Annotated in this window: 51 protein-coding genes and 2 pseudogenes (2 of these 53 only partly in view); 31 read left to right on the forward strand and 22 right to left on the reverse strand. The window is 58.2% G+C overall.

The features are described 5' to 3' along the window. The 3 genes from ACQZ63_RS24620 to ACQZ63_RS24630 all read right to left on the reverse strand — a co-directional run. Positions 1-1,099, reverse strand: the 5' portion of a protein-coding gene (locus ACQZ63_RS24620) for an MFS transporter (RefSeq protein ID WP_153516230.1). 230 nt of this gene lie to the left of the window's left edge; 1,099 of the gene's 1,329 nt are visible here — the first part of the coding sequence; it begins with the start codon at positions 1,097-1,099; the stop codon falls past the left edge of the window. A 61-nt stretch (positions 1,100-1,160) separates the two neighbouring features. Next, the gene (locus ACQZ63_RS24625) at positions 1,161-2,456 is read right to left on the reverse strand and encodes an acyl-CoA dehydrogenase family protein (RefSeq protein ID WP_153516229.1); all 1,296 of its coding nucleotides are present in this window, start codon (positions 2,454-2,456) and stop codon (positions 1,161-1,163) included. Between the two features lie 47 nt (positions 2,457-2,503). After that, positions 2,504-3,052, reverse strand: coding sequence for a flavin reductase family protein (locus tag ACQZ63_RS24630; RefSeq protein WP_173998165.1), 549 nt, complete (start codon positions 3,050-3,052; stop codon positions 2,504-2,506). 182 nt (positions 3,053-3,234) lie between these two features. Here ACQZ63_RS24630 and ACQZ63_RS24635 point away from each other — a divergent pair, with 182 nt between their 5' ends. The 8 genes from ACQZ63_RS24635 (at position 3,235) to ACQZ63_RS24670 (ending at position 12,929) form a co-directional block, all read left to right on the forward strand. Beyond that, a complete protein-coding gene (locus ACQZ63_RS24635) occupies positions 3,235-3,732 on the forward strand; it encodes a MarR family winged helix-turn-helix transcriptional regulator (RefSeq protein ID WP_173998168.1) in 498 nt (165 codons plus the stop codon). Positions 3,733-4,113: 381 nt separating this feature from the next. Then, entirely contained in the window at positions 4,114-4,950 is an 837-nt protein-coding gene (locus tag ACQZ63_RS24640; protein WP_153516226.1) for a VOC family protein, read from the forward strand. A gap of 27 nt (positions 4,951-4,977) precedes the next feature. Next, the gene (locus ACQZ63_RS24645; RefSeq protein ID WP_173998170.1) at positions 4,978-5,829 is read left to right on the forward strand and encodes a fumarylacetoacetate hydrolase family protein; all 852 of its coding nucleotides are present in this window, start codon (positions 4,978-4,980) and stop codon (positions 5,827-5,829) included. 38 nt (positions 5,830-5,867) lie between these two features. Further along, on the forward strand, positions 5,868-7,508 hold the full coding sequence (locus tag ACQZ63_RS24650; RefSeq protein ID WP_153516224.1) for a bifunctional 3-(3-hydroxy-phenyl)propionate/3-hydroxycinnamic acid hydroxylase: 1,641 nt from the start codon (positions 5,868-5,870) through the stop codon (positions 7,506-7,508). Between the two features lie 117 nt (positions 7,509-7,625). Next, a complete protein-coding gene (locus ACQZ63_RS24655; protein WP_153516223.1) occupies positions 7,626-8,378 on the forward strand; it encodes an IclR family transcriptional regulator in 753 nt (250 codons plus the stop codon). Positions 8,379-8,991: 613 nt separating this feature from the next. After that, the gene (locus tag ACQZ63_RS24660) at positions 8,992-10,467 is read left to right on the forward strand and encodes an aldehyde dehydrogenase family protein (protein WP_173998173.1); all 1,476 of its coding nucleotides are present in this window, start codon (positions 8,992-8,994) and stop codon (positions 10,465-10,467) included. 91 nt (positions 10,468-10,558) lie between these two features. Further along, positions 10,559-11,779 carry an MFS transporter gene (locus ACQZ63_RS24665; protein WP_153516221.1) on the forward strand — a complete coding sequence of 407 codons (1,221 nt, stop codon included), beginning with the start codon at positions 10,559-10,561 and terminating at the stop codon, positions 11,777-11,779. A gap of 121 nt (positions 11,780-11,900) precedes the next feature. Beyond that, positions 11,901-12,929 (forward strand): SphA family protein, encoded by a 1,029-nt coding sequence (locus ACQZ63_RS24670; protein WP_153516220.1) that lies wholly within the window; start codon positions 11,901-11,903, stop codon positions 12,927-12,929. A 39-nt stretch (positions 12,930-12,968) separates the two neighbouring features. Here ACQZ63_RS24670 and ACQZ63_RS24675 read toward each other — a convergent pair whose 3' ends face one another. Beyond that, positions 12,969-13,589, reverse strand: coding sequence for a TetR/AcrR family transcriptional regulator (locus ACQZ63_RS24675; protein ID WP_153516219.1), 621 nt, complete (start codon positions 13,587-13,589; stop codon positions 12,969-12,971). Between the two features lie 94 nt (positions 13,590-13,683). Between ACQZ63_RS24675 and ACQZ63_RS24680 the strand changes: the two genes are divergently transcribed. Continuing rightward, the gene (locus tag ACQZ63_RS24680) at positions 13,684-15,150 is read left to right on the forward strand and encodes a carotenoid oxygenase family protein (protein WP_153516218.1); all 1,467 of its coding nucleotides are present in this window, start codon (positions 13,684-13,686) and stop codon (positions 15,148-15,150) included. Between the two features lie 347 nt (positions 15,151-15,497). On the opposite strand, the gene ACQZ63_RS24685 is transcribed toward ACQZ63_RS24680, so the two are convergent. Then, positions 15,498-16,133 (reverse strand): invasion associated locus B family protein, encoded by a 636-nt coding sequence (locus tag ACQZ63_RS24685; RefSeq protein ID WP_336510314.1) that lies wholly within the window; start codon positions 16,131-16,133, stop codon positions 15,498-15,500. A 99-nt stretch (positions 16,134-16,232) separates the two neighbouring features. Beyond that, positions 16,233-17,726, reverse strand: coding sequence for an efflux transporter outer membrane subunit (locus tag ACQZ63_RS24690; protein WP_153516216.1), 1,494 nt, complete (start codon positions 17,724-17,726; stop codon positions 16,233-16,235). Between the two features lie 787 nt (positions 17,727-18,513). Between ACQZ63_RS24690 and ACQZ63_RS24695 the strand changes: the two genes are divergently transcribed. After that, positions 18,514-19,920, forward strand: a complete 1,407-nt coding sequence (locus ACQZ63_RS24695) for a type II and III secretion system protein family protein (RefSeq protein ID WP_236776483.1) — start codon at positions 18,514-18,516, stop codon at positions 19,918-19,920. A gap of 98 nt (positions 19,921-20,018) precedes the next feature. On the opposite strand, the gene ACQZ63_RS24700 is transcribed toward ACQZ63_RS24695, so the two are convergent. The 7 genes from ACQZ63_RS24700 to ACQZ63_RS24730 all read right to left on the reverse strand — a co-directional run bounded on the left by ACQZ63_RS24700 (position 20,019) and on the right by ACQZ63_RS24730 (position 27,084). Continuing rightward, positions 20,019-20,231, reverse strand: coding sequence for a winged helix-turn-helix domain-containing protein (locus ACQZ63_RS24700; RefSeq protein ID WP_153516214.1), 213 nt, complete (start codon positions 20,229-20,231; stop codon positions 20,019-20,021). Positions 20,232-20,463: 232 nt separating this feature from the next. After that, positions 20,464-21,516 (reverse strand): 4-oxalomesaconate tautomerase, encoded by a 1,053-nt coding sequence (locus ACQZ63_RS24705; RefSeq protein WP_173998177.1) that lies wholly within the window; start codon positions 21,514-21,516, stop codon positions 20,464-20,466. Continuing rightward, positions 21,509-22,180: a 4-carboxy-4-hydroxy-2-oxoadipate aldolase/oxaloacetate decarboxylase gene (locus ACQZ63_RS24710; protein ID WP_173998179.1), complete on the reverse strand. Its 672-nt coding sequence runs from the start codon at positions 22,178-22,180 to the stop codon at positions 21,509-21,511. Before ACQZ63_RS24710 ends, ACQZ63_RS24705 begins: the two co-directional genes overlap by 8 nt. A 3-nt stretch (positions 22,181-22,183) precedes the next feature. Beyond that, positions 22,184-23,146, reverse strand: coding sequence for a VOC family protein (locus ACQZ63_RS24715; protein WP_153516211.1), 963 nt, complete (start codon positions 23,144-23,146; stop codon positions 22,184-22,186). A 30-nt stretch (positions 23,147-23,176) separates the two neighbouring features. After that, positions 23,177-23,911: a PIG-L deacetylase family protein gene (locus ACQZ63_RS24720; RefSeq protein WP_173998182.1), complete on the reverse strand. Its 735-nt coding sequence runs from the start codon at positions 23,909-23,911 to the stop codon at positions 23,177-23,179. A 218-nt stretch (positions 23,912-24,129) separates the two neighbouring features. Continuing rightward, entirely contained in the window at positions 24,130-25,809 is a 1,680-nt protein-coding gene (locus ACQZ63_RS24725) for a carboxylesterase/lipase family protein (RefSeq protein WP_153516209.1), read from the reverse strand. 123 nt (positions 25,810-25,932) lie between these two features. Then, the gene (locus tag ACQZ63_RS24730) at positions 25,933-27,084 is read right to left on the reverse strand and encodes an NHL repeat-containing protein (protein WP_153516208.1); all 1,152 of its coding nucleotides are present in this window, start codon (positions 27,082-27,084) and stop codon (positions 25,933-25,935) included. A gap of 439 nt (positions 27,085-27,523) precedes the next feature. On the opposite strand from ACQZ63_RS24730, the gene ACQZ63_RS24735 reads away from it, so the two are divergent. The 8 genes from ACQZ63_RS24735 to ACQZ63_RS24770 all read left to right on the forward strand — a co-directional run bounded on the left by ACQZ63_RS24735 (position 27,524) and on the right by ACQZ63_RS24770 (position 36,869). After that, positions 27,524-28,918, forward strand: a complete 1,395-nt coding sequence (locus tag ACQZ63_RS24735; RefSeq protein WP_236776484.1) for a CapA family protein — start codon at positions 27,524-27,526, stop codon at positions 28,916-28,918. Between the two features lie 91 nt (positions 28,919-29,009). Further along, positions 29,010-30,023: an ABC transporter ATP-binding protein gene (locus ACQZ63_RS24740; protein ID WP_173998184.1), complete on the forward strand. Its 1,014-nt coding sequence runs from the start codon at positions 29,010-29,012 to the stop codon at positions 30,021-30,023. After that, positions 30,020-30,964: an ABC transporter ATP-binding protein gene (locus ACQZ63_RS24745; protein WP_173998192.1), complete on the forward strand. Its 945-nt coding sequence runs from the start codon at positions 30,020-30,022 to the stop codon at positions 30,962-30,964. Before ACQZ63_RS24740 ends, ACQZ63_RS24745 begins: the two co-directional genes overlap by 4 nt. A 4-nt stretch (positions 30,965-30,968) precedes the next feature. Continuing rightward, positions 30,969-31,922: an ABC transporter permease gene (locus tag ACQZ63_RS24750; protein ID WP_153516204.1), complete on the forward strand. Its 954-nt coding sequence runs from the start codon at positions 30,969-30,971 to the stop codon at positions 31,920-31,922. After that, positions 31,919-32,869, forward strand: a complete 951-nt coding sequence (locus ACQZ63_RS24755; RefSeq protein WP_153516203.1) for an ABC transporter permease — start codon at positions 31,919-31,921, stop codon at positions 32,867-32,869. The genes ACQZ63_RS24750 and ACQZ63_RS24755 overlap by 4 nt, the downstream gene beginning before the upstream one ends. Positions 32,870-32,899: 30 nt before the next feature. Further along, a complete protein-coding gene (locus tag ACQZ63_RS24760; RefSeq protein ID WP_173998195.1) occupies positions 32,900-34,588 on the forward strand; it encodes a peptide ABC transporter substrate-binding protein in 1,689 nt (562 codons plus the stop codon). A 51-nt stretch (positions 34,589-34,639) separates the two neighbouring features. Continuing rightward, positions 34,640-35,623 carry a D-2-hydroxyacid dehydrogenase family protein gene (locus tag ACQZ63_RS24765; protein WP_153516201.1) on the forward strand — a complete coding sequence of 328 codons (984 nt, stop codon included), beginning with the start codon at positions 34,640-34,642 and terminating at the stop codon, positions 35,621-35,623. A 1-nt stretch (position 35,624) separates the two neighbouring features. After that, positions 35,625-36,869: an MFS transporter gene (locus tag ACQZ63_RS24770; protein ID WP_194287690.1), complete on the forward strand. Its 1,245-nt coding sequence runs from the start codon at positions 35,625-35,627 to the stop codon at positions 36,867-36,869. 7 nt (positions 36,870-36,876) lie between these two features. Here the strand turns inward: ACQZ63_RS24770 and ACQZ63_RS24775 are convergent, their stop codons facing one another. Then, on the reverse strand, positions 36,877-37,788 hold the full coding sequence (locus ACQZ63_RS24775; RefSeq protein ID WP_153516199.1) for a LysR family transcriptional regulator: 912 nt from the start codon (positions 37,786-37,788) through the stop codon (positions 36,877-36,879). 120 nt (positions 37,789-37,908) lie between these two features. On the opposite strand from ACQZ63_RS24775, the gene ACQZ63_RS24780 reads away from it, so the two are divergent. From ACQZ63_RS24780 to ACQZ63_RS24795, 4 genes are read left to right on the forward strand one after another with little or no spacing between them, the layout of a single operon-like run. Next, a complete protein-coding gene (locus ACQZ63_RS24780; protein WP_153516198.1) occupies positions 37,909-38,112 on the forward strand; it encodes a rubredoxin in 204 nt (67 codons plus the stop codon). A 14-nt stretch (positions 38,113-38,126) separates the two neighbouring features. After that, the gene (locus ACQZ63_RS24785) at positions 38,127-39,338 is read left to right on the forward strand and encodes an NAD(P)/FAD-dependent oxidoreductase (RefSeq protein WP_173998197.1); all 1,212 of its coding nucleotides are present in this window, start codon (positions 38,127-38,129) and stop codon (positions 39,336-39,338) included. 36 nt (positions 39,339-39,374) lie between these two features. After that, positions 39,375-40,115, forward strand: a complete 741-nt coding sequence (locus ACQZ63_RS24790; protein WP_153516196.1) for a hypothetical protein — start codon at positions 39,375-39,377, stop codon at positions 40,113-40,115. A gap of 30 nt (positions 40,116-40,145) precedes the next feature. Further along, entirely contained in the window at positions 40,146-40,877 is a 732-nt protein-coding gene (locus ACQZ63_RS24795) for a transporter substrate-binding domain-containing protein (protein WP_173998199.1), read from the forward strand. Positions 40,878-41,126: 249 nt separating this feature from the next. Here ACQZ63_RS24795 and ACQZ63_RS24800 read toward each other — a convergent pair whose 3' ends face one another. The 5 genes and pseudogenes from ACQZ63_RS24800 to ACQZ63_RS24820 all read right to left on the reverse strand — a co-directional run bounded on the left by ACQZ63_RS24800 (position 41,127) and on the right by ACQZ63_RS24820 (position 44,904). After that, a complete protein-coding gene (locus ACQZ63_RS24800) occupies positions 41,127-41,354 on the reverse strand; it encodes a hypothetical protein (protein WP_037103395.1) in 228 nt (75 codons plus the stop codon). Next, a pseudogene (tnpC, locus tag ACQZ63_RS24805) lies at positions 41,351-42,899 on the reverse strand (IS66 family transposase). Before tnpC ends, ACQZ63_RS24800 begins: the two are co-directional and overlap by 4 nt. Before the next feature lie 71 nt (positions 42,900-42,970). Further along, positions 42,971-43,326: pseudogene (gene tnpB, locus ACQZ63_RS24810) on the reverse strand (IS66 family insertion sequence element accessory protein TnpB). Further along, the gene (gene tnpA / locus ACQZ63_RS24815) at positions 43,323-43,754 is read right to left on the reverse strand and encodes an IS66-like element accessory protein TnpA (protein WP_168476191.1); all 432 of its coding nucleotides are present in this window, start codon (positions 43,752-43,754) and stop codon (positions 43,323-43,325) included. The pseudogene tnpB and the gene tnpA overlap by 4 nt, the downstream one beginning before the upstream one ends. Before the next feature lie 235 nt (positions 43,755-43,989). Beyond that, positions 43,990-44,904, reverse strand: coding sequence for a LysR family transcriptional regulator (locus tag ACQZ63_RS24820; protein ID WP_153516191.1), 915 nt, complete (start codon positions 44,902-44,904; stop codon positions 43,990-43,992). Between the two features lie 122 nt (positions 44,905-45,026). Between ACQZ63_RS24820 and ACQZ63_RS24825 the strand changes: the two genes are divergently transcribed. From ACQZ63_RS24825 to pyk, 4 genes are read left to right on the forward strand one after another with little or no spacing between them, the layout of a single operon-like run. Beyond that, positions 45,027-46,328 (forward strand): MFS transporter, encoded by a 1,302-nt coding sequence (locus ACQZ63_RS24825; RefSeq protein WP_173998201.1) that lies wholly within the window; start codon positions 45,027-45,029, stop codon positions 46,326-46,328. A 21-nt stretch (positions 46,329-46,349) separates the two neighbouring features. Beyond that, positions 46,350-47,444 (forward strand): tartrate dehydrogenase, encoded by a 1,095-nt coding sequence (locus ACQZ63_RS24830; RefSeq protein ID WP_173998203.1) that lies wholly within the window; start codon positions 46,350-46,352, stop codon positions 47,442-47,444. Then, complete coding sequence (locus tag ACQZ63_RS24835; protein WP_173998205.1) at positions 47,441-48,709, forward strand: glycerate kinase type-2 family protein; 1,269 nt, start codon at positions 47,441-47,443, stop codon at positions 48,707-48,709. Before ACQZ63_RS24830 ends, ACQZ63_RS24835 begins: the two co-directional genes overlap by 4 nt. Positions 48,710-48,717: 8 nt before the next feature. Further along, positions 48,718-50,166, forward strand: a complete 1,449-nt coding sequence (gene pyk / locus ACQZ63_RS24840; RefSeq protein ID WP_173998208.1) for a pyruvate kinase — start codon at positions 48,718-48,720, stop codon at positions 50,164-50,166. On the opposite strand, the gene ACQZ63_RS24845 is transcribed toward pyk, so the two are convergent. Beyond that, entirely contained in the window at positions 50,152-50,895 is a 744-nt protein-coding gene (locus ACQZ63_RS24845) for a GntR family transcriptional regulator (protein WP_173998210.1), read from the reverse strand. The genes pyk and ACQZ63_RS24845 overlap by 15 nt on opposite strands. 147 nt (positions 50,896-51,042) lie before the next feature. Here ACQZ63_RS24845 and ACQZ63_RS24850 point away from each other — a divergent pair, with 147 nt between their 5' ends. From ACQZ63_RS24850 to ACQZ63_RS24865, 4 genes are all read left to right on the forward strand, one after another. Then, complete coding sequence (locus tag ACQZ63_RS24850; RefSeq protein WP_156598183.1) at positions 51,043-52,011, forward strand: tripartite tricarboxylate transporter substrate binding protein BugD; 969 nt, start codon at positions 51,043-51,045, stop codon at positions 52,009-52,011. Between the two features lie 116 nt (positions 52,012-52,127). Then, positions 52,128-53,204: a tartrate dehydrogenase gene (locus tag ACQZ63_RS24855; RefSeq protein ID WP_173998212.1), complete on the forward strand. Its 1,077-nt coding sequence runs from the start codon at positions 52,128-52,130 to the stop codon at positions 53,202-53,204. Positions 53,205-53,243: 39 nt separating this feature from the next. Further along, positions 53,244-53,711: a tripartite tricarboxylate transporter TctB family protein gene (locus tag ACQZ63_RS24860; protein ID WP_046802342.1), complete on the forward strand. Its 468-nt coding sequence runs from the start codon at positions 53,244-53,246 to the stop codon at positions 53,709-53,711. A 13-nt stretch (positions 53,712-53,724) separates the two neighbouring features. After that, positions 53,725-55,230, forward strand: a complete 1,506-nt coding sequence (locus ACQZ63_RS24865) for a tripartite tricarboxylate transporter permease (RefSeq protein WP_173998345.1) — start codon at positions 53,725-53,727, stop codon at positions 55,228-55,230. 318 nt (positions 55,231-55,548) lie between these two features. On the opposite strand, the gene ACQZ63_RS24870 is transcribed toward ACQZ63_RS24865, so the two are convergent. Further along, positions 55,549-55,932, reverse strand: a complete 384-nt coding sequence (locus ACQZ63_RS24870) for a VOC family protein (RefSeq protein ID WP_211387618.1) — start codon at positions 55,930-55,932, stop codon at positions 55,549-55,551. Positions 55,933-56,004: 72 nt separating this feature from the next. Further along, positions 56,005-56,751 (reverse strand): SDR family NAD(P)-dependent oxidoreductase, encoded by a 747-nt coding sequence (locus ACQZ63_RS24875; RefSeq protein ID WP_173998217.1) that lies wholly within the window; start codon positions 56,749-56,751, stop codon positions 56,005-56,007. Between the two features lie 115 nt (positions 56,752-56,866). Between ACQZ63_RS24875 and ACQZ63_RS24880 the strand changes: the two genes are divergently transcribed. After that, on the forward strand, positions 56,867-57,178 hold the 5' portion of the coding sequence (locus ACQZ63_RS24880; RefSeq protein ID WP_173998219.1) for a TetR family transcriptional regulator. 282 nt of this gene lie beyond the right edge of the window; the window shows 312 of its 594 coding nt (coding positions 1-312); it begins with the start codon at positions 56,867-56,869; its stop codon lies beyond the right edge, outside the window.

The following is a 57,178-nucleotide window of genomic DNA, read 5'->3' on the forward strand; positions in this document are numbered from 1 at the left end:
CTTTGCCGAAGTAGTTGCCAAGGAGCGCCATCAGGCAGACCTGCGAGGCTCCGTATCCAATTCCGGCGGGAAGCGCGTACAAGAAGATCCCAGCAAATCCTTCCGGCCTGACAACCATGCAGAACCCCACGGCGACCAAACCCATGCTCACAGCTGCAATTACAGAGGGCGAGATATGGTCCCCCAGAAAGCCGGCTGTCATGTTGCCGACAAAGGACGCGACAATAATGATTGCTACGGCATTGGCCGTTTCGGCCGGCGAATACCCGACGTCCCGCAGATGCACGGCGCCGTGGGCCATGAGGAAGACCCAAGCAACGCCGGCGATACTCATGTAGACCAGTATGAGCCAGTAAGCTCTGGTGCGAACAGCTTCCTTGAGCGTCCAGTGGGTCGAGCTTTTGAACACCTTGCCGCGGTCGCGCACTGGAAGGCCCGTCGGGTTTTTGGCTATCACCCCTTCAACGTGCCGCTCATTGAGCGCAGTCCACGCTATTATAATGGCAACAACCGCAGACCCGGCGATGACCCACCACGCCATGCGCCAATTGCCGTCAGACATGGCGATGAGCTTCTCAAGAGCAGGCGGGGAGAAGAACCCACCCACCTCAACGGCCGAAAACACGATCGATACGGCCAGCGCACGGCGCGCGAGGAACCAGTTCGTGACGACCGTCTGTGCCGGCAGCATCCCGGCGATGCAGACACCCGTGCCGACCATAAGCCCGAAGGCCACGGCATATTGCCACCCCGTATGAACAATCGTTGCCATCGCAAGCGATCCGGCAAGCAGCACGAGACATCCAATGGTAACCGTTGCTCGATAGCCGAATTTCCGGACCAGCACGGCAACGATGGGTCCTTGCAAACCCATCATCATGACGAAGATCCCAAACCCCATGCCGAATATCACTCGATCCATGTTGAGGTCGGCGATCATTCGGGCGTTGACGACCGAAGTGCCAACACTCGGTACCGCTACGACAAGCAGCACGATCAACCACAAAGCGCCGAGCACTTTTGCTGCACTAACGCTGTATTCGAATCCCTTAGTCGTCTCAGGATTGGCGACGGCACACGGCCTCTTTCCCTGTTCCAAGACTTCCTCCTCCTCTTATTAAGTGTGGCGTGCGGCCTCCAACCGCACGCTGCCGGCTCAGTCAGCTCGCTGGCTGAGCCGCTCGATCAGGCAAGCCCCCGGCAAACATCGGGAAGGGAGCAATGCCCATCAGTTGGCGTCCGAAGATTTCGGCTGTGGGGTCGAGCCTCACCGTGCCATGCAGCATCGCTACGCGTATGTCGCGAACGAAGCGTTGGATGGCGTTGTTCTCGTTCGCAGTGGCCGACCCGATGCTGAGCTGGAGTGTGCCGACTGCACTGTCGAGCGTATGGGCCGCATAGACGTTCTCCATCATCATCGCCTGCTCCTGCTCAGCCGAGATCTCAAGTCCCTCAATCGCGTGACGATCGAGAAGGTCAGCAGCGCAGTGGACTGTCGTCTCGGCCAGCTTGATCATGGCATAGGCCTTTGCGGCACAAATCTGGGTCGAGGCCATGTCAGCAACGCGCGGGTAGGGCAGGTTGAACGGCTGCTGCTTCCTGGCCATATCGATATAGGTTTCCAGCGCGCCGCGAGCCATGCCGAGGATGATCGAGAGATGGGTTAGATTGGTCAGCAGCATCAGCCCGCGGCCATCAAACTTGCTCGCCAGCCCCTGATACCGTTTGCGGGTTTCATCCATTCGGAGGGGAAATTCGGCCAGATCCATGAAACGTTGGTCCGGCACGAACTGTTCTTCGCGCACGGTCAAGCTGTTGGATGAGGTGGCTTTCATCCCCATGACATGCCAGTTGTCGATGATTTCCACCTGGCCTGCCTTCAATACCGCTATTGCTCGGCCAACAATGCCCGGGCCGTTTTCGTATTCGACACCGACCACCATCCATTGGGCATGCTTGCAACCGCTTCCGAAATGCCAGGAGCCGCTGACCATCCAGCCGCCGTCGACGCGGCGCGCCGAGCCGACCTTAGTGGCGAAGACCGACGCGCCCGCCGCGAGTGGTCCAATCCAATCGTGGCTGTCTGCGAAGATCTCCTGTACGGCTTGCTCCGGAAACGCGAGCACGTTGCGCAAACCACCCGCGACAAAAACCATCCAGCCCGCTGCACCATCGCCTCTGCCAAGTTCGGCAACGATCTCGACGACGTCACGCGCACCAAGCGCGTGTCCGCCGAAATCTGTTGGCAAGGTCAGCTTGAACGCACCGATGTCGTTCAAGGCTTTCAGGCTCTCGGCCGTGAGCGCGCCGAGCTTTTCTGCGTCCCCCGCATTCTTTCGCAACAACGGCACCAGCGCCTTGGCTTTGTCGCGAATTTTGCGACCCACCTCCGTGCTGTAAGGCGAGTCGAGCGCGGATGGCGCCGAATGCTCGAATTGCTTCATGCTCATTTCCATTGGGACATTTCCTTATTTTTTTGAAATTGACGGCCGAACGCGGCGCACTACAGCGCCGAATGACGCTCGAAGACGTGAAAGCGTCGTTGAAGCCAGGCGACCGGTTTGGAGCTCTGTCCAGCGAGGGACACCTCGAGAACGCGACCGATCAAAAGCTGATGGTCGCCGGCTGGCTGGGCGCGATCCACCGCGCATTGAAAAAAAGTGTCGAATTGCGTCAGAAGCGGCACGCCGAATGGGGACAGCCTGAAATCGACATCATTGAATTTGTTGTTGCCGCTGGATGCGAAGCGCATCGCCAAATCCTGTTGCGGTTCGGCAACCACGTGGACAGCGAAATGCCCGTGGCTGAGAATGGCTGAAAGCGTTGTCGAGCTCTGCGCGAGGCCGAAGACCACCAGCGGAGGCTTGAAGGACAATGACGTGAAACTGCTGACTGTCGCTCCGGCAAACGCACCGCAGGGACTCGTACTGGTGACCACGACCACACCTGATGGAAGCCGGCTGAAAGCGCTCCGCAGGTCCTCGAAGTCAGGACATTTCTCAGGCCTGTTTTCCTGTACAGCAAAATGCTGTGCCGCCGGGCTCCCAATCATCGCCAACTCTCCTCAAATAGCTTAGAGGTATCTTAGCACTAAAATACTTGTGGTCAATACCGCTCCTGGCTTGGCGCTATTTTTGTGCGAAAGCGATTGCGCGAATGGAATCAGAACTTTATGTAGAACGAGAGGATTTTCTCTCTATTTCCTTTTAGCTCTAAGTTAGATGTGAAACACCGATGGCGCAGACTGAAGGCATATTTTCTGATCTTATCAGCCAGTGGGAGATTGATTTCCCCGGTGAGGACAGCACGCCTGTTGCGATCGCCATGCGCCTCCGTCACCTCCACCTACTGGACCAGGAATCTCTCTATGAGACGCTTGTGGCATTCGATATCGGCATCGGGGAGATCGACGTGCTCAATCATCTTCGATACCAGCCTGCGCCTCATCGTTTGCGACCGAGTGATCTCGCTGAGCTTTGCATGGTGACCACAGGCGCGATCACCGGCAGAATTACGAGGTTGGAGCAGAAGGGTTTCGTCGTCCGTGTTCCCTCAAGTTCGGACAAGCGCACGATATTCGTGCAGATGACCGACAGTGGTGAAAGGCTATTGCTGGAAACCCGTGAACAGGTCGCTCGATCATCGCGCTTCTTGAAAGGCGTTCGGACGCTCTCTGCATCTGAGCGAGACCGTTTGAACCGTCTCTTGAGCAAGCTCTTAAGCGTCTTCTGACCTGCCCAAAAAAACATCCGTACTCCGCTCTTTCCCCGGCGCGCATGAGGCGCACTATTTGTGAGCAGTGTGTCACCGGTTGCCGTGAGCCACTTAATGTCATCAAGTTGGTTCGCAGGCCTGCTCGCGCACACGCACTCCTGAAAATAGCGCTCCACATATTCTTTGCCGCCAGACCGATCGCTCTGCGGCCGCGGTGGCATCTGCCCACAACGTCATTGCGCTCGACTGCAGCGGCATCGAAGATACACCTAAAATGCCGAATGGCCACATGACGGCAGCGCGAATTATAAAAAATACGCCTTTATATTCATTCGAGCATTGCCGAGTTATCAAAATATGATAATTATGCTTGTGTTGAAATCAGGAAGGATCAGGAAAATGACCCTAACAGCGGTGCGCGCGGGCGCCTATCTGCATCATGTAGCCTTCGAGAGCGCCGACCCCGAGCGCCTGGCCCAATTCTATGCCGATGCAATGGACATGGACTTGACGAAAACGGACGGCGAGTGGATCTGCGAAGGGCCGCAGCGCCGCTATGTCGTGCGGGCCGGGGAAAGCCGGAAGCTCGCCTATGCCGGCCTCGCCTGCAGGGATGCGGAAGGGCTTGCCGAGCTGAAGGCCCGTGCCGAGGCAGAAGGGCTGGACATCCTGGCTTCACCGTCGGCCTTCTTTGAAGACGGTGCTTTCGCCGTGCGCGATCCGGACGGGCACCTGATCGCCTTTGGTCTCGCAAAGCCGCAGAAGGCAGGACTCAAAGGCATTTGCGGCCCCACCCAGCACCTGACTTTTGCGTCGCTCGATGTCGAAGCATTCAGCGATTTCTACCATGGCAAGCTGGGCTTTGCGCTTTCGGATCGCGTCCTTCACAAGGATGGGACGCTCGCGACCTGCTTTACCCGTTCCAACCACGAGCATCACACCATCGCCTGCTTCAAATCCGACCGGACGGGTGTGGATCATCACTCCTACGAAGCCGGCGAATGGGACACGATCAGGGACTGGTGCGACCATCTTGCGGAACGGAACATTCCGCTGATGTGGGGTCCTGGCCGCCACGGGCCCGGCAACAACCTCTTCATCTTCCTCGAGGATCCCGACAAGAACTGGATCGAGATCTCCGCCGAGCTCGAGGTCATCCACGACCGGCCGGTCAAGGAGTGGCCGAATGAGCCGCGGACGCTGAACCTGTGGGGCAAGGCGATCCTGCGCTCGTGACCCGACCGCAAGAAGAGGAATAGGACAATGAAATTTGTAAGCTATACGCGTCTTGGCCGCCCCGGCTTCGGGGCAAAGGTCGGGGAGGGGATCGTTGATCTCACGGAACGGCTCGCGCCCCGCATAACCAGTCTGAAGCAGGCCATCGCCGCCGGGCTTCTGCCGGTGGCTCGGGACTATGTCTCCGGACGTAGCGCCGAGTTTACCGATGCGGATGTGACGTTGTTGCCGGTCATTCCCGCTCCCGGGAAAATTCTCTGCGTGGGCCTCAACTACGAGAGCCACCGCGCCGAGACCAAGCGTCCGGACGCCAAATATCCAACGATCTTTACGCGGTTCGCCGATAGCCAGATTGCCCATCGCCAGGCGATCCTGAAGCCGCGGGTGTCGGACCACCTCGATTTCGAGGCCGAACTCGCGGTCGTGATCGGCCGCGGCGGGCGCTATATTTCGCAGGAGGCAGCGCTTGACCATATTGCCGGTTATGCCTGTTACAATGATGCCACCGTGCGGGACTGGCAGCGTCATACCTTCCAGTTCACGCCGGGCAAGAACTTTCCCTCGACGGGAGCCTTCGGTCCGCAGTTGGTTACGCCAGACGAGGTCGGCGATTATCGCACTCTGCGCATCAGCGGGCGGCTGAACGGCGAGGTCATGCAGGACGGGACCCTTGCGGACCTCATCTTCCCCATCGCGACGCTCATTTCCTACTGCTCGTCCTTCACGCCTCTTCAGTCTGGGGACGTGATCCTCACCGGTACGCCAGGCGGTGTCGGCGACCGGCGCGACCCGCCTTTGTTCATGAAACCGGGCGACGTGTTCGAGGTGGATATTCCGGGGGTCGGCCTGCTCATCAATCCGATTGCAACGGAGAGCTAGTCATTGCGCCGCTAATGCAAAGTTATGAGGAGGAGCCTATGACCGTTACCAAGCCTGCCGCAAGGGCTGATATCGCCATCATCGGGGCCGGCCCTACCGGCCTGACCCTTGCCAATCTGCTCGGGGGCATGGGTGTATCGACGATCCTGATCGAACGAAACCTGACGACGGTCGAGGAACCCCGGGCGGTCTCGATCGATGACGAATCCATGCGCACCATGCAAGCGATCGGTCTTGCCGACGCCGTGGAGGGGATCGTCGCGCGGGGTTATGGCTCGCGCTATCTCTCGCCGCGCCAGAAGCTTTTCCTGACCGTGGAGCCGACCTCGCGGGACTACGGGTTTGACAAGCGCAACGCCTTTCAACAGCCGGAACTCGAGGCTTTGCTGCGCGCCGGAGTGAACCGCTATCCCCATGTGACGCAAATGTTCGGCTGGGAGATGCAGTCCATTTCACAGGATGGGGATGGCGTGTTCCTGGAAATCTCTGGCGCCGATGGCGCGATGCGCAGAGTAGCGGCGCGCTACATGGTGGCATGTGACGGCGGCCGATCCCCCACGCGCACCAAGCTCGGCATAGAACTCGCAGGATCCACCTTCGCTGAGCGCTGGCTCATTGTCGACCTTGTGCGGACCGAAAACCGCTTTCGGCACACGGAAGTCTATTGCGACCCGGCCCGCCCCTGCATTTCGCTGCCCGGGCCCCACAATATCCGCCGCTACGAATTCATGCTGCATGCGGGCGAGGATGAGAAAACGGCAACGGACGAGGCCTTCGTCCGCAATCTTCTCGCTCAGGTCGGCCCCGACCGTGACTGTGTCTTCCGTCGCGTCCGGGTCTATACGTTCCATGCGCGGGTGGCCACGCGCTGGCGCGAAAACAATGTCTTCCTGGCGGGCGACGCGGCGCATCTTTCACCACCCTTCGCCGGGCAGGGCATGAACAGCGGCCTGCGCGACGCACACAACCTCGGCTGGAAGCTTGCCGAAGCCGTTCGTGGAACTGTTCCAGGCAACGTTCTCGACAGCTACGAGATCGAGCGCAAGCCGCATGCCTGGGAGATGATCACGCTCGCGCTCAGGATGGGCCGGGTGATGATGCCGGACAACGACCTCAAGGCGTTCGTGACGCGTGCGGCCTTTCGCATGCTTGGGACCTATTCCCCTGCGCGCGATTACTTTGCGCAGATGCGTTACAAGCCAAAGCCACGTTTCCGAGCCGGTCTGATGTGGGGCGATGGGCGGCCCGAAAAATCCACCATGGTCGGTCGCCTGGTGCCGCAGCCGGTGGTAGAGGATACGCACCTGCGCCGCCAGCTCCTTGATCAGGTCTTGCCGGACCAGCCGGTTGTTCTGGTGTTCGACGAGTTTCCGGATCGTGCGGTCAGCAGGGATTCGGTACGCCTCCTGCGCGAGGCTGGTGCGGAGGTGATCGGCCTGACACCGGAATGGATCAACCCGGTCAACGGCAGTATTTCCGTCTATCGCGATGTAAGCCGGCTCTTCAGCGTGCCGCAGATGAAGAGCTATCTCGGACACGCCCTGCTTCTGCGGCGGGATCGTTATATCGCCGCGGCTGTACCTGCCGCTTCGATTGACAGTCTTCGTGAAAAGGTGGCCGCTCTGGGAACAGGTCCTGCAAGCGCGCCTTCCTCGGTATCTCTCGTTGCCGCCCTATGATGCGCGTCCAGCAGGACCTTCGCCGGGCAGGTCGGTATTCGCATTGACAGGCTGCGATCCTGAGTGGCAATTAGGGGCGCGTAACCCGGCGCGAACACCGGTCTTTGAGGAAATTCGATGGCAGGGCTTGATCGATTTGTCGATATTTTGAGACTTTTCGATCAGCACAAGACCGATTGGACCATCCAGCAGATCGCCGATGCCACAGCAGTTCCGGCCAGCACGGTTTATCGGACGGTCCGCGAATTGGTGGGCCAGGGCTTTCTCGATCCATCGATCGAGGCGCACTACAGGCTGGGTGCCGCATTCATCGAATTTGACCGGCGCCTGCGCATCTCCGATCCACTGATACGCGAAGGCGAGCCTGTGCTCCGTGATGTTGTCCATGCTTCGCCGATACCATGCGTCGCCGTACTCGCGCGGCTCTATCGCGACCAAGTGATCTGCGTTGCCGACAGACGCGGCGCCGACGGCGATATCGCAACGAGCTACGAACGCGGCCGTCCGATGCCGTTGATGCGTGGTGCGACGTCAAAAACCATTCTGGCACAGCTGCCGCGTGCCAGGCTCAGCAAACTCCTCAAGAGCGTGGCAGAGGCCGGCGCAGCGTTGGACGACATTACGGTGGAACTCGGTGGTATCCGCAGGCGCGGCTATGTGATCACGCGGGGTGAGGTCGACAAGGGCCTCGTCGGTATCTCCGTCCCGCTGTCTTGTCCTGAAGCCGCGATCAACGCGAGCATGAGCCTCATTGTAAGGCAGGAGGATTGCACTGAGGCTGTGGAACGGCGTCTCGTCATGACCCTCATGCCTGCCGCCGACATGCTGGCCGCGAAATTGAGGCCGATCAGTCATTCGGATCGGGATTAATTATCGATTTCCGGTATGTATCGTTCTCTAGTGTCTTAAATTATCAAAATATAGTAATTTAAGTTGACATGGGTCGATGATATCGGCATATCTATTCCTGCGAGGAGACAAAGCGTCGATGGTGCTTTGCGCGGGAGGAAACAATGTCCAAGCTGCATGCAGGCGCCAAATGCCGTCACGGAAATGCCGGCAGCGCAGGCACGAGACCGGCTCGGCGGGTTCGCTGGAGTGTCGTGACCGATCCGGTTGGCGGTTTCAGGGCTCCATGTCGCGACGGCCCCGACGGTTAAATGCGTCCTTTTCTCCCTTATTGCGGTGTTGCGCGCTAAAACCATCCTCCGCACCAAACAACGTGCCGAGCTATCGGGTGGCGGGCCGCCCGCATGACGGCAACATCAGTTTTGCAGCATTCCCCGGCTACCATGCCATCCGGAAAATGCCCGGCATGTAGAGCGCCGCCTGCCACGGCCGGCCAGCGGCTTGCCATTCCGAGCCAACGTTATTTCCCTGCGATTGTCGCCTGACCCGTTGATTGCGGGGCAGAGAAAATTCGTGGGTCTCAATGAAATGCCACCGTAGGAACCGGCGGTTCTGCCACCAGGAGAATTTGGAAATGCAGCAACATGTTCACCCCTCCGCATTCGTTGCCGACGCCTATAGCGGCTTTACCGGACAGTATATTGCCGGTCGTTGGGTTCAGGGGACAGAAGGCGTAATCTCGCTTGACCGAAACCCGTTCAACGATGATACCGTGGCGGAAATCTCCCTTGCGAGCCTCGCCGATCTGGACTTGGCGTTCGAGGCGGCCCGATCCGCCCAGGGAGAATGGGCAAAGACGTTGCCATCCGAACGTGCGGCGGTATTTTTAAAGGCCGTTGCTATCCTCGAGGCGCGCAGGGACGAGATCATTGGCTGGATCGTGCGCGAATCTGGCAGCACCCGCATCAAGGCGGGTATCGAGTGGGGCGCTGTACGTGCCGGCATGCTGGAGGCCGCAACTATGCCATCGGCGGCGCAAGGGCATATCATCCCGGTCGACCGCCCTGGCAAAGAAGCAAGAGTGTACAAGAAGCCGGTCGGTGTGGTTGGCGTTATCAGCCCGTGGAACTTCCCGCTGCACCTTTCCAACCGGTCGGTTGCGCCGGCCATAGCGCTCGGCAACGCGGTTGTGCTGAAGCCCTCCAACGACACGCCCGTGACAGGTGGACTGCTGCTCGCCAAAATCTACGAGGAAGCGGGCCTGCCCGCAGGTGTCCTGAACGTTGTCGTCGGCAGTTCCGCGACAATCGGCGATGCCTTTTCCCGCCACCCTATTCCGCGCGTTCTCACCTTCACCGGCTCGACGCCGGTTGGCCGGCATATTGCGCGCGTTGCGGCAGAATCGGCGCTGCTCAAGCGCGTCGGCCTCGAACTCGGCGGCAATGCTCCACTGGTCGTGCTCGACGACGCCGAGCTTGGCAAGGCCGTCCATGCGGCGCTGATCGGCCGGTTCATGCACCAGGGTCAGATCTGCATGAGTACCAACCGCATCATCATCGATGTCTCACTCTACGACCGATTTGTTGAAGCCTTCACGGAAGCGGCGAAGACGGTGAAATATGGCGATCCCGATCTGCCCGATACGCTGGTTGGGCCACTCTGCAACGACAGTCAGGTGCGCAATGTGCGCGCCAGCATCGAGCAGGCCCGCGCCGCCGGCTTTCGCGAATGCCTTGCCGGCATGATCGATGGCCGGGTCGTCCCGCCGCATGTCTTTGCAAACGTCACCAACGATTCCGATTTCGCGCGCCAGGAGATTTTCGGTCCCGTCGCGCCGCTCATCCGCGCGGCCGATGAGGCAGAGGCACTCGCGTTTGCCAACGATACCGAATTCGGCCTTTCCAGCGCGGTCTTCACCGGCAACGAAGCCCGTGGCCTTGCCTTTGCGCAACGCATCGAGGCGGGAATGACGCATATCAACGACATCACCATCCACGACTACCCGCATGTGATGTTCGGCGGTGAAAAGAATTCCGGTCTTGGGCGCTTCAACGGCAAATGGATTGTCGAGGAATTCACCACCGACCACTTCGTGTCGATCCAGCGCTAACGGCTGCGCGGCGCCAGGGGCCAAGAACCTTGGCGCGCGCCGCATCCATCCAGGCCGCGGGGGGTGGTCTGTTTCACAGGAGGACGTTGATATGCAGAATGTGTCCGCAGGCGTGCGGCAGGGGTTGCTGTTGGTGGCCGTTGCATGGCTGGCGCCGATCGGATCGACGTTGTTCGCGCCGGTACTGCCGCAGATGATCGCACATTTTTCCGACGTGCCGCGCGCCGAATTGCTCGCTCCATTGGCACTGGTGACGCCCGCCCTCTTTGTTGCGTTGCTTGCGCCGCTTGCCGGCATTCTGGCCGACAGAACCGGGCGCAAACACCTGCTGCTCGTAGCGCTCGCCCTCTATGCCGCGGCCGGCATCGCGCCCCATTGGATAGACAACCTCCATGGCATCATTCTGTCGCGGGTCGTCGTCGGGATCGCCGAGGCCGGCGTGATGACGGCGAGCACCGCGCTGATCTGCGACTATTTCACTGGGGAACGCCGCGCCCATTGGCTCTCGGTGCAGTTTGGATCGGCGTCGCTGGTCGCAACCTTCTGTTTCATGCTCGCAGGTTTCCTCGGCGGATACGACTGGCGTGCGCCATTCCTTGTCTATGGTGCGACGGCTCTCTTCATCCCGCTCGTCCTGATGCTCATCTTCGAACCGGCAGCTGTCGCGCCCGAGGCGCGCTCCCTGGTTCGGGAAGACAAGGCGCCGGGCCTCTTCACGCCGCGCTTCATCGGTTGCCTTGCGCTGACGCTCCTGTGCGGCGTGCTGTTTTATGTCACGCCGGTCCATATCTCGCTGGTGCTGAGCGAACGCGGTTTCACCGATGCGGGCATGCTCGGCCTTGCCAGCGCCGTTGGCTCTATCGGTGTCGTGGTTGGCGCAGTCGCCTTCCGCATGCAGTCGCAGCGCTCGATCGGCGCGCTGCTCGTTGTCGCCATGGCCGCGCAGGCCATCGGCTACATCGTCCTCTACACCCAGCCTTCATGGGCGGCCGGTGCCATCGGTATGTTCATCAACAATATCGGTTGCGGTATTTCTCTTCCGCTCGTTCTCGCCTTCACGATGAGCAATCTGCGCAGCGACTACCGCGGGCGGGCGTCGGGGATCTGGACCTCGATGTTTTTTATCGGACAATTCGTCTGCCCCATCGGCGTAAACGTCGTTGCAGCCGCATCCGGCGGGATGGTTGCGGCCATGGCCACATTTGCCGGTATCACGCTTTTCGCGGCTCTGGTTTTCATGACCGGATTGATCTTCGGCCATTCCTTCAAAGAACCGGCAACGTCCGGCCGCGACATCATGCCTGTCCATTGAACAAAAGCAATCGGGGGTGGGGCTTGCTCCCCCGTCGTCGCGGCTGTCGGCAATTCTGTTACCACACGCGGTCTTCGCGAGCGCGTGTGCAAATTCCAAACATCCGAAGTGGGGGATCACGATGGAAACGCAATCGCTTAAACTAAAAGCAACTCTGTTGGTTCTCAGCGGCCTTACCGGCGCGATGGCCGGGGATATCGCCAACGCCGCCGAGTTCTACCAGACCACCACACCCGGAGCCACATCCGACATACGGGCCGCCGAGCTGCCACCGGAAGCGGGATTCTATGCCATCGGCGGCGTATGGGGTCACTGGCGGGACTCGCTGAGCGATGGCAATGGCGATGCAATGTTCCCGGATACGGATGATCGACTTCTGCAGGGCCAGTTGGGTGGACTTTACGTCTATCCGGGGGAGTTCCTGGGTGGACGGATGGCGTCCTCGCTGATCTTTACCTACGGCAAGCACGATCTGACGATCACCGATAGTTTGCCGGTCGACCTCAGCGACAAGCACACCGGATCCTTCGACGCCTATTCCGACATCTTCTTCTGGTCGAAGAGCTGGTACGAAGGACCACCGCCCGGGTCGGCGGGCCAGCCGGTACCGGGCCCGGATTTCATTCCGCCCATGCCCGTCGGTTTCACGCTGGGCCTCGGGCTCGGCGTGACGATCCCGATCGGTATTTTCGACGGCAGCACGGTCGGCAGCCCCGGCTTCAACAATTGGATCCTACAGCCGAATATTGCATTCACCTACCGGACCAGGCCGATTTTCCTTGATGGAACAGAATTTTCCACCCGGATTTTCTACAACCACAATTTCGAGCGTGAGGATGCGACCGGGGGATTCAACTACCGCGACGGCGACTACATCTCGGCTGATTTCGCCATCAGCGAGCGTTACGATCGGTTCCAGTTCGGTCTTGCTGGCAACGTCAAATGGCAGATCGAGGACGACGCGGGCTCGCTCGCCGTTCCGGCGGCGGACGGTCAGCGCCACAAGTCAATTCGCCTTGGTCCGATTCTGGCGATCGACTTTCCCGAGCAGCGCAGCACCGTTTCGCTGAAGTTCCTGACGGACGTTTACAGCCGGAACGCCTTCGACGGCAATTACCTGCAGCTGAGCTTCATTCGTAAGCTCTGGTGAGCCGCGTCCCGAAAGATCGTGCGGACCATAGCAGAATTGTCAGGCGCTCTTGCTGTTTCCGGCGCGGTACGTGTTCAGGAAAATGCGGATCGCGGGCTCGACATTCTGCGCGATCTCTTCCTCGGTCGCTCCATCGCGGATTGCCCAGAGGCACTGTTCGAACAGACGGACTTCACAGAGGGCCTTGAAGCGCCAGGCGGCGGCCACAGGATCATCCAAGATGAGTTCGTGCCGGTTTGCGGCGTCGGTGACAAGGGTGACTATTACGTCGATGACGCTTTTCGGGCCGTTCTCGAAGAAAATCTGGCCAAGTTCCGGGAACCGGGACGCCTCGGCGATGACAAGCCGGTTGATCGCCATGATCTCAGGTGAAAGCAACAATCGTAGATAGTTTCTGCCCAATGCCGTCAGCGTCGGAAGAAGCGCTGCTTCCTTACCCGGCAGCAACAGGAACTCCTCGCGTCTCTGCTTGCCCGCAGCGATGACAAAGGCGGCGAAGAGGTCCTCTTTGGACGAAAAATAGCCGTAGAGGGTTCCCTTGGAGCCGCCGACGGCTGATGCGATCGTTGCCATGGAAACGGAGCCGTACCCTTCGCGCAGGAAGAGTGCGCCGGCAACGTCGATGATCTCGTTTCTTTTTTTCTCGCTTCGAACACGCATGATATCGTTATAACCGGACAGAGCCGTACTGTTAAGTTGACCTGGGAATAAGTTTATAATAGTACAGTTATGTACGGTTATAGGAGGAGTTCACATGACACGACCTTTCCCCAGCAGTCCGGAATTCACCGGGGCACTTTACAAACCCGTCCGCTTCGAAGGTGAGGTCTACGATCTCGAGATCGAGGGAAAAGTGCCGGCCGAAATCGACGGCACGTTCTTTCAGGCCGCACCTGACCCCCAGTATCCGCCCATGCTTGGTGAAGACATGTTCTTCAACGGCGATGGCGTTATCAGCGCCTTCCGCTTCAAGAACGGGCATGTGGATTTTAAGCGCCGATACGTCATGACGGAGCGGCTGAAGGCGCAGCGTGCCGCCCGCGCCTCACTGCACGGTGTCTATCGCAACCAGCACACGAATGACCCAAGCGTTCGGGAGCTGAATAACAGCACCGCAAATACGAATGTGATCCTGCATGCCGGCAAGTTGTTGGCGCTCAAGGAGGATAGCGCGCCCTACGCGCTTGATCCGATTACGCTTGAAACCATCGGCCTTTGGGATTTCGACGGCCAGCTCACCAGCGCCACCTTCACCGCGCATCCGAAAATCGACCCTGCCAGCGGCGACCTTCTTTGCTTTGGCTACGAGGCCAAGGGCGATGCGACGCCCGACATCGTTTATTACGAGATTGATGCACAGGGCCGCAAGAAGCGGGAGACATGGATTGTTGCTCCCTATGCCGCAATGATCCATGATTTCGCTGTGACCGAGAACTACGTGATTTTTCCTCTGATGCCGCTCACCATCGACGCCGAGCGGCTCAGGCAAGGCGGCAAGCACTTTCAGTGGCAACCTGGGCTCAATCAGCTTTTCGGCGTGCTCCGCCGCGACGGTGACGGTCGCGACGTGCGCTGGTTCACGGCCCCCAATGGATTCCAGGGCCATACACTCAACGCCTTTGACGATGGCGGGCGCATCTACATCGATATGCCGGTCACCAGCGGCAACATCTTCTATTTCTTCCCGCAAGCGGACGGCACGGTTCCGCCACCGGAGACATTGTCCTCGAACATGATGCGGTTGACCTTCGATATGAACGCACCGGGAAACACGCTGCGGATGACACCGCTGACCCAGTTTCCGTGTGAATTTCCCCGCAGTGACGATCGATATATGGGGCGGCAATATCAGCACGGTTTCGTCATCGCGATGGATCCGACAAAGCCCTTTGACGAGGCCCGGATTGGGCGACGTCCATTTCAGTTTTTCAACATGCTCGCCCATATCAACGTTGCGACGGGTAAGACCAAGACCTGGTTTGCCGATGATCAGTCCTGCTTCCAGGAGCCGATCTTCGTGCCCAGGCGCGCCGATGCACCCGAGGGCGAGGGTTACATCATCGGCCTTGTAAACCGGCTGGCGGAGCGTGCGACGGATCTTCTCGTGCTCGACGCGCAGCAGATATCCGAAGGTCCGATCGCAACGATCAAACTCCCGATGCGGCTGCGCATGTCATTGCACGGAAACTGGGTACCTGGTTCCGCCTTGCGTGCAGACTGAGCCAGCGTCGTCCGTTCGGGTGCGAGATTATACCATCATCCGGTACCAGCCTCTCGGAACCGCTATTTTCGCAGTCCGTTGTTGGGGCAGGCCTCGGAGCATATAGACGTTCACATAGTGGGCAAATATTACTTAATTTTACTCCGCCTTTGCCGCTTTTTACATTCAGTCAGATATAATAGCACGATGCAAGCGTACTCATCGAGGCGGCCTTGATCAATGCCCCCGTTAAAAAGGCGCGCGTTCTTGCTCACGGTCAAAGCTGCATACTATTGCCGCCACCATTGTTGCAGCGGTGTTGACCCGCGACTTTGTGCTTTTTCCGAACTTTGACAGACGACGATCGCTCATCGCATTGTCTCCAGCCGCTCGAATGAGAGTGAAAATCCTTTTAGCGAAACGTGGAAAACGGGATTGGCACCTTCTGCGAACGCCATCCCGCTGACCTTGAGCGATCCTGCTTTTTTCATTGTATCAATGCTCGACGCCGACAACGTCAGTGGAACAAGGCATCCTTCCTGCGTACATGTAACAATGCCCGCATGTTGTCCGGAACTTTCGTCGTCAAGTCTGAGATTGATACCCTCTGAGAGCCTTAGGCCAAGAGGCATTCTTAAGAGCATCTTCGTCAACCCGTTCTCTGGCGGGAAAAGTTCGATGGCGAACATGACCATGCCGGTATTGGCATTGTGGTAGAACTGGCCCATGGAACACGCTCTTTTGGCTTCGACCATCCTGCATTCAACCGCCCAGTCGCCATAGATCTCCTTGATCCGATCTGCGCCGTTGGCAAGCTTTTTGGCGTTGTCCCCATTGCCGGCGCCTGAATCGTCGTTTGAAACGGTTTGCGCGAGGCCTGGTTCGTCCAGCAAATAGCGGCGACTGTCCGGGCTTTGGCTGATGGCCCCATGTGCACCGCTTCCAAGAGTTAGAAGTGTTGCTACGGAAATCCCGACTACCGCGTTCAACAGGCTCGTACTCACTTTTATCCTCTCGATTGATGACCACAGAAACACAGCGAGACCTTTAAAGCCTGAAAGCTGGTGAGGCGTGCAAAAGCGGGGCTAAAATGCTGAGCACGTTCAGCCGCGGCGGCGCGGCGCCACAACCACACGGAGCTGAGAGTTCGTGTCGACCACTGCCGGCTCGGAGACGTCTACGACGCCGTCCCAACCGCCCCCCAGCGCCTTGTTCAGAGCGATGTAGTAGCGCGCCACATCCAGCTTGGTCTCGATCAGGTCTTCCTCGACCGAATAGAGTGTCTTCTCCGCGTCGAGTACGGCAAAGAGGTCACCACTGCCCAAGTTTTGAATTTCGCGAGAGAACTTGACAGCCTCCCGGTATCCGGCGGCGGACAATGTGAGCTTTGATCGCCTCAGGCGCGATTGATTGAGGGAAACGATAGCATTCTGAACGTCTTCCAAGGCCGAAAGAACAGTCTCCTGGTATTCCAAAAAGGATTGATCACGTTGGGCTTTGGCCACATCGACCGCAGCCCTTAGCCGACCGCCTTGAAAAATCGGGATATTGATGCTGGGGCCGAGGGACCAGCTTATCGTCGAATTCCTGCCCAGGTCGCCAAAACTCGTGGCCGACGAGTCGATGGACCCTGTCAGCGAAATTGACGGATATCGGTTCGCCTCGGCTCGCCCGATACCAGCGGTCGACTCCGCGAGTTGGCGCTCCGCAACTCTGATATCTGGTCTGTTGGCAAGCAGGTCGCCGGGAATGCCTATCGATTGCGCCTTGGGTGGCAGCGGGATTTTTCCCTTCCTCGCCAAGATGGCTTCGAGGGAGAGGGGCGCTCGACCGAGCAAGACGCCGAGGCGATGCACTGACTTGGCGTATTCTATCCGATAAGACGGGATGTCCGCCTCGATAGCCGCTGTTTGCGCCTCCGCCTTGACGACATCAACGACGGAGGCTTCTCCGCCCTGTTGCTGTTGCCGTGTCAATGTTGCGGTTTGCCGCTGTGATCTGGCCGATCGCTCGCCTAAATCGATAAGCTCCTGATACGCGCGCGCCTGAACATAATAGGACGCCACGTCACCCACTAAAGTGACCAGCGTATCGCGCAGTTGCGCCTGGGATGCGTCTTCTGCATATTTTGCAGCCTCCAACGCACGTTTGTTTCCGCCGAATAAGTCAAGTTCCCAGCTGGCGTCAAAACCTGCCTGATACTGGCTGGAGACCGACGCGTCGGCTGATGACGATGAATTCCGGAGCCGATCGACTGCCGAGGCAGCGGAAAGTGTTGGGAAGAGGCTTCCAGCGTCCTCCTTGGTGGCTGCCCTGGCTTCGCGGATCTTGGCTTTCGCAGCGGCAACGTCCAGGTTTCCCTCAACAGCATCAGCAACAAGCTGATCAAGCATTGGATCTCCCAGTTGCTTCCACCATTGGGCGAGCTCGGGCGGTTTAGACGGAAGCCCCTCTTTGGTCCAGAGAGCTGGAAGAGACATTACCGGTTCCTTGTAGTCTGGCCCGACTGTGCACCCGTTTATTATCAACGTAACTGACAATAATGCTGCCAGGTGAGGGTGCATCTCATGCGGACGATCAGTTCTTTTCAGTTGCATCGTACAGTCCCGTATAAGTGAGATCAGGAATTGCACACGGCAATCTCGCTGCTAGAGGCAGGCGGCCAAACCCAGGCGATCTCTGCGATAGGCAGTGAAACCTTCAGTGGCTCTTGATAGACGAACCAACGTTAAGCGCTGTTAAGGGGATGTAAAACTGGGTAAAATCCGAGCTCCGCGGCAAGCTTCGCGCTCGGAGGTCCATCAATATAGGGGTAGTTGACCGCCAATGGCTCAAGACCCGCCCGGCCGCCGTGCTTGTGATGGCCGCCTGCGCAAGCGAGGCCGCCGCCCGGATGGGCAGGTCTGCGGCGGGGCTCAGAGCCTGGCGGAGAGCAAGGATGCAAAATCTGCAGCAGCCGGACAGAGCGAGGGCACGAGAGTTCGCCGCCAAGGTTGGAACGCGCTGACTTCCTCGCGACAGTTTTCCACTACACATAACCGCAGGCCCAAGTCGTGAGCGGCCGCAGCGAGCGGTTACTCATGTCCATGCCACATGAATCAATATAAAATGGTAGCGACTCCGAAACAAATCGATATGTTAATGAACCAATTAGACATAAACTGATACATTACTGAAATGCAAAACAATTTGCACGAATCACTATAGTATATAACTAGTAATGTAGGATTTTTATTTGCTTTAATCGATAGGCTAACAAAGGCTTTGTTCATGATGCGGGTTTACGTCGCAATCGCCCTAGGGACCTGCCTCGGTGCATCCTTCGCGAATGCCGAAAATCATGCCGCCTCGAGGTTGGAGGGACCAGAGCACCACGATACAATCATGAGGATTACGAACACTGGGCCCGGAGTAAAAAAGGCAATAAAACTTGGACTCAACAAGGCTGTTGTCGTCGATCTTCCTTCGGACGCGCATGATATACTTGTTGCCGACCCGTCCCTTGCCGATGCGGTGACACGAACATCGCGGCGAATTTATCTCTTTGGTAAGTCGGTTGGCCAGACAAACATCTTCGTCTTTGGCCCTGACGGTGAAGAGATCGTCAGACTTGACATCCGCATCGAGCGCGACATTGCGGAGTTGGAGGCCAACCTTCGACGCTTCATACGGGATGCAGATATCAGTGTTGAAATCATCTCCGACAACATTGTGCTTACCGGCACCGTAAATACCACGTTGGATTCCACGACTGCCGCTGATCTGGCCGAGGCCTTTCTGAAGGGAGGGGAGGCAACGACCCGTAGCATAACCGCACAGGGTAACAACGGTGACGCCGACATCTTTGCAGAGGACCGCCAGACGTCGCAGATTGTTAACTTGTTAAGAGTGGAGGGCGAGGACCAGGTTACGCTCAAGGTAACCGTCGCCGAGGTTAGCCGGCAGGTTTTGAAACAACTTGGGTTTAGCGGCTCGATCACCGGGTCGGGGGTCGACTTCTCTTTTTCAAATCCATCCAACCTCGGCAATGCGGGAAATACAACCTCATCGACGCTCCACGGCTCGGTCGGTGGCGTTGATCTATCGAGCTCAATGAACGCAATGGAACAGGCCGGCGTTATGCGCACGCTAGCTGAACCCAGTCTCACCGCCATTTCCGGACAAGAAGCAAAGCTCTATGTTGGTGGCGAATACCGCTTGGCTTCCGGCCAAGAGGTCACGGAAGAGGACGATGGCAGCAACACCGTGACCCGCGAGACCGAGAGCGTGGAATACGGCATTGAGCTCAACTTCAAGCCTGTCGTGCTCGGGCCTGGCCGCATCAGTCTGTCCATCGAAACCAAGGTCTCTGAGCCGACGTTCGAAGGCTCTGTCGTTAGCGGCAATTCGGACACAAGCGTTCCCGGCCAGACCTACCTCGCCATTCGAAAACGCGAAGCATCCACGACCGTCGAGCTGCCGTCGGGGGGATCGATTGTGATCGCGGGACTGGTGCAGGACAATGTCCGTCAGGCCATCTCCGGCCTGCCCGGCATGTCGAAGATTCCCGTTTTCGGCGCGCTGTTCCGAAGCAAGGACTTCATCCGCAATGAATCAGAGCTGGTCATCATCGCGACGCCGTATCTGGTTCGGCCCGTCGCCCGGTCAGCGATTTCTCGACCCGACGATAATTTCAACCCCGCAAACGATTTGGAAAGCGGCTTCCTTGGCCATGTTAACCGACTTTACGGCACCGCTGGAAAGAAGCCAGAAGGTCGCTACTACGGTTCGGTGGGGTTCATTTACAAATGACGCTATCGCGGCCTGGTCGATGCTGTTTGAGGCGTCTTTTCTCTCGCCCCACCATCTGCGTGCTGCCATCAGGCCAACATCGACGAGCCGGACCCCCATCAATTGCGCACTTCTACCGCAACGGCTAGCAGGTAGCCTTTCCTGCGCATGGTTCTCAACATCGTGACGACACCGGCCTCATGAAGCTTACGGCGCAGGCGGCTGACCAAGATGTCAATTGAACGGTCCGATGAACCGGCCGCGCGATCTTGAGTGAGTTCGAGCCACAGGTTGCGGGAAATCAGAGAACGGGGACGCTGAAGGAAGACCATCAGCAATTCGAATTCACGACCGGTTAGACTGACAGGGTTGCCATTGGGGGCTGTGAGAGTCCGACATTCAAAATCCGCGACACAATTCGCGAAAATATATGAGGGCCAACCGAACGATCTGGCTGGCTATGGCGACGCCTCAGGATGGCGCGAATGCGAGCGGCCAGTTCGCGCGGATTACATGGCTTGCTCAGATATTCGTCGGTGGGAACTGCATTCCCGCAGTTTATCATTAGAGGAAAACCCATCCGTCGAAGAGCTTCCGGGACGTCCGCACCGTACCCGCGCCTTTGATGTTTCCCGCTCCATCGAGATCGAGAAACACCTCCATGATACCGGTCGGGTGCTCGATGACGTAACGGCCGTCTGCGGGAGGGATGGCAAGAGACGCGGCCGGGCTTCCGGCAAGCCGCGTTGCCGTCGCAACGGTGATGGCGGCGAGCACGCCGATCGAGGCATGCACGCGATGGGGAATAAGGCTGCGGGTGGAGATCGCACCGCCTGCGGTCGGAGCGGAGACGAGCGTCATCTTCGGCACTGAGGCGGTTGCGACATCTCCGAGGTTCATCATCGGCCCGGCCTTGAGCCGAATGGCATCGATACGGGCTTTCAGCGACGCATTCGCCTCGATCGCCTCGCGGTTCTCCACGCCGGTCAGGCCGAAATCGGATGCCCGCATAACGACGCAGGGCATGCCGTTGTCGATCAGGGTCGCTTCGACACCATCAATGACATCGACGGTGTTGCCGGTGGGCAGCAGCGCCCCGCACATCGAACCGGCGACATTGGCGAACAGCAGCGGCACGGCTGCATGGGTGCCGGGAACACCGGCGATTTCGGTGTCGCCCATATAGCTCACCTTGCCGCCCGGCGTCTGGATGCGGGCGATGGCGATCTCGCCGGTGTTGACCATATGGATGCGCACCTCGGTCTCGCCATCCTCGGCCGTTACCAGTCCACGTTCGATGGCTGCTGGTCCTACAGCCGCGAGGATGTTGCCGCAGCCCTGCGCATCGCTGACAAGTGGCTGGTCGACGAAGACCTGCAGGAAGAGATAGTCGACATCGGCATCGTCACGGCTCGATGGCGAGAGGATGGCGACTTTCGATGTGAGCGGGTCAGCGCCACCGATGCCGTCGATCTGACGCGGATCGGGCGAGCCTATGATGGACAGCAGCAGTGCATTGCGCTCGCCGGGATCGGCGGGCAGGTCTTTGGCAAGGAAATAAGCGCCTTTGGAGGTGCCGCCGCGCATCCATAGGCAGGGAATGCCGCCGTCAGACATATTTCAGCCCCTTTGCGGCGAGCGTTTCGCGCATGCCGTAGATATCGAGGCCGAGCTCGCCGCTCGCCAGCCGCTTGCGTTTGGCCTCTTCGTTGGCTAGCCGCTTTTCTGCCGCCGCCAGCACGGTTTCGGCTTCGTCGCGGCGGACAACGCAGACGCCATCGTCGTCAGCGACGATCACGTCACCCGCCTCGACCAGAGCGCCGGCGCAGACCACTGGCACGTTGACCGAACCCAGCGTCTCCTTGACCGTGCCCTGTGCGGAGACAGCCTTCGACCACACCGGAAAGCCCATGGCGGTCAGGTCGCGGATGTCGCGCACGCCGGCATCGATGATCAGGCCGCGGCAGCCGCGCGCCATGGCCGACGTGGCAAGAAGATCGCCGAAATAGCCGTTGTCGCAGGGCGAGGTGGGGGCAAGCACGAGGATATCGCCGTCCTTCAACTGCTCGATCGCCACATGCACCATCCAGTTGTCGCCGGGCGGTGCCGAAATCGTCACGGCGGAGCCGGCAATCTGCGCGCCGGCGTAGATCGGCCGCATGCTGCTCGACAGCACGCCTTTGCGCCCTTGCGATTCGTGTACGGTTGCAACGCCGGCCCTGGCGAGGCCGTCGATGACGGCTTGATCGACGCGCTTGATGTTCTGCACCACCACAGCCATGGCTCAGTGCTCCTTTTTCTCGTTCGGCGGCGTGCCGTGGGTATGGAAGGTTTCGATGGTCTTCAGGCCCCAGGCCTGTCCCTTCTTGCGCTCGGCTTCCGTCCAGACGACGGGCTCCCAATCGGGGGCGAGGATCAGGCGGGCGCCGGAATTGGCGAGTTCGACGCGGTTACCAGCGGGCTCCCAGACGTAGAGGAAGAAGGTGCCCTGTATCGCGTGCTTGTGCGGCCCGGTCTCGATGTGCACGCCGTTCTCCAGGAAGATATCGGCGGCGCGCAGGATGTCCTCGCGGGTATCCGTCGCATAGGTGACGTGGTGCAGCCGCGCATGCCCGCCGGCGTGTTCTTCTGTACAGGCGAGATCGTAGGTCTTGTTGTTGACCGTGAACCAGCAACCGCCGACCCGGCCATTGTCGAGCTGGATCATTTCGGTGACGCGGGAACCGAGGCAGGTCTCCATGAAGCTGCGGAATTCCGAGACATCGCTGGCAAGCAGGTTGAGATGGTCGAGACGGCGAGGATGGCAGCCACGACCGTGAAAGCGTTGCGCGAGGTTCTTGAGTTTCGGACGCTGTTCTTCCGGCGGCATATAGCGCACCGTGTCCCAGTAGATTTCGAAGACATGGCCGAAGGGGTCTTCGAAACGAAAGGCGCTGTTATGGCCGAGATCGGCTTTCACCCAGCCGATGACTTTGTATTTGCTTGCCTCAATGGCGGCGACGCGACGCTCAAGTGCCGCTTGAGAAGATGTGCGATAGGCAACATGGCCGATGCCGGTCGTGTGATGGCGGGTGAGCTTCAGCGTGTGGAACTCGTAGTCATCCCAGGCGCGCAGATAGGCCGAGGTTTCGTCCTGGCCTGCAAGCGTCAAGCCGTAGACGTTGAGGAAGAAGTCCAGGCTCTCCTCGAACTTGTCCGTATACATCTCGACATGGGCGAGATGGGCGATGTCAAAACAGGGTTCCAAGGTATTCCTCCCAAGGCAGCTCGGTGCCGTTCAAAGCTCGTCGACCGTGCGCGGGAACACGGACTGGAAGCCTTCGGCATAAAGCGCTGCACGGCCGCCGGATTGTCCGCCGGAATTGCGCTGAAAGTGGTTGGCGCGGTTTTGCGCCACCCGCGTATAGAATTCCCACAGATGCTCCTGGCCTTCCATGCACTCGATGGCGGCCCGCTTTTTGTCCCAGACGTCGGTGATATCGAGGAAGACATCGGGCTTCCAGCCCATCTGTTCCGTCTGGTGCGGTTCGAAGAGATAGAGCTGCGGCGCACCCAACACCTTCTGGCCAGGATTGTGACCCCAGGCCTGGGCGATCATGCGGGCTTCGAGCACCACCTGGGTCGTGTACATGTGATCGGTGTTGTAGGGATCGTATTGGGAATGGCTGAGCATGAAGGCTGGCTGCACCTCGCGGATCACGTCGACCAGCCGGTTCTTGTCTTCGTCGGTCATCTTCAGCGGATAGTCGCCGAGATCGAAGCAGACCAGCTTGTGCACGCCGAGCGCTTCGGCTGCCTTTTCCGCTTCCGCGCGCCGGGCGGCCTTGACCTTCTCGAGCGTTATGCCCGGCTGCTTCCAGAGCTTGGCGGATTCGCCGCGCTCGCCGAAAGACAGGCAGACCACCGTCACTTCGTAACCGAGCTTGGCATGCAAAGCGATCGCGCCACCGCAGCGCCATACGAAGTCCGCCGCATGGGCGCTGATGACGAGCGCCGTTTTCTTGTCCGACATGAATATCTCCTGAATGTATGCGCCGATCGCGCTAAAAATCGTCGGCGGTTACTAGTGGGTGTTCCGGGCGGTCTTGACGTTTTTGGTATCGGGGCTGTGTTTGCCGGCGATCGCGAGCTCATCTCGACGCCACTTTGAAGGCAGATTAACAACCGAAAATTCGCCCTAGAAAAAGCGGCCTCGCGTCGCCTCGGTCGAACCCGACTTTGGCGAGAAACTTATCTCCCGCCACCAAAGACCTCTTCCTGCGTCATACCAATCCCTTTAATGATCTTCTCCCGCATATATGCATCACGTGTGGGGTACAGAGTGGATGTACGCATCTGCGTCTCGCCTTCGTGAAAGCGAATAAACTGACCGGACGACTCCGGTGTTACCTGACCCCAGTGCGGAACGTCGTTGCCGTTCGGGTTACCAGTCTTGATAAAATTCGCCAGGTACCGGACGGCGATGTCTCGCATCGCGAAATCCGGATCAGTCCATGGCAACTGCGTGGCGTCACCAGAACGAATAGCCCCATTGAAGTACCAGTTGTCTCCGGCATGCCAGGCGCGCCGGAATCCTTGGTCCTTGCCTGGCGGCCAATGGTCCCAGTAGTACAGATAGACGTTGGCCTTGTTATGTGCCTTCGCGAATTCTGCGCCGATGCGCACGTACTCAAACATGTAGTCGTTGAGCATTCGAAGGGACAACCGGTAGGCTTCTACCGGATCGTCAGTTCGATACAGTGGAAATACCTGCTCATCGACGTTCCCCGCTTGATGCGGTCTTACGGCCGACAGCATAGCCTTCTGCTGCTCTTCCTCCGTCATCTCCAAGTCATTTGGGCGAAGGCCAGTGTATTCATCGGCGGTTTGCCCGATAATGATATCAAGCCCGTCGAGATTGCCCGGTTTGAGAAGGTTGACCGAATCCTTGGTGAAGACATAGTCGTCGATCGTGTAGAACTGGTTGGTGCCCACCGCGCCGGCGAATGAATTGTACAGACTCTCCTTGCCGCCGTTCAACTTCGCCAACCAGGTCTCCTGGTCCAGTGCACGAAGGTCGGACAATTTCGTAGGTTTACCGAACAGCTTGTTCACGGCGTCCTGGTTCTGCGTCGACTTGTCTGCGAATGAGACTATCTTTCCGGGGAGGAATCCCGTGAAGCTCGATTGAATAAACGCCCGCTTGAAAAGCCCTTTCGCAAGCGGCGTTCGCAAAAGCGCGACAGTGTTCTCTCCGCCGGCTGATTGCCCACCGATCGTGACTTTAGAGGGATTCCCGCCGAAGCCATCGATGTTCTTGTGAACCCACTGCAAGGCGTCGACCAGATCCAGCACACCAAAATTGCCCTTCGGCCCCTGCGGATTTTCCTCTGCCATCTCGGGCAGCGATAACCATCCCTGTCCACCGAGACGATACTGGACCGAGACGACGATGACACCCTGCGCAGCAAGCACCGCTGGATAGAGGTCACTCATCGCGCTTGAGCCAAGACGGTTGGCCCCTCCATGGATCAGCACATAGACAGGGAGGTTGTCTGTTGGACTTTCGGCGGGCGTCCAGATGGATAAGTTCAACCCGTCATCGCTGATAGGCGCGCTCGACAGCTTGTTAGGGTCTTGCAGCATCTGGTCGCCCCACTTGTCGGAGAGCCTGACACCCTCCCACGGCGTGACAGGTGGCGCCGCTTTCCAGCGGTTCTGACCTCCGACGTTCCCTGCGAACGGAATGCCGAGATATTGGGTAACACCGGGCGTATCGCTCGCAACGCCCCTGACCATTCCGCCCGTGACGGCCACGTCGCCAATCGACGCTGCATTACCGAGAACCGCTGAAGTCATCAAAAGGCTGAGCGTTAAACCCGCCAGCAGACCGATGCGTTTCGGAAACGCTCCAAGGATGTGACTTTGCATCTTTTCTCCAAACTTTAAGAATCGAGGATCTGGCGATATGTCCGCCGTGGTTACAAAGAGGCTGCTTTGAAGGGGCATCCCGTCCTTCGCGATTTTTCGCGGCAAATGCCCTAAAGTGAGCTGCTAGCCAGCTCTCACGCCGTTCAAGGAGTTTCCAAGCTTTATGCCGGCGACGTCGTTTGGAAGGTCTACGACGTAGATCTTCCAAGGGCGCTTCACCATGTCCTGTTTGTTGCCAAATAACTTTGTGCGCCTCGACTGCGTCACAGGGATGTAGAGTTTGCGATCAGCGGCTATGAACGAGCCGTCGGGACTGATGAATTCATCGTCCGACGTCAGCACTGCAGTACGCCCATCCGGAGACAGTATCGTTACGCGCTTGTTATCGAGTTCGGAGAGATAAAGATTGCCCAGCGTGTCCAGCGCACATCCACCGCTACGCGCAATGGGAGCGAACTCTTCGATTAAGGTTGCCAGGGCGTCGTCCGACAGGGAGGGGTCGCGTACCGCGGAGCTCTTCAACTTAATAAAAGGTCCGGTAGGCGCGGCAGCGAGGATCCAGTCGCCGTCATCGCTGATTTCGATCATATCGATTTTCGGCGTTTGGTGATTGCCCTGCTGTAAATTGGGATCGACCTTCGCCAGCATCTGAGCACGGCCCGACAGACGACGCATGGTCTGCCCCGTTGTCAGGTTATGATAAATCAGCGCGCCGAGCCCGGAATCGGTGACATAAACATGCTCGCCGAAAACGCGAAGATCGTTCATCTTCGCTCCCTTCGGAAGGATATGGTCGTCGAAGCGCAATACCGTGAGCACATCACCTGTCAAAGGATCGAGCTGAACCAGCTTCTGAGCACCAGGACGAGGATTGGAAAGCTCGGGAGGATAGGAGTCCGCGCGTAGCGCTCCCTGATCGACAACCCAGACTGTGTTGTCCTTGAAAATGTGGATCGAATTCACGTAGACGAAGCTGTCCCGGCCATCATCGCCGGGCTTCCACTCATTCCAGGCATTGCCCGGAAATGACGCAGGCTTCGCATCCGACCCCATCTTTGCGAGCGAAGGTGTCTGATCGTAGTCGGGATACCGCGGCAGGCCGAAGAACATGTCCCCTGTCGTTGTAAGGGCCACCTGGTTACAAAACCATGGAACTTCCGCTGCCACCGCGTGATGCACTTCTTCAACCTCAACAGCATTGCTTTCGTTCCAGAGAAACCCGGAGGCCGCTGTAATCCCGACTGCGGTCATGAACGTACGACGTGCAAGTTTCATTCTTTCCTCCAAGGTTAGGTAGGCAGTGCGCGCCAACGAAGAGAGCGGAGAAGCCATGACGAACCGCCTCGCACTCAGTTAAGCGCGAGGAACCTCGATAGGTTCGAATTGGGCGTCGCACCGGCAAGCCCATCCTCCGTGGCAAACCGTAGCGCCACCCTAGACAATTACCGATGCTTCGCTAGGTGGGTCGCTGGAATATCAGCCTTAGCGTTTTGTTATGGCGATCGCGCTGCCCCGTTTCCGAAATCGCCACCCGGAAGGTGTATTAAGACAAGCCTAAAATCGAGATATGCCAAAACGGCATTTCTGAAAGGCAACATACAAATCTTGTGATACCTGGACCGACTGTTATGGTTTCGATGCGACGGGAGAGAGAGAAGTCGCGTGGGAGTTTAACGCTCAGAAACATGACAGAACGGCAGCTCGGCGGACCTAGATGCTTTGCATCAGCGCCGGCTCAGGAGGTTTTATGGTGTCGACACGGAACTGGAAAGTAGCGTTGGCGGGCGAATGCATGGTGTGTCGCCCGTTCGCCATGCACGACGAGCCCGAATTCAAAGAGGTTTGGGACGTCCTGAAGGACGCGGATGTTACTTACGGCCATCTGGAAATGAATTTTGCAGACTATGATGAGCTCAAGTGGCCCGCCCGAGGTCAGGGCATCGGCAGCTTCATGATGGCGGACCCGGAAATCACCAAGGATCTGCGGTGGGCGGGATTCGACATCATGTCGACAGCACATAATCATAGCTTCGATTTTGGAGCAGAAGGCCTTTTTGCGACCAAGAAGCATATGAAGGCTGCTGGTATCGTCACCGCTGGAACGGGCGCTGATCTCGAGCTGGCAGGCGAGCCGGGCTATGTAGACAAGAAGAACGGCCGCATCGCACTTGTCTCCACGAGTTCCGGAAATCAGCACTTCATGTGGGCAGGCATGCCGAAGGGAGCGCTGAAAGGCCGCCCTGGCGTCAATCCCCAGCGCCTAACGTTCGAATTCATGGTCGACGAGCAGACAGCCAAGAATCTGAAGGATTTCGGCGAGAAGTTCAATTTCATGAAAAAGCCGAAGCATGGCCGCGATGGGTCCTTCGGCATTCAAATTCCCGGCGCCCAGCAATGGGGCGATCCGGAATCCTTCTTCGTGGGCGACAAGTGCGAGATCATCAGTCGTTGCCACAAGCGTGATCTTGATCGCAATCTTCGTTCGGTGCACGAAGCGCGTGCGATGGCCGACCTCGTGATCGTCGCCCACCACTTCAGCGTATCCGATGGTCCTCGCGGGGATACGCCTCCCGGTTTCGTAAGGGAGTTTGCCCATGCCGTCATCGACGGCGGCGCCGATATCTATGTAGGCCACGGCTGGCACAGGACGCTCGGTGTCGAAATCTACAACGGGAAGCCAATCTTCTACGGCATTGGCAACTTCTTCGCCCAGTCCGAGTTTATCCAGCGCGTTCCGTTCGATAGCTATGACGCGTGGGGCCACGATGTGGATCGTCTTTCCATGCTCACTCCGGCGGCACACCCGCTCCACCCAGGCCTCGATACTCCGACAGATACATGGTGGAGCTCCGCCGTGATTAAGCTGGACATGGAAGGGGACAAACTGCGACGCATTCTGCTTCACCCCGTCGAGATGGGTCGCGACACTTCGTCCGAAGTGAAGCAGACGCGTCGCACGGGTAAGGGCGAACATCACAATACCGAAGGTCGACCGATGATGGCAAAGGGAGAAGATGCTGTTCGCATTATCGATCGTTACCGCCGCCTTTCGGAGCCTTTTGGAACTCGGATCGAAATCAAAGACGGCGTAGGCGTTATCGATCTGTAAATCTACATCGCCTGCCGCGGGCGGCTGCGGCAGGCGATAACTGCATAACAACAAGTGCCCATCGGGCTCGAAAGTCAAAGGGAGGTGACGAATGCTTTATGTCAACGGCGATGTCGTTGGTGGCGGAGCTGCGTCGGCCACTGATAGTTCTAAGCCACTACTGAACGTTCAGGACCTGAAAGTCTCATTCCCTGGCCCTCAAGGTCCTGTCAACATTGTCAGAGGCTTGAACTACTCGATTCCACGCGGCGAGACGCTGGGTATCGTCGGGGAAAGTGGCTGCGGCAAGACTATGACGTCGCTTGCTCTTCTTGGCCTCGTCGCAGGTGCCGGCACGGTTAGCGGTACGATAGACTTTGAGGGAAAAGATCTAGCGAAGTTGACGCAACGACAATGGCAGCACGTGCGCGGTCGCGAGATCGCGATGATCTTCCAAGAGCCTATGACGGCAATGAACCCCGTTATGCCGGTAGGACGGCAAATCGCAGAGGTGCTCGTAAAACACGAGAAGCTCAGCAAGAAAGACGCCCACACACGTGCGGTAGATCTGATCGCGCAAGTGGGCATCCCTTCTCCCGCGCGTCGCGCGGAAGACTATCCCCATCAATTGTCGGGCGGAATGCGACAGCGTGCGATGATTGCCATGGCGCTCGCCTGCCGTCCGCAACTACTAATCGCTGATGAGCCTACCACAGCCCTCGACGTAACCATTCAGGCTCAAATTCTCGATCTCATGCTGACACTGCAGGACGACGCAAAGATGTCGATCCAGTTCATCAGCCACAATCTCGCCGTCGTCTCAGAGGTCGCGCATTCGATCATGGTGATGTACGCCGGCAAGGCGGTCGAGCACTCCCCGGCCGACGAGCTCTTTAGAAATCCGATGCACCCGTACACCCAGGGATTGATTCAAACGATCCCCGATCCGGATAAGCGCGTGGACAGGCTCTACGTCATACCGGGCCGCGTCACGTCCGACATCACGGAGGGCTGTCGCTTTGCGCGCCGCTGTCCCTTTGCAGACGAAGGCTGCCTACAGGTTGAGCCGGAGCTTCGCGAAGTCTCGCCCGGACATCAGGTCGCCTGCCACAAGGTAACGCCATGACCGAACTTTTGACACTCGATCACATCAACGTTGACATCCCGATCGGCGGGGGCTTCTTGAAGCCCCCCATATGGCTACAGGCCGTCAATGACGTCTCTTTGACCGTCTCCAAGGGCGAGACGCTCGCACTCGTGGGCGAAAGTGGGAGCGGCAAGTCGACGCTCGGATATGTCGTCGCGGGACTTCGAAAGCAAACAGCCGGCACGGTGACCTTCAAAAGTGCGAGGCCTGCTGGACAAGATCAAATGCCTGTCCAGGTCATCTTCCAAGACCCCTTCTCCGCGTTGGACCCGCGCATGGTCGTTGGGGAGATCGTGGCGGAGCCACTTCGACTTAAGGGCATTCCACCCGAGACACGACAGGCTAGGGCCGTTGAAGTGCTTGGCCAGGTAGGTTTGCCGCCGGAAGCAGCCCGCCGCTATCCGCATCAGTTTTCGGGTGGTCAACGTCAACGTATCGCGATCGCCCGTGCTCTGATTGCCGAGCCGGAAATGATCGTTGCAGATGAGCCGCTTTCAGCACTCGACGTATCGATCCAGAGTCAGGTCCTAAACCTCCTCGACGATATCAAGAAGCAGCATGGCATCAGTTATTTGTTCATCAGTCATGATCTGGGCGTCGTCCGGCATTTGGCCGACCGCGTCGCTGTTCTCTACCTGGGGCGGCTTATGGAAGTTGCAGCCTCGGAAGATCTTTTCCTGAAGCCTAGCCATCCTTACACACAAGCCCTCCTTGCCTCGGTGCCCAGAATTGGCCGGGGTCGTCGAAAAAAGGAGAAGATCCTGCGGGGCGAAATACCGTCGCCCCTGGCGCCTCCTTCCGGATGCGTCTTCCACACTCGATGTCCGAAAGCCCAGAACGTCTGCAAGGTGGAGCGGCCCGCCCTCTTGCCTGCGCCCGGACGTCCTACGCAGCTTTCCGCCTGTCACTTCAAGGATTGAGCCGATGCTGAGATATAGCGTTTCACGTCTTCTCCAGGCAGTCCTCGTCACCTTGGTGATGTCGCTTCTGCTGTTCATGCTCATTGGGCTCATGCCCGGCGATCCCGTCGAAAACATGCTTGAAGGCAACCCATCGCTGACGCCCGAGACAATGGCACAGATGCGCGCGCTGTATGGGATGGATCAATCGCTCTTCACCCGATATGGCCACTGGCTGTATTCAGCAATCCAGGGTGACCTAGGCTACTCGAGCGTCTACTTCAAACCCGTCATGGACGTGCTTGGGCCTGCAGTCATACAGACCGCAAAGCTTCTAATCGCAACAGAGGTCATCAGCATTCCGTTGGCCATGCTGCTCGGCGCTCTCGCCGCCAGAAAGCCAGGGGGATGGACGGACAGCATAATAAGCCTTGTCTCCTTCGCGAGCATTTCGCTACCGGGTTTTTGGACGTCGCTCATTTTGATTATCGTGTTTTCCGTAAACCTGGGCTGGTTGCCGGCAAGCGGCACGCCGCTCTTGGCGGGGGCTCCCATCGGCGAGCAGATCATCCATCTCATCCTGCCTGTAGTCGTTCTGACATTCTTTCATGTCGGGCCGTTGGTCAGATATGTGAGGGCATCTATGATCGAAACGCTGAACTCGGACTTTGTTAGGACGGCTCGGGCGAAGGGCCTTTCGGAAGCCACCGTGATTACCCGCCACGCCCTGCGCAACGCGTTAATCCCGATGGTGACTGTTCTTGCCCTCGGTTTCGGATCCCTGTTCTCCGGAGCGCTCGTTGTCGAAACGATCTTCGGCATGCTCGGCATGGGCAAGGTCATCTACGACGCAATCAGCAATATCGACTTCAACCTCGCTTTGGTCGGCCTCCTTCTTGCGACAATCGTTACGTTGTTCTCAAGTCTGCTCGCCGACCTCGCTTATGCCTGGCTTGACCCGAGGATTACACTGAAATGAGCACAGTTGTCACCGACACCACGCCTGAGCGCGCAGAATCGAACTCCGTGTGGAGCAAGCGGTGGGAGCGCTTCCGGCACAACAAGCTGGCCATGATCTCGCTGATCTTCGTGGTCGTCCTTGCATTGGCGTGCGCGTTCGCAGGACCCATCGCGCACCTAGCTGGCATAGACCCGAACGCGACGAACCTTTTGCGACGTTTCAAGCCGCCGACGTTTCAACACTGGCTCGGCACAGACGACCTCGGCCGCGACGTGCTTCTCCGTCTACTCAATGGAGGACAGGTATCCATCGCGGTTGGCCTACTTGCCACGTTTATTACGGCAGTCATTGGCATCACGGTCGGCGTGACCGCCGGCTACATAGGGGGCAAATTCGATAACGTACTCATGCGAATGACGGACTGCATCATCGCCCTGCCGTTGATCCCCGTGCTGATTGTGCTCGGCGCCGTAGATCTGACGAAGCTCGGGCTCAGCCAAGCTGCAGCCACATCTCCTCTGGCGGTCTTTCTTCGTATCGTAATCATCATAGCACTGGTCGATTGGACGACTATCGCAAGGATCGCTAGAGCCGGCACGATCGGCCTACGCGACGTAGATTACGTCCGCGCAGCCACCGTCAGTGGCGCAAAGGGAAGCTACAACGTCTTCGTTCACATTCTTCCCAACATCGCAACTCCACTCATCGTGGCTATGACGCTGTCGGTTGGCCGCATCATCTTATTCGAATCTACGCTCAGCTTCCTTGGTTTCGGCATCATTCCACCGACGCCCACCTGGGGCAACATGCTGACCAACGCACAACAGCTCATTATCTCTGCCCCTATGCTAGCGGTTTACCCAGGCCTTCTGATCTTCACCACCGTCATGGCCGTGAACTTCGTTGGCGACGGCGTCCGCTCCGCCTTCGACCCGAGATCGGAAACCCGATCGGGATCCCATTAACCAACTAACAGAAGTCTGATGGAGGATAATATGACGCCTGTAGGAAAAAGACTCAGATCGCTTCTCGCCGCGGCACTCGCGACGGCTGTCCTAACACCGCTATCCGTCGATAGTGCAATGGCTCAGGCGAAGGATCAGTTGGTCGTCGGACAGTTGCAGTTCCTGACGAACTTCCATCCGCTGGTCCAGGTGAACAACACGAAGCGGCTTGTCATTAACTACTCACTGCGACCGATGACTGCTTTCGATGAGAATGTCATCAACCACTGCGTACTCTGCGAAACTTTGCCGACCATCGAGAACGGCATGGCCAAGATCGTTGATCTTCCCGATGGTAAGAAGGGGATGAACGTCACATTGAAGCTCAGGGAGGGGCTTGCGTGGGGCGATGGCGTACCGGTTACGTCGAAGGATATCGAATTCACCTGGAAGATGGCGAGCGATCCGAAGATCGGCTTCACCAACTACAATTCTTGGGCACGCGCTTCCGAGCTGAAGGTTGTTGACGATCGCACTGTCCAGCTTACGATCCCGCAGGTGATCTCAAGCTACAATTCCTGGGACCAGGTGATCCCCGAGCATCTCGAGGGGCCTGTCTACGCGGCCAATCCGACGCTCGACACTTACATCAAGCAATCGCTCTACAACACCGAGCCGACCAATCCTGGCTTGTGGAATGGCTCCTATCTGCTGAGCGACTACGAGATCGGGACCCGTATTGTCTTTACGCCCAATCCCAAATGGCCGGGGGAGAAGCCTCATCTCCAGAGGATCATTCTGAGTTACCGAGACAACTCCTCCTCTCTGCTTCAAAATCTGCTTGCAGGTTCCGTAGAAGCCGTTCCCGTCAGTCCCGGCGGTATCAGCTTCTCGCAGATGCTAGATCTCAAGAGTCAGCAGCCGGACAAGTTCACCTACCATATGGCGTACGGAACCAACGTGGAGCGGATCGCTGTCAACTTCGACAACCCTATCCTCAAAGATAAATCGGTCCGCCAAGCGCTTCTCTATTCGATCGATCGCCAAGCGATCAGCGACGAATTGTTCGGGGGGCTCCAACCCGTGGCGAACGGAATTCTCAGCAATGAAAACACCTACTACAACAAGGACGTGAAGCTCTATTCGTATGATGCCGAAAAGGCCAAGGAACTTCTGGCGAGTGCGGGATGGAAACCTGGTGACGACGGCATCTGCGTCAACGACAAAGGCGACCGCCTATCTCTGGAGCTAGTTTCGACCGCGGGGAATCAGACTCGCGAACAAATTGCCCAGGTAATCCAGAGCCAATTGAAGGATGTCTGCGTCGAGATCACTAACAATTTCGTCCCCCTGCAGGAATTCAACGGCGAGATGGCCAGAAAGCGGAAATTCAAGGCTTTGATAATGTCATCGATCGACTTTTCGCCATCCGTTTCGCCGCGGATTGCTCTAGGATCGGACGCGATACCAAGCGCTGGGAACAACGGTGTCGGCAATAACTTCTCCGCCTATTCAAACCCGGAGATGGACAAGGCGATCAGCGACCTCGAATCGGCCCTGGACCCTGACACCGCCAAGCAGAAATGGGCAAAGGTCCAGGACATTTTCGCCGAAGATCTCCCCATGCTTCCGCTTTATTTCTATCCGCGCGCCTACGTCACAGTGACTGACCTCAAAAACTTCCGCCAAGGAACCTTGGATCCGTTGCAGATTTGGTCGGAGGAATGGCGCCGGCAATAGCGCAGGGCGTCGGCTCAGAAAAACTGTTCGATAATAGCGCGGGACCGGATTATGAAGATGAACGTTGCCATTCTTGACGACTATCTGGGCATTTCCCAGGAAGTTGCCGACTGGGGTCCACTTCGGTCCCGCGCAAACATCGTGGTGTTTGACAGGCCCTTGGCTGTGTCAGAAGAGGCAGCTCGGGAGCTCGCTGATTTCGACGTGATATGCACCCTTCGCGAGAGGATGCCTATTCCCGCCGATCTGATCGTTCGTCTGCCTCGTCTGAAGTACATCGTCGTAACCGGGAAGCGCTACGATACTGTCGACGTTGTTGCAGCGGCCCGACAGGGCATCCTAGTTTCCAACACTCCTGTAATCGGAAAAGGTGCTGGCGGGGTGGCTGAACTCGTCTGGGGTCTGATCCTCACCACCACACGAAATATCGCGTCAGAAGACCGCGTAATGCGCGGTGGAGGCTGGCAGACGCGTGCTGGCATGACGGTTGGTGGAAAGGTCCTTGGGATCCTTGGCCTAGGGGGGATTGGACAACGTGTCGCGGAAATCGGGCAGGTGTTTGGGATGAAGGTCCAGGCGTGGAGCCAGAATATGTCAGAGGAGCAGGCAGCCTCTGCGGGCGCGGTACTGGTATCCAAGGAAGCACTGTTTGCCACTAGCGACGTCATCACGGTTCACGTCGCTCTCAGCGAGCGGACCAGAGGTATCGTGGGGCCCACTGAGATTCAGTCGATGAAGGAGACTGCGTATCTCATTAACACTGCGCGAGGTGCGATCGTGAATGAAGCAGCGTTGCTCGCCGCGCTTGAGGCCCGAACGATAGCGGGGGCGGGTCTCGACGTGTATGAACACGAACCGCTCCCGGTCGATCATCCGTTTCGAAGCCTTGGCAACGTCGTAATAACGCCCCACATCGGCTACTTTACGAAGGACATGCTGGGGACCTACTACCAAGACGCTGTTCGCCTGATCGGAGCCTTTTTGGATGGTCGCCCCGATCGCATTGTCAACCTGAGAGCGGCGGTCGAAGCTTAAGGTGGCGAGCGGAAGGAAATTTCGTGAATCCCGGCTCTTGAGGCTGCTAAGCGGGGGGCATTTCGCGTGGTACACGGCCGGAAACTGCCTCTCTCTTCTCGGCACGTGGATGCAGCGTATCGCTTGTAGCCTCGTAGTTTGGGATTTAACCCAGTCGCCATTCTGGCTTGGCGTCCTTGCTGCCGCTGACCTTCTTCCCACAGTCATTCTAGGTCCGGTTGGCGGTGCCGCCACCGACAGGTGGGACGCTCTGAAATTGAACAGACTCTGTCAGTTCGTCCTCACGCTGATCGCGGCGTCACTGGCTGCGTTATTCTACGCAAACCTGCTGAGCTTGACGTTTTTGATCTCGATTGTAGCGGTTCAAGGCTGTGTCATCGCACTGGGCCAATCGGCTAAAATGACGATCGTTCAGGAACTCGTCTCGCGAGACGACGTTCCGACGGCCGTTGCGATCAACTCCATGAATGTCAATCTAGCGAGACTTGTTGGACCTGCCTTGGCCGGCGTCGTGATCGTCAACATGAACGTTGCCTCGGTCTTTTTGTTCAACACGTTTGTCACACTGGTCTTCGTATTCGTGCTTCAAAGCGTTCAATCGGAAGGAGTTCGGCGAGAGCGACATTCTGGAAAAAATGTCGTGACCGAAATTGCCGAAGGCTTTCGATACGTCGCTTCAAACGCGGATATGCGGGTGATGCTGATGCTTCTGTTTGCGGGCGGCATGTTCGTTCGAGCTATCGCCGAGATGCTGCCAGCGTTTGCCGCACATCTGTCATTGGTGCCGGCGACTGGCCTGGCCGTGCTAACCTCGTCCATGGCATTCGGATCAGTCATGGCAGGTCTGACCATGAACTCTTACCTTTCGACATCGAGACTTCCATTCCAAATAACATGGGCCTGGTTGCTGGCGTCGGGTGCCGCCGGCTGCTTCTCTGGCACGAACTCGATATGGGTGCTCGCGTTTTTCGCGATGCTCATGGGATATCTTACATCGGTAAGCTTGATCGCTACCCAGACTTACGTCCAGCTAGGGACACCATCCGCGTTGAGGGGACGAACGCTTAGCGTCCACGGCCTTATTTTCCGCGCCAGTCCATCTTTAGGGGCCCTTGTTCTGGGATTCAGCTCCGAGTTCCTCGGGCTCCGGATACCGGTATCTTGCAGTGCCGCGGTTATGTTCGTAGTCGCTTTGCTATGTCTGCCCAAAGCGTCAAAGATGCGGTTCCGTCCGGACGATGTTTAAGCTCACGTTATTTGGCCTCCGGGTTTAAAAGCTCGAAGCTGAGGTCTCGCAATATCCTGAAGGCGGCTTCGTGCAGACGGTTCGGGAGCCTTCTCGCCGGCTGCACGAGCTGGACAGAGAGGATCAACTCAGGACCAACGATCTTGCGAAGTTCCAAGTCATGCCCGGCGTCTGGCCCCTTGGAGGCGAGGGTACGAATTGACGCCACCGTGTATCCATAGCCATCCCTTACGAGGTCAAACATCGTATCCAAGGGATCGAGCTCGAAGACGATGTTAAGCTTCTGGCCGAACCGCGCCAATTCTGAGTCGAGTAGCACCCGCGTGCTGTTTGGCCGGCACGCTATGACCATCGGAACGTCGGCCAGAGTTTCAACGTGCACGGGCTGGTCATCATTGAACACGCCCTTCCGCCCTATGAGATAGAGGTTCTCGTCAACGAGGTCGTGGATCTCCAACATCGGCGAGGACGGTGCGTCGTACATGATCGCCATGTCGAGCCGTCCACTGAGTATCCACTCCTGGAGCTGGTTCGAGCGACCGTGGACGAGCATCACCTGGGCATCCGATAATTCCTCTCTCAGCCGGCGTATGAGAGCGGTTGCAATGGCAGTAGAAATCGTAGCGGGAAGCCCAATCCCCACTTTGCCGGACTTTCCCGTCCTTGAATTCTCGATGTCCTCGTATGTGCGCTCGATTTGGCGAAGAATGCCTCTCGCGTTGTCGAGAAGACGTTCACCTGCCTCCGTCAGTTCGACCCCGCGTCCGTTACGAAGAAGTAACGGCTCTTTCAGCTCGGTTTCAAGGTTTCGCACTTGGCGGCTAAGCGCCGGTTGGGCGATGTGCAGGAACGCTGACGCTCGGCTGAAACTACCAAGCTCAGCCACTCTCACGAAGTAGGAAAGCTGCTTTATATCCATATCATCCGTTCCATCAAAGCTATGCCAATTTGTTATGACTGATAGTAGAGCAGAACATCTGGCGATACCATGCCCTGTCGTCTAACTTGCGAGAAATCTAGTGTGATGGGAGGAGTCTCGATGGTGCCGTCAGCGCAAGTCGCCGAGAGAGGCGACTATAAAATATGGCAATGCGTGCTGTGTGCCTACGTTTACGACGAAGCTCTTGGCGATCCAGACGGCGGGGTAGGGCCTGGTACACGTTGGGAGGACGTTCCGGACGATTGGGTTTGTCCTGAGTGCGGGGCTCGCAAGAGTGAGTTCGACATGGTCGTCATCGGATAAGAGATCGTATGCCCATGTCGGGAATCCTTATAATTGGCGCCTCTCATTCCGGCGTCGCTGTGGCTGCGGCGCTTCGGACAGCCAAGTGCGACGCCCCCATAACGTTGGTGACCGAGGAGGCCGTTCTCCCTTACCATCGTCCGCCGCTTTCGAAAGAAGCTCTGTCCAAAGATGAATTCGCGCCGACGTTCCTCCGTCCCGAGGCGTTCTACGTCAACAACAGTATCGACTTGCACCAAAGTGTGAAAATCGTTGGATTGAATCTTGAGGGCGAATACGCAGAAACCTCGCGCGGCGATCGTTTCCACTACGATCGCCTTGTTCTCGCCTGCGGAGCGGAGCCTCGACGCCTACCGATTTCTATCGATCCGGGCGACGTCGCGAACTATCTGCGCACGCATGAGGATTTGGTCGTTTTGAAAGCCAAGCTAACACACGCGAGGTCGATTGTGATCGTGGGGGGCGGCTTGATCGGCATGGAGATTGCCGCAATAGCCTTGTCGAAGGGCCTCTTGGTAACGGTGGTTGAGGCTGGTTCCAGAATAATGGAGCGCACCGTCAGCAAATCCATCTCAAACTATATCCTGGACCGCTATCTGAACAGAGGAATGCGCGTCCTGCTCGGTAGTGGCGTGGACTCGATAAGGAAGAACAACGACGGGATTGCGAACGCGGTGATATTATCCAACGGCGAGCAAATCCAGTCCGACATTGTCGTAGCCGCGATCGGAGCGGCGCCACAAGAAACGCTAGCGCGTGAGGCAGGCTTAAAAGTTGACAACGGAATTCTTGCCTCAGAGTACGGACAGACCTCTCACCCTGAAATCTACGCCGTCGGTGACTGCTCCGCTTGGTTCGAACCTCAGCTCGGGCGCCATTTTCGCAACGAGGCTGTAAATCCTGGGCAGGATCAAGCAAAAATCGTCGCGGCTGCGATTATGGGAGCGGAGATGCCTCCTAAACGCCTACCTCGCTTTTGGTCGCATCAGGCGGACATCCAGATCCAGATGTCCGGCAACGTCAACGACACCGATATGGAGGCCGTGCTGAACGCCCCTGCGAGCGGAGCCTTCTCGGTTCTGGGCTTCAGGGACGGTCGTCTGTTGGCCGTTCAAACGATCAATGCGCCGCAACAGTTCGGCAAGTTGCAGGACATGATTGGCATGGACCGAGATGCCATCTCGTCCGCGCTCGACGTCGAGTTCCCACCCCCACATCGTCATTGAAGAATTCTCGGCTAGAAATATTAGAAGGATAATCCGATGCAAGCTGCATCCTACGCTGAAAAAGAACCGTTGCGATTCCGCCGTGGCCAGTCATGGAAAATCAACATGTTCGGTAAGAATTCGGACATCGCAGCCCCCGATCCTCAAGCCTTCCGCCTTGATCTTAACGCTCATCAGAAGCTCGAATCCCACTTTCATATCGTCGATCAGTTCCAGGTCTTTATTGCTGGTAGTGGCATGATCGGCCGGGACGAAGTGCGCCTTGTAACGGTGCACTACGCCGATCATCATACGGGATACGGTCCGCTGATCGCGAGCGAACAGGGGCTATCTTACTTGACCTTGCGTAGCAAAACGGACGCCGGGCTTGTGTACCTGACGACGCCAAACGTTCGTGAGAAGCTCAAGCCGACAAAACGGCGTCACCGTACTTCGGAGGCCGTCGCTTTGTCGATCGAACCCGTCTTGCGCAACCGAACCGAGCTGACGGTGGACACGGTGATTGAAGAACAGCCGGGTGACGACGGAATGAACTGCAAGGTGTTTCGCCTTGGGCCCAACATGCAGGTGCAGACGCCAGATACGAACGGCGGCGGCGGCCAGTATCTGATCGTACTGAACGGTAACCTCGTTCACGACGGAGAGACCTACAAACCGTTCTCGCTGCTTTTCGTAAGGCATGATGAGCCAGCTCCTACCATAATCGCTGGCGAGGACGGACTAGAACTAATGGTTACGCAGTTCCCGATCGAAGACTCGTGGATGAAGTCCATCTAGTTCGCCAACGGTAATTCGAAGGAAAAGGCATTGACCAACCTCGACCAAGAGGCCGTTCGAAAGCAGCTCGCTCCCACTGGGACGCTGATATGCGCTCTCAATCACGGGAATGTCGTTCTAGTACGGCGCGGACAATCGGACGACAGCCCTACCGGAGTTTCTGTGGACATTGCGAGAGCAGTCGCAGACAGCCTTTCTCTCCCCATCCGCTTTCGCCACTACGATAAAGCGGGTGATGTCTCCGGTAGTGCAGGCAACGGAGAGTGGGACGTCTGCTTCCTTGCTATCGATCCCAAAAGAGCGGAACGCATTGCATACAGCGAGCCATACGTTCAGATCGAGGGGGCATATCTGGTACCTCGGCTCCAATCCATTATCACCTTGGACGACTTCGGGCGAAGCAATTCACGGATCGGTGCGGTGCGAGGGAGCGCCTACGAACTCTTCCTTTCTCGGCAGGGCTGGGCGGGGAGAATCGTTCGCTTTGATTCATTTCCCCAAGCGGTGAACGCCCTGGAAGCCGGAGAAGTCGATGGGTTGGCCGGCGTCCGTCAAGCAATGCAGAAGGTCGCCGACGAAAAGCATGACCTGGAGGTGATGGGCGAAGCGTTCATGGCCATACCGCAAGCGGTCGGCGTTAGTTCAGACCGGCCGATTGCCGCAGAATATATCGCGGAACTTATCCGCCGGATGAAAGCAAGTGGTTTCATTCGGAGGTCTCTCGATCTAAGCGGTCATGAAGACGTGGTAGTACCTGCCTAGCTCCAGAGATTAAGCAGAGATATCACTCGGCCTTGTATCGGCCAGCTGCAACTTAGTGCGCTCACTGCCGATAATTGCCCTGACTTCCTACCAGTCGAACTGGAACGTTTCACCGGTTCACGAATGCCAGGTGGCAAACGTGTCACGGCCGATCTGCTGTTGACGGGGCTGTTGTTTGCAACCTGATGACCGACCAGTTGAAGGTAAGCGCTGTTCTGGGGCCACGGGAGCGGACGTCAGCGTGTCCAGCTATTTTGTGCGCTGCTGAGCAGCTAGCCTTTCCGCTTCTGCCAGTGCGGCAGTTTTGCTTTTGAAAGGACCGATATCGTTTTCTTCCGTGTCAGGCAGCCACTTTGCAAGGAACCACCAGCCTCCAGATCGATAACTGGTGCTGCTTCTCACTGATCCGATATTCTTCGCAAAGAACCAGCCCGTGTCGATGCCGTCCTGCTCCCATGAGATGTTCTGCTCTGTCACGGTGCACTCCACGTCTGTTCTTCTATTGGGACCATTTTATCGGTCCTATATGACCACGGCAACAACTCTTCGAGCTGGCTGTTGGGATGGCCATTGACTATTTTGGTGAGCACGTCGGCGAGATAACCAAGCGGTTCAACGTCATTGAGTTTTGCGGTTTCGATGAGCGAGGCGATGGTCGCCCAGTGCTCGGCCCCCGCATCGGAGCCTGCAAACAGCGCGTTCTTGCGATTGAGGGCAATCGGCCTGATGGATCGCTCGACAGTGTTGGACGATCTCGATCCGGCCATCGTCGATAAATCTTGTCAGCCCATCCCAGCGTGACAGGGCATAACGGATCGCCTCGGCCAGTTTTGTCTTCTGGCTGATGAGGCCAAGCTGTTCGCGTAGCCAGGGAGCCAGGCTATCGGTGATCGGACGGCTTTTTTCTTGCCGAGCGGTGCTGCGCTCTTTGTGCGTGCGGCCACGTATCTCGTCTTCGATCTTGTAGAGTTCGGCAATGCGTCTGAGTACCTCGGTGGCAATAGGTGCGGGACCGGCGGCCGCCAGTTCGTAAAAGCGCCGACGAACGTGCGACCAGCAGAAAGCCAGCGATACGGTGTTCTTGGCAGCCAACGGGCGATAGCCGCTATAGCCGTCTACCTGAAGAATGCCGACGAAGCCGTCGAGATGGGCCATCGGACGCTCGGCTTTGCGATCCGGCGCGTAGACATAGACGACGCCGGGCGGATCGGTTCCCTGCCAAGGCCTGTCATCGCGGGCATACGCCCAGAGCTGGCCGGTCTTGGTCTTGCCCCGTCCCGGATCAAGAACCGGGGCCGTCGTTTCGTCGGCGAAGAGCTTGGATGATGTCTTCAAAAGGTCGAGCAGCCGTTGATGAACAGGCCGCAGGTGCCAGGCGGCCCGGCCGACCCAATCGGCAAGCGTCGAGCGGTCGAGATCGACCCCTTGCCGCTTGTAGATTTGCGCTTGGCGGTACAATGGCAGGTGATCGGCATACTTGGAGACCAGAACCTGGGCGACGGTTGCTTCGGTCGGAATACCGCCTTCGATCAGCCGGGAGGGAGCCGGAGCCTGAACCACGACATCCTCACAGGCCCGGCAGGCATACTTCGGGCGGCGCACGACCAGCACACAGAACTGGGCGGGGACAATGTCGAGCTTTTCGCTGACGTCTTCGCCAATCCGATGCAGATCATGGCGGCAGCCTGGACAGGCGTGATCATCGATATCGACGACCATCTCGATGCGTGGCAGGTGAGCTGGCAATGAACCCCGGTTCGTCCGCCGTTTGGCAACACGGGCCTGGCGCTCAGGGGCAGAGGCTTCTTCTTTCGCTTCCAGACCATTCGCTTCGACCTGCTCGGCTTCTTCCAAGCCCAGAAGTAGCTGATCTTCGGGAAGCGTTTCGGCGCGGCGACCGAACCGGTGGCGCTGCAATTCCTTGATGATCTGACGCAGGCGGGCATTCTCCGCCTCGCGCGAAAGCACCATCGCTTTCAGCGCGTTCAGGTCATCCGGAAGCTCGTCCGCCCTTGTCGTCATGGGACAAGAACAGCATATTTTGCCTCGCAAAACGAGCTATTGGATGCGGCTGATTCAATTGCTCGCGGCCGCTATCCGGCCTTAACGGGGGTGCGCGTTTCGATTGGCGCATGCACGCGTTTCCAATCGAGTCCCTCGAACAAAGCCGAGAATTGCGCGGCCGTCAGATGCATCGCGCCGTCCTGCATTCGGGGCCAATGGAACTCGCCATCCTCAAGCCGCTTGGCGACCAGGCATACGCCACTGCCATCCCAGAATATCAGTTTGATGCGGTCGGTTCGCTTGGCCCGGAACACATAGATGTGCCGGAGAACGGATCAGCACCCATCTCGGCCTTCACCAATGCGGCCAATCCCTCTGCGCCTTTGCGGAAGTCGACGGGCTTGGTGGCGATCATGACTTTCACCGCACCAGACGGGCCAATCACGACGATGCCTTCATAGCTTGGATGACCGCTGCGATGGTCGCGCTGTCCGTGCCAGATGCGATCCTGAGTAGCGCACCGTCAATCTCCAACTCGATGGCGACTGCTAGCGGCGTGCTCTTAGCCATCGTCTTTCGCCGTCTCAAAGGCATCTCTGCAGGCTTATCCATCACCGCTGGCACGAACATCGGCGTTGACGTCTGCTCCGATGGTTTCCGCGACTGCCGCCGCCAGGTGAACAACTGACCAGGCGACAAACCGTGCCGCCGCGCAACAGCACTGACCGACATCTCGCCGCTATGACTTTCGGCAACAATCTGAAGCTTCTCCTCGTCGCTCCATTCGCGGCGGCGACCTGATCCAGTGAAAACCTCAAACCGCTGCACCATCTCATCGGCCTTGGTGCTAGGCGTAAACCCTGTAATCGTCATATGTCGAAGCCCTGTTCGGGCACAACATCAACGATAAGCCGGCAATCCGGAAGGTGGGAGGAAAACAGCGCTTACAGTTGAAGTCCTTGGTCGCCGGATAAGCTTGCTGGCAGCCTATGCGAAGATGGTCTCAACCCCATTCGGGTCTGCCCGGAGCGATCTGTGGGTTCACCTATTACAATGAAGATTACGGTCGCGGCCTACCCCATACCTGCTAGAAGCGCGTCGCATGCGGTTAGGCCTGCTCCGCATATCGCCCGATATTTTTATCGAGCAGTTCCAGCAACTGGTCCCGCCCCGCATCGCGAACAGCTTTGGGCCATGCTACAGCGAGCGGCAGTTTTCGCAATGATGATACATCAGCGCTCGCAAGAGGAACAAAGGTCACTCCAGATACTGCCAGTTTCGCTGTCCAGCGAGGAACGATGGCGGATCCGATGCCTGCTGCAACGAGGTTTATGATTGTCTGCTTCTCGTCGGCAATCTGGGCTATACGCGGGTGCAGCCCGACATCCTGGAACAGCTTCATCGTCAGGTCGTAGCTGTGCGGGCGAGAGCGACGCTCGGGCACGATAAGGGGCTCGTCTCCCAATTCTTTGACGGATACGCGGTTGCTGGCCGCTAGCGGATGCGTGACGGCAAGGGCAATAACGGGCGTTTCATGCACCAGGGTGCGAACGGACAGATTGCGGCTCAGTCCCTCTCGGGGCCGAATGAAGACGATATCCAGTCGCCCGGCAATCAATTTTGGAATGAGGCGGATGGACTTGTCCTCGACCAGTTGAGTGACAATGCCTGGACACTGCTCACGGAAATCGTGCAGCAACGGCGGTATGAGGCCTGCTGCGGCACTGTCGATCGCGCCGATGCGCAGCACGGTCGCCTGCTGGTTTTTCCTGGATCGAAACTCTTCCGCGAGTGCTTGCAGGCGATGGAGAAGGGGTCTCACCTCTTCGAGCAGGGCGGCTCCGTCTTCCGTTAACGAGACACTCCGCGTCGTACGGGACATGAGGCGGGTACCCAGGGATTCTTCGAGCAATCTGACATGCCTTCCCAAGGATGCTGGGAGCAATCCCATTTTTTGAGCTGCTCTGCCGAAGTGCAGTTCTTCGGCAACTGCTACAAAGCACTTCAATTGTTCTAGTTCCATGGCGCACCGATTGTATCATTTGATTATATAATTAGAGCAACATGGCGTTGAAGGGAAGCGAGGATTAGCGTCTGTTGATGACGCAGGAGGTGCGTCGAATTGATCATTGGGAGGAGTTCGCTATGAATGGCGACCTGGAGACGCGCGTCCTGCGCAAAATCACTCTGCGCATCGTGCCGTTCATTATGGCACTTTATCTCATCGCCTTCATCGACCGGGTAAACATCGGCTTTGCGGCATTGACGATGAACGAGGATCTCGGGTTTTCGCCGACCGTATTCGGCATCGGCGCAGGCATTTTCTTCATCGGCTATTTCCTGTTCGAAGTGCCTTCGAACCTCATCCTTAACAAGGTTGGCGCTCGCATCTGGATCGCCCGCGTCATGATCACCTGGGGACTCGTCTCCGGTGCCATGGCTTTCATTCAGGGAACGACAAGTTTTTATACGCTGCGTTTCCTTCTCGGTATCGCGGAAGCCGGGTTTTTCCCAGGCATCATCCTCTATCTCAGCTTTTGGTTTCCCGCCCGTCGCAGAGCAGCGGTAACGGCGATGTTCATGGCAGCAGCACCGATTGCGACAGCCATTGGGTCGCCGATTTCCGGTGCACTGCTGGAGATGCACGGATTTCTGGGTCTCACCGGTTGGCAGTGGATGTTCCTGATCGAGGCAGTTCCTGCGATCGTGCTCGGCGTGGTCGTGCTGTTCTACCTGACCGACCGCCCGGAGAAAGCTAACTGGCTGACGACCGAAGAGCGGAACTGGCTGGTGGAAGCAATGGTTAAAGAGAACGCTGGTAAGTCGAAGGCGAGCCACAGTGTGTGGTCGGGCTTGGCGGATCGGCGCGTTCTTGCCCTTGCGCTCGTCTACTTCGGCACATCCGCCGGCCTTTACACGTTGGGAATCTGGGCGCCGCAGATCATCAAGGAGTTCGGTCTGTCGTCCTTCCAGGTAGGCATGCTGAATTCAATTCCAGCGATATTCGCTGTCGTCGGCATGGTTCTATGGGCACGCCATTCCGACAAGTCGGGCGAAAGAACTTGGCATGTGGTGGCCGCCTGCCTGCTCGCCTCGGCGGGGCTTGCCTTCGCGACCGGTGCAACCACTGTCTTCGCCGTCCTTGCTGCGCTGACCCTGGTCAATATCGGAATCAGCGCGTCGAAACCACCGCTTTGGAGCATGCCCACGCTCTTCCTCTCCGGGCCGGCGGCCGCAGCGGGTATTGCCACCATCAATTCGATTGGCAACCTGGGTGGCTTCGTTGGTCCGTCGATGATCGGCTGGATCAAGGACGTCACCGGCAGTTTTGCGGGTGGCCTCTACTTCGTCGCCGCATTGCTGGTCGTATCCGCGATCGTGACGCTCGTGCTGTCGCGCACCGCATCGGAAAACGGGGCCAAGGTCGCCTCAGTCCAAAATCGTTAAATCTCAAAGTGGAGCACAGACATGCGTGAATACAAGATTGCAGCGATCCCTGCGGATGGGATCGGCCCTGAGGTTATAGCTGCGGGCCTGCAGGTTCTGGAGGCGCTGGAACAGCGCAGCGGTGACTTCAAGATCCACTCCGAGAGCTTCGACTGGGGTTCGGACTATTATAAGAAGCATGGCGTGATGATGCCGGCCGACGGGCTGGAGAAGCTGAAGACGTTCGACGCGATCTTTTTCGGTGCCGTCGGCGCTCCGGACGTTCCCGACCACATCACGCTGTGGGGCCTGCGCCTGCCGATCTGCCAAGGGTTCGACCAGTACGCCAATGTGCGCCCGACGAAGATCCTGCCCGGCATCACGCCGCCCTTGCGCAATTGCGGTCCGGGCGATCTCGACTGGGTGATCGTGCGGGAGAACTCCGAAGGCGAATATTCCGGCCATGGCGGCCGCGCCCATCGCGGGCTGCCGGAAGAGGTCGGCACGGAAGTGGCGATCTTCACCCGCGTCGGCGTCACCCGCATCATGCGCTACGCCTTCAAGCTGGCCCAGGCGCGTCCGCGCAAGTTGCTGACAGTCGTCACCAAGTCGAACGCCCAGCGCCATGGCATGGTCATGTGGGACGAGATCGCGGCCGAAGTGTCGAAGGAATTCCCGGACGTCAGCTGGGACAAGATGTTGGTCGATGCGATGACGGTGCGCATGACGCTGAAGCCGGAGACGCTCGACACGATCGTTGCGACCAACCTGCATGCCGACATCCTGTCGGATCTGGCTGGTGCTCTCGCTGGCAGCCTCGGGGTTGCGCCGACGGCCAACATCGACCCGGAGCGCCGTTTCCCATCGATGTTTGAGCCGATCCACGGATCTGCCTTCGACATTACCGGCAAGGGTATCGCCAACCCGATCGCCACTTTCTGGACTGCCGCGCAGATGCTCGAGCATCTGGGTGAACGCGACGCCGCCGCACGGCTGATGAGCGCCGTCGAGCGCGTGACCGAAGCGGGCATCCTGACCCCCGATGTCGGTGGCACCGCCAACACCAGCCAAGTCACCGAAGCCGTATGCAACGCAATCGCAGGATCGAATATCTTGAAGATGGCCGCTGCAGAATGACCTGGAACGATGTGTCCGCTCGCCAGGTGCTGCGTCGAATTTTTGACGCAGCCGTTGCCAGCGCGGATCCGAAAATAGCTGTTGTCAACAACCTCCCAGAGCGTCCCAGAGGTCGCTGCGTTGTGGTGGGAGCGGGCAAGGCGTCGGCTGCGATGGCGGCTGCGGTCGACGCCGCCTGGCCCGATGTCGATCTCTCGGGCATCGTGGTCACTCGCTACGGCCACGCCGTTCCGGCGGGACGCATCGAAATCCTGGAGGCCTCCCACCCCGTCCCGGATGAGATGAGCATCAAGGCTGCAGAGAAGATTTTCGCTGCGGTTCAGGGCCTTGGTCCTGACGATCTCGTGGTGGCTCTCATCTCCGGCGGCGGTTCGTCATTGCTTGTATCGCCTGCGGGCAAGATGACTTTGGCCGACAAAAGGGCGGTCAATCAGGCGCTGCTTGCCAGCGGTGCTACCATCTCCGAGATGAACACCGTCCGTAAGCATCTTTCCGCTATCAAGGGAGGCCGTCTGGCCCGCGCAGCACTGCCAGCAAAACTGGTGACACTGGTCATCTCCGACGTGCCGGGTGATGATCCATCGGAGATCGCCTCGGGTCCAACGGTCGCGGATCCGACCACCTTGGCAGACGCAGCAGCCATCGTCGCCCGCTACGGCATTGACCTGCCCGAGTCTGCGCGCGCAGTGCTGGTGCAAGGCAACGAGACGCCTAAGGCAGAGGAGGTCGCAGGCGAGATTCGGCTGGTTGCTGCCCCCTCGATAGCGCTCGATGCGGCCGCCGCGGCTGCGCTAGATGCCGGCTTGTGTCCACTTATCCTCGGAGATGCCCTGGAAGGTGAGGCTCGCGAAATGGGGCGTGTCATGGCGGGCATCGCGCTATCCGCGCGCGACAAGGGCCTGCCTGTAGCAGCACCTGCCATCATCCTGTCCGGTGGTGAGGGCACTGTTTCCCTTGGTGGCATGACCGACGGGCGAGGTGGAAGAAATACGGAATTCCTTCTAAGCCTTGCGGTTGCCCTTAAGGGAGCTTCCGGCATCTGGGCCATCGCCGGTGATACTGATGGTATCGACGGTGTCGAGGATGCTGCCGGTGCGCTGGTCGCGCCGGACAGTCTTATCCGAATGCGCGATGCTGGTATCGATCCACGGGCGACCTTGTCTACCCATGATAGTTACACGGCCTTCAAGGCCATCGGCGACCTGGTGGTCACAGGCCCAACGCTTACGAACGTCAACGACATCCGCGCAATTCTCATAGGTTAGGTTTGGACATGTTCATACGCAACAACCGGCGATCAAAGATCGTCGCGACGGTCGGACCGGCGTCAAGTTCGCCCGACATGCTTCGCTCACTGTTTCTCGCCGGTGTCGATACGTTCCGCCTGAATTTCAGCCATGGTGCCCGGGCCGATCACGCGGAAGTCTATAGGAACATCCGAGCTCTCGAGCAGGAGCATAATGCTGCTATCGCCGTGCTGCAGGATCTTCAGGGTCCGAAGATCCGGATCGGAGTTCTGGCACATGGCAGGCTCGATCTCGCACGTGGATCCACCATCGGATTTATCCTTGGCCGTGAGGGTGGTGAAGGAACGAACGATATTCCGCTACCTCATCGGGAAATCTTCGAGGTGGCGGTGCCCGGAATGGACCTCCTGATCGACGACGGTAGAATAAAAGTCCGGATCATGGAGGTGATGGACGGGCGGCTTGTTTGCGAGGTCCTCAATGGAGGCGCCTTGTCGAACCGCAAGGGTGTCAACGTACCCGGCGCTGTCCTCGACATTTCCCCGCTCACGGCGAAAGATCGTGAGGACCTGGAATTCGGGCTCGAGCTCGGCGTCGACTGGGTCGCACTTTCTTTTGTCCAGCGTGCTCGCGACATGGTGGAAGCCCGGTCCCTTGTTGAAGACAGGGCTGGCCTCATTGCCAAGATCGAGAAACCGTCTGCCTTCGATGACATCGACGATATTGTCAGGCTTTCGGACGGCATCATGGTTGCGCGAGGCGATCTCGGCGTCGAGATCCCGCCGGAGGATGTGCCGGGTAAACAGAAGGAAATCATCCGTGCATGCCGCCTAGCGGCCAAGCCTGTGATTGTTGCCACACAGATGCTCGACTCGATGGTCAGTTTGCCAACGCCGACGCGTGCTGAGGCCTCGGACGTTGCCGGTGCCATCTATGATGGGGCGGATGCGGTCATGCTTTCGGCTGAGTCCGCAACAGGCGCCTACCCGGTGGAGGCGGTCGAAATGATGAACCGGATCATCGAGAAGACGGAAAAGCACAAGCACTACCGGCCGATCCTTGAGGCAACGGAACCCGATGTCGCTCAATCACCGCCGCATGCAGTTGCCACTGCGGCAGCCAACGTTGCCGTGGCTCTGGGATCGCCGGTTGTGGTGGCCTATACATCGAGCGGAACAACCGCGGCCAGAATTTCGCGTGCCAGACCGGCATTGCCAATTCTGGCTCTCACTCCGTCCGAACAAGTCGCGCGCCGGCTCAACATGTTCTGGGGGGTTGTCGGCGTGCGATCACAAGATGTCCACACCTATGAGGCGTCGCTGCTTCATGCGCAACAGGCAGTGCAGGAAGCAAAGCTGGCAAGTCCCTCCGATCACATCGTCATCGTGGCGGGATTTCCATTCGCGCAACAGGGCAGCACCAACAATCTCCGCGTCGTTCAGATCGCCGCAACCGACAACCTAGAGATTGCGTAGATTGTATCGAGCAATAAGGGGGATCAATGCGTCATGAGCATGTTTGCGGTGCAGCCGTGCGGCGCGGCTCGCCGCATCCCCATCACCCTGCTCGATTGCTTCTATGATTTCCGCATGCTCACCGGCCGAGTGCAGCGGCAAGGGCCGTAGGTTGAGGGTGAACATGCGGGCGCGATGCAATTGATCGGCGACGGTCCCCGCCATCCGCATGAGGCGGCTGTTTCCGCTCTCTATTACGAGGGCCTGATGAAAATCCTCGTCGGCCACAGCCCATCGTGGAAGGTCGTTGTCCGCCAATGCCTCAATCATCCGCTTTGTGGCGGCCTTCAGAAGCTGGATGACGGGCGCGCGTTCCTCCATCGGCAGCCGGGCGAGCCGTGCTGCCGCTGCACCCTCGAGCGCGGTGATGACTTCGTAGATTTCCTCAATGTCCGCAGGAGACAAGGCACAGATGATGATGCCCTTCTTGGGAAGTATCCGGACCAGTCCGTCTTCCTGCAGTCGCGCCATGGCTTCGTGCACCGGGGTTCGGCTCATGCCGAGCTGACGCGCAATTTCAATTTCCGCGGCTTGGTACCCAGGGGGAAACGCGTTGGAGCGTATCGCCTCCTTGATGGCGAGATAGGCGGCAGAAACCCGACCCGAACCGTTAATGTCGGCGTTTGCTGAATTCTGTTCTGTGGCCGGATCGCGTGGCGCGGCTCCGGGAATGTCGATCGTCTTGATCATGAACTGCCTGTCGTTGTTTCAAGGCTCGTTATAGCCGCTCTCCTGGAGCTTGACAAACGGGCGTGCATCTATAAATGTAAGCTTGCATGCAAGATAGCATGGAAAGGATGTGGAGGCATCCTTCGCGATCTCAGGGAGGAAAGCGCGATGAAAAAGGTACTGTTGTCCCTCACAGGTGTCCTGTTTGCCATGTCCAGCCATATGGTGCTGGCGCAGGAGAACTATCCTGATCGACCCATCACAATCGTGGTGCCTGCAGCGGCAGGTGGACCGAGTGACACCGTGGCGCGCCTAGTGGCGCAGTCGATGTCCACGACCCTTGGCCAGCAGGTGCTGATCGAAAACATGGGCGGCGCCGGCGGCTCGCTTGGTGCCGCAACAGTGGCGCAGGCGGACCCCGATGGCTACCGGTTGCTGCTCTACCATATCGGGGTGGCCACCTTCGCTGCGCTCTACCCGAACCTGACCTACAAGCCTATCGAAGACTTTTCGAGCGTCGGGCTGATTACCGAGGTCCCGATGACGGTCGTCGGCAGGAAGGACTTCGAGCCGAAGACGTTCACCGATCTCGTTTCCTATGTGAAGGCAAACGGGCCTGCCGTCACCTTCGGGACCGCTGGCACCGGCGCCGTTTCCGATCTCTGCGGCAGGTTGCTGCAAGACGCCCTCGGCACCAAGATCACTCTGGTGCCTTACAAGGGCATGGGCCCCGCAATGACCGATCTCATTGGCGGTCGTATCGACCTCGCCTGCGACCAGACGACCAACACCACGACCCAGATCAAGGCCGGTGAGGTTCATCCTTATGCGGTGACAACGAAGGCGCGGATTGGCGTGCTGCCAGATCTTCCGACTGTGGAAGAGAGCGGCCTGCAAGGGTTCGAGCTCAGTGCCTGGCATGCGCTCTGGGCACCCAAGGAAACGCCTGAAGCCATCCGCAGCAAGCTTGCGGAAGCGTTGCGCGCCGCACTCAAGGATCCGGTCGTGATCGAGCGTTTTGCGAGCCTTGGAACCGCACCGGTATCGGAAGATCTGGCGACACCGGCGGCGCTTGACCAGAAGTTCGCGTCTGAAGTCGAGCGACTGACGAAGCTGATCAGCGAAAGCGGCAAGTAACCTCGGTTTGGTCGGCGGCTGAGAATAAGCCGCCGATCCATCATTCGTCATGGCCACGGGCCATGCGTCCGGCGCTTGACCCTGAGCGCTAGCCCTTGAACAGGAGCGAACTTCCCATGCGTGAATACAAGATTGCAGCGATCCCTGCGGATGGGATTGGTCCTGAGGTTATAGCTGCGGGTCTTCAGGTTCTGGAGGCGCTGGAACAGCGCAGCGGCGACTTCAAGATCCATACCGAGACCTTCGACTGGGGTTCGGACTATTACAAGAAGCACGGCGTGATGATGCCGGCCGACGGGCTGGACACGCTGAAGAAGTTCGATGCGATCTTCTTCGGTGCGGTCGGCGCCCCTGACGTTCCCGACCATATCACGCTCTGGGGTCTGCGCCTGCCGATCTGCCAGGGGTTCGACCAGTACGCCAATGTGCGCCCGACGAAGATCCTGCCCGGCATCACGCCGCCCTTGCGCAATTGCGGTCCAGGCGATCTCGACTGGGTCATCGTGCGGGAGAATTCCGAAGGCGAGTATTCCGGCCATGGCGGCCGCGCCCATAGGGGCCTTCCGGAAGAAGTTGGAACGGAAGTGGCGATCTTCACCCGCGTCGGCGTGACCCGCATTATGCGCTACGCCTTCAAGCTGGCCCAGGCGCGCCCGCGCAAACTGCTGACTGTCGTCACCAAGTCGAACGCCCAGCGCCATGGCATGGTGATGTGGGACGAGATCGCAGCAGAGGTTTCGACGGAGTTCCCGGATGTCACCTGGGACAAGATGCTGGTCGATGCGATGACGGTGCGCATGACGCTGAAGCCGGAGACGTTGGATACGATCGTAGCGACCAATCTGCATGCCGACATCCTGTCGGATCTGGCTGGTGCTCTCGCTGGCAGCCTCGGGGTTGCGCCGACGGCCAACATCGACCCGGAGCGCCGTTTCCCATCAATGTTTGAGCCGATCCACGGATCTGCCTTCGACATTACCGGCAAGGGTATCGCCAACCCGATCGCCACTTTCTGGACTGCCGCGCAGATGCTCGAGCATCTCGGTGAACGCGACGCCGCCGCACGGCTGATGAGCGCCGTCGAGCGCGTGACCGAAGCGGGCATCCTGACCCCTGACGTGGGTGGCACCGCCAACACCAGCCAAGTCACCGAAGCCGTATGCAACGCAATCGCAGGATCGAATATCATCTGAACGGGAGGACCGTCAGGGGACGCCAGAGGGGAGGAGACCATGGCTACACTCGAAAAGTACACCCGGAAAAACCTGATTGCCGGTGGCATCTTCATCGCCATCGCGGCCTCGTTCGCTGTGCAGGGTCTAAGATATGAGTTCGGGACCGCTACCCAGATGGGCCCGGGCTTTTTCCCGGTGGTGCTCGCTTTCGTATTGGGTGCACTAGGCGTCGTCATCGGCCTTGATGGCTTGCGCAGTGAGCCGGAGCCGACCGATGGTTCCGTGCCCTGGCGCGGGCTCGTCCTTATCTGTCTGGCACTTGCCATCTTTGCAGCCGGAGCCCGCGATCTTGGGCTCGTACCCGTCGTCCTGCTGTGCACGTTCATGACGGCACTCGCGTCTCGCCGAAACTCGCTGGTATCGGCGGCTATGATGGCCGCCGTCATCGCCACTCTTTGCTATCTGGTCTTCAAGGTCGGGCTGGCAGTTGCCATTCCGACATTCGGGCCGGTTTTCGGACTATGAGGTGCTCACCATGATGGATCTGATCTCGAATCTTGCCCTTGGCTTCGAAACGGCTCTCACGCCGATAAACATCGTCTGGTGTTTCGTTGGCGTACTGCTCGGCACGCTCGTTGGCGTATTGCCCGGCATCGGGCCGACAGCGACGATCGCGATGCTTCTGCCGATCACGTTTACATTCTCCCCGGTAACGTCCTTGATCATGCTTTCGGGCATCTACTATGGCGCCCAGTATGGTGGGTCCACAACAGCAATCCTCATCAACCTGCCGGGGGAAAGTTCTTCCGCTGTCACAGCGATCGATGGCTATCAGATGGCCCGAAAGGGGCGTGCCGGCCAAGCATTGGCAACCGCGGCGCTCGGATCCTTCTTCGCAGGCTGCGTGGCAACTATGCTGTTGGCGATCGCGGCTCCGCCGCTTGCCTCCATCGCGCTCGAATTTGGCGCGCCGGAATATTTTGCCCTGATCGTTCTCGGGCTGCTCGTTTCGATCTCACTCGCTCACGGTTCCGTCCTGAAGGCGCTGGGCATGATCGTCATCGGCTTGCTGCTTGGGACGGTGGGCCAGGACATCTATACGGGCGAGGAGCGCTTCACGTTCGGTCGCCTGGAATTGTCGCAGGGGATCAACTTTGTTTCGATTGCCGTCGGAATATTCGGGGTCTCCGAAATCTTCCGCAACCTTCAGAACGAGCACACGCGCGAAATCGGGGTGAAACACGTCACGAACCTTTGGCTGACGAAAAACGATTTCCGGCGGATTATCGGCCCTGTATTGCGGGGAACGGCGCTTGGCTCGCTTCTCGGCGTATTGCCGGGCGGCGGTCACGTATTGGCGTCCTTTGCCAGCTATTCGGTCGAGAAGAACCTGTCGAAAAATCCGGCCGAATTTGGCCATGGCGCGATCGAAGGTGTGGCGGGACCCGAAAGCGCCAACAACGCAGCGGCTCAGACGTCCTTCATTCCGCTGCTTACCCTCGGCATTCCGGCCCATCCAGTCATGGCACTCATTGTTGGCGCCTTCATCCTGCAGGGGATCACGCCGGGGCCGGACGTCATTACCAGCCAGCCGGCGCTGTTCTGGGGCATCATCGCATCGATGTGGATCGGTAACCTGTTGCTGGTGATCCTCAACCTGCCGCTGATCGGGCTGTGGGTGAAGATGCTGACCATTCCCTACCGCATGCTGTTTCCGGCCATCGTCATCTTTGCCTCGATCGGATGCTATTCCATCAACAACAACCCCTTCGACGTCTATGCAATCATCGTCTCGGGCATACTTGGCTACGTTCTGATCCGTGTGGGCTGCGAACCGGCACCCCTTCTGCTGGGCTTCGTTCTGGGACCGCTGCTCGAGGAGCATCTCCGGCGGGCGATGATCATCTCTCGCGGCGACGCGACGGTGTTCGTCACAAACCCGATCGCTGCATCGCTGCTCGGCTTGGGTCTGGTCTGCGTAATCCTGGCGCTCCTACCGTCGATACGTTCCAAGCGCGATCAAGTGTTCGTGGAGGACGACTGATGCCGGGCATTTTCATGTCCTCGGGCGCCAGGGCGAGTTTTCAAGTGATGGGGTGTGAGAGCTACCTTCTTTCGCGAACGCCGAATGATGTGATTATTTTCTATAATAAACTTTCGCCGCCCAGTTGCTGTAGCAGTCTTGCAGACCAAAGGCTTAGCCGAAACAACTGGAACCGAAAGTTCGATCCCCATCAAGGCGTGAGATTGTGGCGTTCAAAAAAAGGGTCCAAGGGGCGGGCTTGTTCTTGGGAAGAAGCTCCGGGTATAGGCGAGGACCGTCACCAGAGCAGGGCGACTATCCGCACTGGTGATAATCATATCAGATCTGGCAAACAGCCTCGATGTTGTTTCCATCTGGGTCGAGAACGTAGGCCGCATAATAGCTTGAGTGATAATGTTCTCGAATACCAGGCGGGCCGTTGTCGCGCCCACCGCTCTTCATAGCCGCCGCATAGAAAGCATCTACCGCTGCTCGACTGTCGGCCGTGAATGCAACATGGATTGCGGCGCGCTGCCCCTTCCTTTCGTGAATCCACAGACTGGGATAGCCACCGCGACCAAACCCATATCTCGTCCCTCCATGTTTCGTGTGTGCTGGATCGACGGAGATGACGACATGAAAGCCCAGAGGGGCAAGGGCCTCCTCATAGAAGGCTTTCAATAGCTCCCCATCCGAAACAGGAAATTCGATGTGATTTAACAGATCCATGGATCATTCTTTCTGTCGGTCGGCTTGGCGTGCCGGGCAATGTCCAAGACCGGCGGGCTCGTTTGGTTAGACTTGTGATGCGCCGCCATCGGCGAACAGTTCAATGCCATTGACATAGCTTGCGGCATCGCTTGCAAGGAAAGCCGCAACTTCCGCGACTTCTTCCGGCTCGCCAATGCGTCCGATCGGGCTTTTGCTGGTCAGGAACTCCATGCCTTCTTTTGCGTGGTCACCGAATGCAATGCGGAGAGAGTCGGTGTTCGTCGGGCGGGGGCTTACGATGTTGATCCTGATCCCGGAGCCCTTCAGGTCGCTGATCCAGCTTCGAACGAGATTGCGGACGGCAGCCTTGGTGGCGCCGTAGATGCTCATTGTCGGCCCCGGATCGATCGAAGCCGTTGAACCGACAATGACCACGGAGGATCCCTTGCGCAGCAGCGGCAGTGCTTCCTGAACGGTAAAAACTATACCCTTGACGTTGGTGTCAAACTGCTCGTTATAGGCTTCTTCGGTGATCTGCCCGAGGGGTGCGTGGATACCTTTTCCGGCATTGGCAACCAGAACATCGATGTGACCAAAACGATCGCTGATGTGGCGGAACAGCTCGCGCAGGGCAGCAGGATTGGCAACATCACCGACTATGCGTTCCGAATTGGCACCGAGTGCGATGAGGGCCTTGTCCAGTGCTTCTGCGCGTCGGCCGACTATCACCACATGCATGTCGGATGCGATCAGTCGTCTGGCGATCGCCAGTCCGATGCCACTGCTGCCGCCGGTAATCACAGCGATCTTTTTGGAAATCTCGTTCGTCATACTCGTTGCTCCTTTTCGCAGGACAGATAATAGCAATCACTACAAACGCATTGCAATGCCGATTGCCAAAATATGTAGCGATTGCTATTATCTCCTTCTAACAATGGAGATAAATGTGGCTGAAACTGCTCGTACACGCCGTCCGCGCCGCCCGTTTGACCGGCAGTTGGGGCTGGAACGCGCTCAGCGTCTGTTTCACGAGCGCGGCTACGATGGGGTCAGTCTCGCCGACCTTACCGAGGCCCTCGAAATCAATCCGCCGAGCCTTTATGCGGCCTATGGCAGCAAGGCTGGACTGTTCCGAAGCGTTCTCGATCGGTACATGATGGACCAGGCGTTGCCGCTTTCCGGGTTCTTCGACGGACGCGATCTGGGTGATGCCGTCGCCCTGCTTCTTGTTTCCGCTGCCGACCAGTATTCGCGCAAT

The sequence above is a fragment of the Agrobacterium sp. CG160-95 genome, from assembly GCF_053521725.1.

What these genes read in the sequence shown, in the direction of transcription:
- ACQZ63_RS24755 (WP_153516203.1), top strand. Translation starts at nt 31,919, where the DNA reads ATGAGCACAGTTGTCACCGACACCACGCCTGAGCGCGCAGAATCGAAC.
- ACQZ63_RS24630 (WP_173998165.1), bottom strand. Translation starts at nt 3,052, where the DNA reads ATGATTGGGAGCCCGGCGGCACAGCATTTTGCTGTACAGGAAAACAGG.
- ACQZ63_RS24825 (WP_173998201.1), top strand. Translation starts at nt 45,027, where the DNA reads ATGAATGGCGACCTGGAGACGCGCGTCCTGCGCAAAATCACTCTGCGC.
- ACQZ63_RS24785 (WP_173998197.1), top strand. Translation starts at nt 38,127, where the DNA reads ATGTCGGGAATCCTTATAATTGGCGCCTCTCATTCCGGCGTCGCTGTG.
- ACQZ63_RS24720 (WP_173998182.1), bottom strand. Translation starts at nt 23,911, where the DNA reads ATGTCGGACAAGAAAACGGCGCTCGTCATCAGCGCCCATGCGGCGGAC.
- ACQZ63_RS24665 (WP_153516221.1), top strand. Translation starts at nt 10,559, where the DNA reads ATGCAGAATGTGTCCGCAGGCGTGCGGCAGGGGTTGCTGTTGGTGGCC.
- ACQZ63_RS24860 (WP_046802342.1), top strand. Translation starts at nt 53,244, where the DNA reads ATGGCTACACTCGAAAAGTACACCCGGAAAAACCTGATTGCCGGTGGC.
- ACQZ63_RS24875 (WP_173998217.1), bottom strand. Translation starts at nt 56,751, where the DNA reads ATGACGAACGAGATTTCCAAAAAGATCGCTGTGATTACCGGCGGCAGC.
- ACQZ63_RS24650 (WP_153516224.1), top strand. Translation starts at nt 5,868, where the DNA reads ATGACCGTTACCAAGCCTGCCGCAAGGGCTGATATCGCCATCATCGGG.
- ACQZ63_RS24760 (WP_173998195.1), top strand. Translation starts at nt 32,900, where the DNA reads ATGACGCCTGTAGGAAAAAGACTCAGATCGCTTCTCGCCGCGGCACTC.
- pyk (WP_173998208.1), top strand. Translation starts at nt 48,718, where the DNA reads ATGTTCATACGCAACAACCGGCGATCAAAGATCGTCGCGACGGTCGGA.
- ACQZ63_RS24670 (WP_153516220.1), top strand. Translation starts at nt 11,901, where the DNA reads ATGGAAACGCAATCGCTTAAACTAAAAGCAACTCTGTTGGTTCTCAGC.
- ACQZ63_RS24645 (WP_173998170.1), top strand. Translation starts at nt 4,978, where the DNA reads ATGAAATTTGTAAGCTATACGCGTCTTGGCCGCCCCGGCTTCGGGGCA.
- ACQZ63_RS24745 (WP_173998192.1), top strand. Translation starts at nt 30,020, where the DNA reads ATGACCGAACTTTTGACACTCGATCACATCAACGTTGACATCCCGATC.
- ACQZ63_RS24635 (WP_173998168.1), top strand. Translation starts at nt 3,235, where the DNA reads ATGGCGCAGACTGAAGGCATATTTTCTGATCTTATCAGCCAGTGGGAG.
- ACQZ63_RS24865 (WP_173998345.1), top strand. Translation starts at nt 53,725, where the DNA reads ATGGATCTGATCTCGAATCTTGCCCTTGGCTTCGAAACGGCTCTCACG.
- ACQZ63_RS24625 (WP_153516229.1), bottom strand. Translation starts at nt 2,456, where the DNA reads ATGGAAATGAGCATGAAGCAATTCGAGCATTCGGCGCCATCCGCGCTC.
- ACQZ63_RS24855 (WP_173998212.1), top strand. Translation starts at nt 52,128, where the DNA reads ATGCGTGAATACAAGATTGCAGCGATCCCTGCGGATGGGATTGGTCCT.
- ACQZ63_RS24640 (WP_153516226.1), top strand. Translation starts at nt 4,114, where the DNA reads ATGACCCTAACAGCGGTGCGCGCGGGCGCCTATCTGCATCATGTAGCC.
- ACQZ63_RS24680 (WP_153516218.1), top strand. Translation starts at nt 13,684, where the DNA reads ATGACACGACCTTTCCCCAGCAGTCCGGAATTCACCGGGGCACTTTAC.
- ACQZ63_RS24690 (WP_153516216.1), bottom strand. Translation starts at nt 17,726, where the DNA reads ATGCAACTGAAAAGAACTGATCGTCCGCATGAGATGCACCCTCACCTG.
- ACQZ63_RS24695 (WP_236776483.1), top strand. Translation starts at nt 18,514, where the DNA reads ATGAGGATTACGAACACTGGGCCCGGAGTAAAAAAGGCAATAAAACTT.
- ACQZ63_RS24835 (WP_173998205.1), top strand. Translation starts at nt 47,441, where the DNA reads ATGACCTGGAACGATGTGTCCGCTCGCCAGGTGCTGCGTCGAATTTTT.
- ACQZ63_RS24730 (WP_153516208.1), bottom strand. Translation starts at nt 27,084, where the DNA reads ATGAAACTTGCACGTCGTACGTTCATGACCGCAGTCGGGATTACAGCG.
- ACQZ63_RS24775 (WP_153516199.1), bottom strand. Translation starts at nt 37,788, where the DNA reads ATGGATATAAAGCAGCTTTCCTACTTCGTGAGAGTGGCTGAGCTTGGT.
- ACQZ63_RS24740 (WP_173998184.1), top strand. Translation starts at nt 29,010, where the DNA reads ATGCTTTATGTCAACGGCGATGTCGTTGGTGGCGGAGCTGCGTCGGCC.
- ACQZ63_RS24830 (WP_173998203.1), top strand. Translation starts at nt 46,350, where the DNA reads ATGCGTGAATACAAGATTGCAGCGATCCCTGCGGATGGGATCGGCCCT.
- ACQZ63_RS24765 (WP_153516201.1), top strand. Translation starts at nt 34,640, where the DNA reads ATGAAGATGAACGTTGCCATTCTTGACGACTATCTGGGCATTTCCCAG.
- ACQZ63_RS24705 (WP_173998177.1), bottom strand. Translation starts at nt 21,516, where the DNA reads ATGTCTGACGGCGGCATTCCCTGCCTATGGATGCGCGGCGGCACCTCC.
- ACQZ63_RS24725 (WP_153516209.1), bottom strand. Translation starts at nt 25,809, where the DNA reads ATGCAAAGTCACATCCTTGGAGCGTTTCCGAAACGCATCGGTCTGCTG.
- ACQZ63_RS24750 (WP_153516204.1), top strand. Translation starts at nt 30,969, where the DNA reads ATGCTGAGATATAGCGTTTCACGTCTTCTCCAGGCAGTCCTCGTCACC.
- ACQZ63_RS24660 (WP_173998173.1), top strand. Translation starts at nt 8,992, where the DNA reads ATGCAGCAACATGTTCACCCCTCCGCATTCGTTGCCGACGCCTATAGC.
- ACQZ63_RS24820 (WP_153516191.1), bottom strand. Translation starts at nt 44,904, where the DNA reads ATGGAACTAGAACAATTGAAGTGCTTTGTAGCAGTTGCCGAAGAACTG.
- ACQZ63_RS24735 (WP_236776484.1), top strand. Translation starts at nt 27,524, where the DNA reads ATGCTTTGCATCAGCGCCGGCTCAGGAGGTTTTATGGTGTCGACACGG.
- ACQZ63_RS24780 (WP_153516198.1), top strand. Translation starts at nt 37,909, where the DNA reads ATGGTGCCGTCAGCGCAAGTCGCCGAGAGAGGCGACTATAAAATATGG.
- ACQZ63_RS24675 (WP_153516219.1), bottom strand. Translation starts at nt 13,589, where the DNA reads ATGCGTGTTCGAAGCGAGAAAAAAAGAAACGAGATCATCGACGTTGCC.
- tnpA (WP_168476191.1), bottom strand. Translation starts at nt 43,754, where the DNA reads ATGACGATTACAGGGTTTACGCCTAGCACCAAGGCCGATGAGATGGTG.
- ACQZ63_RS24710 (WP_173998179.1), bottom strand. Translation starts at nt 22,180, where the DNA reads ATGGCTGTGGTGGTGCAGAACATCAAGCGCGTCGATCAAGCCGTCATC.
- ACQZ63_RS24845 (WP_173998210.1), bottom strand. Translation starts at nt 50,895, where the DNA reads ATGATCAAGACGATCGACATTCCCGGAGCCGCGCCACGCGATCCGGCC.
- ACQZ63_RS24655 (WP_153516223.1), top strand. Translation starts at nt 7,626, where the DNA reads ATGGCAGGGCTTGATCGATTTGTCGATATTTTGAGACTTTTCGATCAG.
- ACQZ63_RS24850 (WP_156598183.1), top strand. Translation starts at nt 51,043, where the DNA reads ATGAAAAAGGTACTGTTGTCCCTCACAGGTGTCCTGTTTGCCATGTCC.
- ACQZ63_RS24700 (WP_153516214.1), bottom strand. Translation starts at nt 20,231, where the DNA reads ATGGTCTTCCTTCAGCGTCCCCGTTCTCTGATTTCCCGCAACCTGTGG.
- ACQZ63_RS24790 (WP_153516196.1), top strand. Translation starts at nt 39,375, where the DNA reads ATGCAAGCTGCATCCTACGCTGAAAAAGAACCGTTGCGATTCCGCCGT.